Genomic DNA, 57008 nt, shown 5'->3' on the forward strand with positions numbered 1-57008 from the left:
CCCCCCCCCCCCCCCCCCCCCCCCCCCCCCCCCCCCCCCCCCCCCCCCCCCCCCCCCCCCCCCCCCCCCCCCCCCCCCCCCCCCCCCCCCCCCCCCCCCCCCCCCCCCCCCCCCCCCCCCCCGCGGGGCTCACTCGGCGGCGGCCCCGGCGGTGCTGCCCTTCGCCTGCTCGCTGCTCGGGCCACCGACCCACACCGTCTTGGCGTTCATGAACTCGTACATGCCCAGTTCGGTCAGCTCCCGGCCGTAGCCGCTCTGCTTGATCCCGCCGAAGGGCAGGTCGGGGTAGCTCGCGGTCATCCCGTTGATGAACGCCATGCCGGCGGCGATGTCGCGCACGAAGCGCGCCCGCTCGCCCTCGTCCTCGCTCCACAGGTTGGACCCGAGCCCGTAGACGTGGTCGTTGGCCAGCTCGATGGCCTCCTCCAGCGAGTCGACGGTGTACAGCGCCGCGACCGGCCCGAAGACCTCCTCGCTGTGGACCTTCATCTCGGGGGTGACGCCGGTGAGGAGCGTCGGCTCGTAGAACCACCCGGGGCGGTCCACCCGCGTGCCGCCGACCACGACGGTCGCGCCCTTGCTGCGGGCGTCCTCCACGTAGTCCTCGACGTCCTGCAGGCCCGACTCGGTGGCCAGCGGGCCGATCTGGGTGGCCTCGTCCATCGGGTCCCCGACGGTGAGCGCGCCGATCTTCTCGGCGAACAACCGGGTGAACTCCTCGGCGACGTCCCGGTGCACGAAGAACCGCTTCGCGGCGATGCAGCTCTGCCCGTTGTTCTGGTTGCGCGCGGTGGTGGCCACCTCGGCCGCGGTGTCCAGGTGGGCCGAGGGCATGACGATGAACGGGTCGGAGCCGCCCAGCTCCAGCACCGTCTTCTTCAGGGCGTCCCCGGCGACGGCGGCGACGGACTGCCCGGCCGGGCCGCTGCCGGTCAGCGTCGCGGCCACGACGCGGTCGTCGCGCAGCACGCGCTCGACCGATCCCGACCCGATGAGCAGGGTCTGGAAGACGTCGTCGGGGAAGCCCGCCTTGCGGAACAGCTCCTCCAGGTAGAGGGCCGTCTGGGGCACGTTGCTGGCGTGCTTGAGCAGGCCGACGTTGCCGGCCATGAGCGCGGGGGCGGCGAACCGCATCGCCTGCCACAGCGGGAAGTTCCAGGGCATGACCGCCAGCACCACGCCCAGCGGCTGGTGGACGACGTACGCCTGCTGCGCCCCCACGGCGCCGGCGTCCTTCGGCTCGGGCTCGAGCAGCGCCGGGCCCCGCTCGGCGTACCAGCGCAGCGCCGCCGCGCACTTGCCGACCTCGGCCTTCGCCGACGCCAGGGTCTTGCCCATCTCGGTGGTCATGAGCTCCGCGACGCCGTCGGCATCGGCGTCCAGGACGTCGGCGGCGGCCGACAACCAGCCGGCCCGTTCCTGCGGCGTGGTCAGCCGGTAGCGCGCGAAGGCCCGCGCCGCCCGGTCGACGGCGCCCTCGAGCGCCTCGTCCGACAACGCCTCGAACGTCTTCAGCGTCTCGCCGGTGGCCGGGTTGATCGTGGCGATGGCCATGGTGTTCTCCCTCCGGGATGCGCCCGTCACCTGCCCGGGTGCATCCCGGAGGAAACGGGCGCCGGATGATCCGGCGCCGCCGCGGCCGGCCCGCGCCCGGGGTGAGGGCTGACCGCGGCCGCGTACTGGCCTACCGTGGAGCATCGATCCGGGCGACGGACGCGACGAGCAGGGGCACAGGTGAACTGGACGGCAGCGGGTGGCGACGGCCACCCCGCGGCGGAGGGCTTCCCCCACGACGCGCTGCTCTACGACTCCCTGGACGAGCTGGTCGCCACGGCGGGCCCGTTCCTCCGCGCGGGCCTGGCCGCCGGCGACGCCGCGGTGGTCGCCGCCTCGCCCCCGGCCGCCGCCGCGCTGCGCGAGGCGCTGGACGACGAGCGGCTGCTGGTCCTCGACCGCGATGTCGCCTACGGGCCGCGGACACCGGCCGCGATCACCGCCTTCCGCCGGCTGGCCGAGGGTCAGCTGGCCGCCGGGGCGGCGCGGGTCCGGGTGCTCGGCGAGCTGGACTTCGGGACCACGCCGCGCCAGTGGCTCGAGTGGGAGCGCTACGACGCCGTCATCAACGAGGCGCTGCGCGGCTGGGACCTCTGGGGCGTCTGCGCGTTCGACACCCAGCGCCTGCCCGAGCCGGTGCTCGCCTCCGCCACCCGCACCCATGCGCACCTGGTGACGCCGGCGAGCCGCACGCCCAACGCCGGGTACACCGAGCCGGCCACCTACCTGCGCACGCTGCCGGTGCCCGACGAGCCGCTCGAGCAGACGCCGCCGCGGTTCCAGGCCGCCGACGTCGCCGACTTCATCGGCCTGCGGCACGCCGTCGCCGCCCAGCTCGCCGGCGTGGCGGCGCCCGCCGACCTGGTCGAGGACTTCTTGCTGGCCGTGGACGAGATGACCTCCAACGCCGTCCGGCACGGGCTCCCGCCGGTCAGCCTCCGGCTCTGGACGGCCGCCGACCGCATCGTGTGCACCATCGCCGACGGTGGTCCGGGCTGGGACGACCCGTTCGCCGGCTACGGGCCGGCACACGGGTCCGACCTGTCCCGGGGAGGCATGGGGCTGTGGCTGGCCCGCCAGCTCTGCGACCACGTGGACATCTCCGGCGGCTCCGGCCGCCCGGGTGAGCACGGCGTGGCCGTGCGGCTCACGACCCGGCTGCGCTGACCCGCCAGTCGTTCGCGGGCCATTCCGCCCAGTGGTGACGGCACATCGAGAACCGGGCGCTCGGCGGCAATACTGTGGGCCGCAACCCCGACCGATGGGAGCACGTTGGTGACACGCAGGCACACGGCCCGACTGCAGGACGCCCGATGAGCAAGGTCGTCCCCTCCGCCCGCGAAGCGGTCGCCGACATCACGCCCGGCTCGGTGCTGGCCGTCGGGGGCTTCGGCCTGTGCGGCGTCCCGACCGCGCTGATCGACGCACTGCTGGAGCAGGGCACCGACGAACTGACGACGATCTCCAACAACTGCGGCGTCGACGACCAGGCACTGGGCGTGCTGCTCTACGCCGGCCGGATCCGGAAGACGATCAGCTCGTTCGTCGGCGGCAACAAGGAGCTGGCCCGCCTCTACCTGTCCGGTCAGCTGGAGGTCGAGCTCACGCCGCAGGGCACGCTGGCCGAGCGGCTGCGCGCCGGCGGCACCGGCATCCCCGCCTTCTACACACCCACCGGCGTCGGCACGCTGGTCGCCGACGGCGGCATCCCGATCCGCTACGACGCCGACGGCAACGTGGTCGAGGTCAGCCGGCCCAAGGAGACCCGGGAGTTCGACGGCCAGCAGTTCGTGCTGGAGACGGCGCTGACCGCTGACTTCGGCCTGGTCCGTGCCGCCGTCGGCGACCGGCACGGCAACCTGGTGTTCCGCGAGTCGGCCCGCAACTTCAACCCGCTGGCGGGGATGGCCGGCCGGATCACGATCGCGGAGGTCGAGGAGCTCGTCGAGCCCGGCGACATCAAGCCCGAGGACGTGCACCTGCCCGGGGTCTTCGTCGACCGCGTCGTCGTGGTCGGCCCCGAGGGCAAGCAGATCGAGAAGCGCACCACCCGTCCCCGCCCGTCCGCCGGCACCCCCGCCGCGGCCGGCGAGGAAGCCACCGAGGGAGCTGTCTGATGGCCCTGAACCGCGACCAGCTCGCCGCCCGCGTGGCGCTCGAGCTCGAGGACGGCCAGTACGTGAACCTGGGCATCGGTATGCCCACCCTGGTGCCGAACTTCGTGCCCGACGGCGTCCACGTGGTGCTGCACAGCGAGAACGGCGTCCTGGGCGTCGGCCCCTATCCGTACGAGGGCGAGGAGGACCCCGACCTCATCAACGCGGGCAAGGAGACCGTGACGGTCCTGCCGGGGGCGAGCTTCTTCGACTCGGCGCTGTCGTTCGGGATGATCCGCGGCAAGCACCTCGACGTCGCGATCCTCGGCGCCATGCAGGTCAACGCCCGCGGCGACCTGGCCAACTGGCTGATCCCCGGCAAGATGGTCAACGGGATGGGCGGCGCGATGGACCTCGTCCACGGCGCCAAGCGCGTGATCATCATGATGGAGCACGTGGCCCGCGACGGGTCGGCCAAGATCGTGCAGGAGTGCACGCTGCCGCTCACCGGCAAGGGCTGCGTCGACCGGATCGTCACCGACCTCGCCGTCATCGACGTGACCGACCAGGGCCTGGTCCTGCGCGAGACCGCCCCCGGTGTGACGGCGGACGAGGTGGTCGAGAAGACCGGCGCAGCCCTCACCGTCGCCGACGACGTCCGCGAGATGCCTCTCCCGACCACCGTCTGACGCACGGGATGCCGGCCGGTGGTCGTCTCCGCGCCGCGGGGACGGTCACCGGCCGCCGCTGGATCAGCGGGTCGCGGGAGGGCGCGGCCCGACGACTCCGGGCCGCCCGGTAACCGCTCCGGGGGCGCCCATGACCGCGACGGCGGCCACCGGCGGCACCGGCGGCACCGGCGGCACAGCCCAGCCCCCGGTCGGCGCGCACCGGGCCACGACCGCCGGCGGGATCGGCCGGTCCAGGGACCGGGTCGGTCCCCCGGCCGCTGCAGCCAGGGCATGATGCGGGCCGAGGGGACCGCGTCCGCACCGCACCCACGAGCGGCGCGCGGCTCCGGTGGGCGGTGCGGGAGGGCTGATGACGGAGCGCGGTGCGGGGGCGTCCCCGAAGCCCCAGGACCTCCTGTTCGCGCTGGGCGGCGCGCTGATCCTGGATCACCTCGACGAGCCGGTCCCGACGCGGGTCTTCCTCGAGGTGCTCGGGAACCTGGGAGTCGGGACGGCGGCCACCCGGGCGACGCTCACCCGGCTGACCGAACGCGGCTTCCTCGCCCGGAGCCAGGAGGGACGGGTGGTCAGCTACTCGCTCACCGGGGCCTCCCGGCGGCTGCTCGAGGAAGGCCGGGAGCGGGTACGGGCAGCCGATCCGTTCCACCAGGACAGCGACGAGTGGACCCTGTTGAGCTTCTCCCTGCCGGAGGCGCACCGGGACGTGCGGCACAGACTGCGCTCCCGCCTGGCCTGGGTCGGGTTCGGATGCGTGCGGGACGGCCTGTGGATGGCCCCCGGACGGGTCGAGCTGGATCGCGTGCTCGCCCGGCCCACGACCGGCGAGAGCCTGCGGATCGACGGCTTCGCCGCCCGCCCGGCGCCCGGCACCGACGTCGGCCGCCTCGTGCGGCGCGCCTGGGACCTCGACGCACTGCGCCGGGAGCACGAGGCGTTCATCTCCCGCTGGGACGGGCCGCCGGCGCGGGACCTCGATCCCGTCGCCGCCTACGCCCTGCTCGGCGCGCACTGGGTGCACCTGCTCCGGCAGGACCCCGTGCTCCCGCAGGTCCACCTCGGCGACGACTGGCCCGCCGCCCGGTCGTCAGCGGTCTACCGGAGCGCCTCTCGCGCGCTGGAGCCCCGCGCGCGGAAGGCCTTCACCGAGCTCACGGAGTGGGCCCGCACCCTGCGGTAGCCCCCTCCCGGGGCACCGGCGCTGAACGCGCGACGGGCTCGCACCGCGAGCCGCGTTCCCGGACATCCCACCACCGCGACCTGCGGATGTGGCACGAGCACGACCAGGCGGTCGCTCCGCCGCCATGGAGCAGCCGGACCGGCTCGTCCGCGACATCCGGGTGTTCTTCCGCCCGCTCCGGTAGCCCACCACCGGGCCTGCGCGCCCGTTCCCACCGGCGGTCGCCCGGGCGCCGTCGCCGGACGGTGCGGGACGATCTCCGGCTACGGCGGGGAGGCGTGACCGGCGAGGACCGACAAGCTGGACACGCTGGCGACGGTCGTCAGAAGGACGGCGAGCGATGGCGTCGGCCAACCGGGCTCACACCCGGCTCAGCTCCAGGTCGAGGTTCCGCTCGGCCGCCGGCAGGAGGGCGTCGTAGCACCGGCGGTAGATCGCGGCGCTCTGGGCCGCGGGCCAGTCGGCGGAGAGGTGGCGGGCCGGGAGTCCCGGGTCGGCGCGCAGGAGCTGGAGCCAGTCGGCCCCGAGCCGGGTGACCTGCCCCAGCGGATCCCCTTCGTGCGGGCCGGCCCACCAGGCGGCGATGAACTCCTCGTGCCGGTCCCGGATCCGGTCGACCGACCACGCCCGGCGGATGAGCTCGTCCACGCGCACGCCGGGCAACGGCGTGGCGGCGAACCACTCCGCGAGCTCGGCGACCTCCTCCAGCCCGCCGTCGGCGAACACCTCCGCCACGTCCACCGTGCCCGGCGCGATCCACACCCCGTCCCGCAGCCCGCCGAAACCCGCCCAGCTGAGCGCCGCACGCACCCGGTGCCGCAGGTCACGGCGGCTCTCCGGCATCGAGTAGCTGAGCAAGGTCCAGGTGTCGTCGGCATGCTCGAAGGGCGCCGCCGACTGCACCCGGACAGCCGCCCTCCCCACCAGCGACGCCGCCTCGGGGGTCAGCCGGTAGTACGCCGCCCGACCCACCTGGGTCCGCTCCAGCAGTCCCCTTCGCGTCATCCGGGCCAACGTCGCCCGGGCCGCCGCCTCGGCGACGCCCAGGCCGCTCAGCACACGCAGGAACACGGCCGCCGGGATCGGCGGGACGTCGTCGCGGCGGTGCACCACTCCCCCGAAGAAGCTGAAGACCAGCGCCTGCGGACGGTGCGCGCCCGTCCCCTCCGGATCCACGCCCGCGCCGGAGCGCGCGCCGCCGGGGCCGTCGGACGCGAGGTCGTCCACTGCCGTCATGTCTGCCTCCTGTCGAGGCCTCGCGCCTCAGGACAGACGTTAGACAAGTTCTTGACGTACGTCACTACCGGCTCTACCTTTCCTGTGACTCCCGCCACGGTGCGGTTGTCGCGGCCGCGATCCTGCAGGCCCGTCCGGGACCACTGGCTGGAAGGTCTTCCGTGCCCGATCCGATCCTCACCGTCGACGACCTCGCCGTCGCGTACGACGGCGCCGTCCAGGCTCTGCGCGGGGTCTCCCTGCGCGTCGACACCGGGTCCGTCGTCGCCGTGCTCGGCAGCAACGGCGCCGGCAAGACCACGCTGCTGCGGGCGATCTCCCGCTCGCTCGGCAGCGTCGGCGGCTCGGTGACCGCGGGCACCATCCGCTTCGAGGGCGAGGACCTCGCCCAACGGGACACCTCGTGGGTGGTCCGCGCCGGCCTGGTCCAGGCGCCGGAGGGACGGCGCATCTTCCGCGACCTGACGGTGGAGGAGAACCTGCGTGCCGGCGGCTACACGGTCCGCGACGCGGCTGCCCGCAAGGAGGCCTCCGACCGGGTGTTCGACCTGTTCCCGATCCTGGCCGAGCGGCGTTCCCAGCGCGGTGGGCTGCTGTCGGGCGGCCAGCAGCAGATGCTGGCGATGGGGCGGGCGCTCATGACCTCGCCCAAGCTGCTCCTCCTGGACGAGCCGTCGCTCGGTCTGGCGCCGCAGCTGGTCGAGCAGATCGGCGACATCATCGCGCAGATCCACGCCCAGGGGACGTCGGTCCTGCTCATCGAGCAGAACGCGGCGATGGGCCTGCGGGTCGCGGACCGGGCCTACGTCCTGGAGGTCGGCGCGGTGACGGCGGAGGGGACCTCGGCCGAGCTGGCGGCGACCGACGACATCCGCGACCGCTACCTGGGCGTGGCCACCTCCGCCCCTCCGCCGCCACCCGCGGACGGAGAGGCCGGCGCCGCGGTCCACCTGCAGCGGTCCTCGACGGCGCGCGCCCAGCAGCTGCGGGTCGAGGACCTCACCGTCCGGTTCGGCGGCATCACCGCCCTCTCCGACGTGTCCTTCACCGTCGAGGCGGGGACCATCCACGCCCTCATCGGCCCGAACGGTGCCGGCAAGTCGACGTGCATCAACGTCCTGGGCGGCGCCTACCGGGCCACCAGCGGGACGGTGCACTACGGGGACGCCGTGGTGACTGCTCTCCCGTCGCACCGGATCGCCGACCTCGGTGTCGCCCGGACCTTCCAGAACATCTCGCTGTCGCTGGAGGCCAGCGTCGAGGACAACCTGCTGGTCGGCCGGCACCGCATCATGCGCACCGGCACCGTCTCGCAGGCCCTGCGCCTCCCGCGTGCACGGCGGGAGGACCGTGCCGAGCGGGAGGCCGTCCGCCGCATCGCCGCCCTGCTCGGCATCGAGGGGCTGCTGGACCGCTCGGTGCACACGCTGTCCTACGGCGACCGCAAGCGGGTGGAGATGGGGCGGGCGCTGGCCGCCGAACCGACGCTGCTGCTGCTGGACGAGCCGGTCGCCGGCATGACCCACGGCGAGTCGACGGTCATGGCCGACGCGATCCGGGCGGTCCAGGGGGAGCTCGGCCTGTCCATCCTCCTCGTCGAGCACGACATGCCCTTCGTCATGGGCCTGGCCGAACGGGTCACGGTCCTCGACTTCGGCAAGCGCATCGCCGAGGGCAGCCCTCAGGACGTGCAGCGGGACCCCGAGGTCCTGCGCGCCTACCTCGGAACGGCGGCGGCATGAGCTACTTCCTCACCCAGCTGGCCAACGGCCTCTCCTACGGCCTGATCCTGGGCCTGATCGCGGTCGGCTTCGTCATCGTCTTCACCTCCACCGGGGTGCTGAACTTCGCCCACGGCTCGGTGCTGCTGACCGGCGCCTACCTCGTCGCGGTGCTGAACGACCCGATCGGCTTCTGGCCGGCCGTCGTCGTCGGCATCGTCGGCGCGGCGGTGCTGGGCGTGCTCATCAACGCGGTGCTGGTGCGCAACCTCGCCGAGGCCAACCCCGGCACCGCCGCGATCCTCATGCTCGGTGTGGACATCCTGCTGCTGACCGAGCTCACCCGGCGGATCGGCAACCGGGTGCTGCCCATCGGGGCCCCGTGGGGCGCCGACGTCGTCTCCTTCGCGGGCATCACGCTGCCGACGAGCCGCGCGATCGCGGCGGGCCTGGCCCTCGTCCTCTTCGCCGCGCTGTGGTTCCTGTTCGCCCGCACCGGCGCCGGCGTGGCCATGCGGGCCGCCGCCGCCGACGGCGACACCGCCTCCCTGATGGGCATCCGGCTGACCCGCACCGGCGCCGCCGGCTGGGCCCTGGCCGGGGCGCTGGCGGCGATCGCCGGCATCTTCCTCGCCTCCTTCCCCTCCCCCGGGATCGCGCCGACGCTCGCGCTCAGCGCCTTCGCCGCCATCCCGGCCTGGGTGCTCGGCGGCTTCGACTCCGTGGTCGGGGCGATCGTGGGCGGCCTGGTCATCGGCGTCGTCACGGCGCTCGCCGTCGGCTACGAGGCCGAGCTGCACTTCCTCGGCCGCGGCCTCGGCGAGGTCGTCCCCTACGCCGTCATGATCCTCGTCCTGCTCGTGCGGCCCTCCGGGTTGTTCGGCCGCAAGGAGGCCGTCCGTGTCTGATCTCCTGCGCCGCCTCCCGGCGGCCCTCGCCCTGCTGGTCGCGGTCGCCCTGCCGCTGCTGCTCAACGACTTCTGGCTGCAGGCCGGCCTGTTCGCGATGGCCGCGGTGGTGGGCGCGATCGGGCTGACCCTGCTGGTCGGCGTGGCCGGACAGCTGTCGCTCGGCCACGCCTTCTTCGCCGCGCTGGGCGCCTACACCTACGCCTGGACGGCCGGCGAGGCGGGCGGCCGGGCGATCGGGCTCGGTCTCCCGCCGCTGCTCGCGCTGGTCCTCGCCGGCGTCGTGGCCGCGACCGCCGGAGCGCTGTTCAGCCCGATCTCCGGCCGCCTGCGCGGCATCTACCTCGGCCTGGCCACCCTCGGGCTGGTCTTCCTCGCCCGCCATCTGATGGTCAACCTGGAGGCGCTGACCGGCGGCTTCAACGGCCGCACCGTGGCGCCCTTCGCCGTCCCCGGCTTCAGCTTCAGCAACAGCGACCCCGACTACCTGGCCGTGGCCGGCGTGGAGTTCGAGGGCCTGCACCGTCTCTGGTACCTGTTCCTCGCCGTCGCCCTGCTCGCCGCCTGGCTCGGCCGCAACGTCAAGGCCAGCCGCACCGGCCGGGCGCTGGCCAACGTCCGGGACAGCGAGGCCGCCGCGGCCGCGATGGGCATCCACGTGTCGCGGGCCAAGGTGACCGCGTTCGTCATCTCCTCGGCCTACGCCGGCATCGCCGGCGCGCTCATGGCGCTGGCCTACGGCCGGATCGCACCGGACCTGTTCGGCCTCCAGCTCTCGATCGACTTCCTGGTCATGATCGTGCTCGGCGGGCTCGGCTCGATCGCCGGCGCGGCGGCCGGCGCGGTCTTCGTCGTCATGCTCCCGCTGGTGCTCGTCCAGTACAGCGCGGAGCTGCCCTTCCTCGCGACCCCCGGATCGGGGGGCCTGGAGGCGGCCACGCTGGCCCGGCTGCTCTACGGCGCGGCGATCATCGCCGTTCTCCTCTTCCTCCGCGGCGGCCTCGCCGGGGCGGCGAGCCGCCTCCGGCACCGGCGGGCACCGGAGCCGCCGGACACGAGCGGCCTCCCGCCCGTGCCTCCGCCCGAGAACACCGAACCCGCACCCGTCCACCCCGGCGTCCCCACCAGGTCGAAGGAGACCACCTCATGAAGCACCGGACCCGCACCACGCTGGCTCTCGCCGGCTCCGTCGCCATCCTCGCCGCCTGCTCGACCGAGGACCCCAACGCCGGCGCCGGCGGAGGCGGGGGTGGGGGTGGAGCGGAGGGTGACGTCCAGACCGGCAGCGGCGTCACCGACGACACCATCACCGTCGGCATGCTGACCGACCTCTCCGGCCCCTTCGCCGCCGGCGCGGCGGTCCAGGTCACCCAGCACCAGGCCTACTGGGACCAGGTCAACGCCGACGGCGGGGTCTGCGGCCGTGACGTCGAGGTCGAGGTGCAGGACCACGGCTACGACCCGCAGCGCGCCGTCTCGCTGTACCGCAGCATGGCCCCCAACATCGTGGCCCTCCAGCAGGTCCTCGGCGGGCCGACGTCGGCGGCCGTGCTGCCGCTGGCCCAGGCCGACGGGATGTACCTCGGCGGCCACGGCTGGGCGAGCGTCGCGCTGGAGTACGAGAACGCCCAGATCCCCGGCACCACGTACAGCATCGAGTCCGCCAACGCGGTCGACTACCTCGTCGACGAGCTGGGCCTGTCCGAGGGGGACTCGGTGGGCGTCGTCTACTTCGTCGGCGACTACGGCAGCGACTCGCTGGCCGGTGCGCAGCACGCCGCGGAGGAGCGCGGGCTGGAGATCGTGCCGCAGGAGATCACCCCGCGCGACACCGACCTGTCGGCCCAGGCCTCGGCGCTGCAGCAGGCCGGGGTGTCCGCGGTGATCCTCGGCGCCGCTCCCAGCCAGCTCGCCTCCCTGGCCGGCGTCCTGGCCTCCCAGGGGATGAACGTGCCGATCGTCGGCAACACCCCGACCTTCGGCCCGTCCCTGCTCGACACCACGGCCGGCCCGGCGCTGCTGGAGAACTTCTACACCGTCACCAGCATCGCGCCGTACAGCCTCGACGAGCCCGCCGTCCAGGAGGCCCGGGAGCTGTACGAGGCGGCCGACCCCGATGGCATGCGCGGCTGGGAGGTGCCCCTGGCGTCGGCCCAGGCGCTGCTGCTCCGGACCGCCCTGGAAGGTGCCTGCGAGGCCGGTGACCTGCGGCCGGAGGCCGTGGTGGAGGCCATGCGCCAGACCACCGACCTCGACACCGAGGGTCTGTACGCGACGCCCCTGGACTACAGCGAGGTGACCGAGCCGCCGACGCGCACCGTCTACGTCTCCCGGGCCTCGGCCGACTCCGAGGGCGGCCTCGAGGTGCTGGACACCTTCGAGGGCCCGAGCGCCCAGAGCTACACCTTCGACTGACCCGTGGCCGATCTCCTGGAGCGGTGCGAGCTCCTCGCGCCGCCGGCCGCCGGTCCGGCGGAGCGCGTCGTCGGTGACGTGCTCCGCCGGGCCGCCCGGCTCGGCCCGGCCGATCCGCTGCTCCGCACGGTCACCGCCGCCGGGGAACAGTGCTGGACGGCATCGGAGCTGCTCACCGACGCCGAGCGCGTCGCGGCCGGGCTCCTCGCCCGCTACGCGCCCGGCAGCCGGATCGCCACCTGCCTCGTCAACGGACCCGAGGCCGTCCTGTTGCAGCTGGGGGTCGCCCTGGCCGGCATGGTCCTGGTCCCTGTGAACCCGCGATCGCGTCCGCCCGAGCTCGAGCACGCGCTCCGCCTCTCCGGCGCCACGGCGATCTACGCGGCCGAGGACGCGGCGGGAAGCCCGGTGGCCGACGTCGCGGCAGGGCTGGCTCCGTCCCTGCCCACCCTCGAAGACGTCCACCGGTGCACCGGCGACTGGCGGGCGCTGCTGGCCGACGCGGCTGCGGAGCTGCCGACCGTCGCCCCCGCCGGCCTCGCCCAGATCCAGTTCACCTCCGGCACCACGGGCCGGGCCAAGGGCGTCCAGATCACCCACGCGGGGATGGTCGCCACGTCGCACGCATTCCAGGAGCGCATCGGCCTCGCCGTGGGCGGGGTGTGGATCAACCCCATGCCCCTGTTCCACACGGCCGGCAACGTGCTCGGGGTCATGGGTGCGCTGTGGCAGCGGAGCGAGCACGTCGTGGTGGCCTTCGAGCCGGCCCGGGTGCTGGCGCTCATCGCCGAGCGGCGCGCCACGCTGCTGTCGGCGGCACCCACCCTGCTGGACCTCCTCATGGCCCGGCCGGAGATCGGTGCGACGGATCTGAGCAGCCTGCAGGTCGTGTTCACCGGCGGGCAGACCGTGCTGCCCGCCTTCGCCGAACGGGTCGAGTCGGCGTTCGGCGCACCGCTGATCACCACCTTCGGCATGACCGAGACGTGCGGTTCGGCCCTGCTGTCGTCGCCCACGGATCCCGACGACGTCCGGCGGACCACCGTCGGCCGACCGCTGGCCGGCACGGACGTGCGCATCGCCGCCCCGGACGGCACGCCCGAGGTCCCTGGCACGCCGGGTGAGCTGTGGGTACGCGGCGCCCGGCTGACTCCTGGCTACTACGAGGACCCGACGGCGACAGCGGAGGCGATGGACGCCGAGGGCTGGCTGCACACCGGCGACCTGGCGGTCATGGACGCCACCGGTGCCTGCCGGATCGTCGGGCGGCTCAAGGACATGATCAAGACCGGCGGCGAGAACGTGTCGCCCGAGGAGGTCGAGCAGGCCGTCGTCAGCCACCCGTCGGTGGCCCGCGCGGCGGTCGTCGGCGCACCCGACGAGCGCTGGGGCGAGCTCGTCGTCGCCTTCGTCGTCCCGGCGCCCGGTGCGGAGATCGACCCCACGCAGCTGGAGCGGCACTGCCGGAGCCTGCTCTCGCCGTTCAAGGTGCCGCGGGTCTGGCGGGTGGTCGAGGAGCTGCCGATGACCGCCTCGACGAAGGTCCAGCGGGCCGAGCTCCGCCGGCTGGCCGCCATCGGGTCGGTGCCGGGACGCGGGGGCGTCTCGTGAGCACCGCCCTGCTGGACGGGCTCCTGCGGGACCTGGCCGAGGAGGGCCAGGAGCTCGACGACCTGGTGGCCGGACTGCCGCCTGCGGCCTGGGCCACGGCCACCCCCGCCGCCGGCTGGAGCGTGGCCCACCAGATCGCCCATCTGGCATGGACCGACGAGGTCGCGCTCCGCGCGGTGCGCGACCCGGCGCGGTTCCGTGCCGGGCGGGACACGGCCGGCCCCGACGAGGTGGACACAGCCGCCACGGAGGGCGCGGACGTGCCACCCGCCGAACTGCTCGCCCGGTGGAGGACGGCGCGCGCCACGCTCGCGTCGGCCCTGACGGACCTGCCGGCGGGAACCGCCATCGCCTGGTTCGGGCCGGACATGAGCCCGGCCTCCATGGCGACGGCCAGGCTCATGGAGACGTGGGCGCACGGCGTCGACGTCCGCGACGCCCTCGGCCGGCCCACCCGGGCCACACCGCGCCTCCGGGCCGTCGCCCACCTGGGCGTCCGGACCCGTGACTTCGCCTTCCGGCAGCGATCCCTGCCCCCGCCGGACGAGGAGTTCCGCGTCGAGCTCACCGGCCCGGACGGGGAGCTCTGGACCTGGGGCCCGGCGGACGCGGCCCAGCAGGTGCGCGGTCCGGCCCTCGACTTCTGCCTCACCGTGACCCGGCGCCGGCATCGCGACGACCTCGGCCTGCGGGCCGACGGTCCCGACGCCGACCGCTGGCTCGACCTGGCCCAGGCCTTCGCCGGCCCGCCGGGTCCCGGTCGGCCGGCGCGGGCAGCCCCGCAGCCCTGACCGCATCCGCCCCGTCCCCGCGGCCGCCGTCCGGCGGCCCGCAGCGCACGAAGAGGAGTACTGCAGTGGATCTCACCGGCAAGGTGGCCATCGTCACCGGTAGCGGACGGGGCCTCGGCCTCGCCTACGCCACCGAACTGGCCCGCAAGGGGGCCGCCGTCGTCGTCAACGACGTCGATGCCGCGGTCGCCGAGGCGGCCGTGAAGGGCATCACCGACGCGGGCGGCACGGCCGTGGCCGAGGTCGTCCCCGTCGGCACGTCCGAGGCCGCGCAGGCGCTGGTCGATCGCGCCGTGGACGAGTTCGGCCGCCTGGACGTCCTGGTCAACAACGCCGGGATCCTGCGCGACACCACGCTGTGGAAGATGAGCGACGACGACTTCGACGCGGTGATCACCACCCACCTGCGCGGCACGTTCACCTGCACCCGGGCAGCGGCGGTCCGGTTGCGGGAGCAGGGTGAGGGCGGCCGGATCATCTGCGTCGGCTCCCCCACCGGCCAGGTCGGCAACTTCGGCCAGACCAACTACGCCGCGGCCAAGGCCGGCATCGTCGGGATGGTCCGCACCTGGGCGATGGAACTGGCTCGCGCCGAGATCACCGTGAACGCGATCGTCCCGGTGGCCGTCACGGCCATGACCGAGACGGCACCCTTCCTCAAGCCCTACATCGAGGCCCTGGAGACCGGTGGACCGCTGGCCGGCTTCGCCCGCCGGGAGCTCAGCCTCGGGTCTCCCGAGGACGCTGCGGGCCTGGTCGCGTTCCTCGCCTCGGAGGCCGCCGCGGGCATCACCGGACAGGCGATCGGCATCGGCGGGGACCGCCTCGCCCTGTGGTCGCACCCGACGGAGGCCGTGGTCGAGTTCGCCGACGGCACGGGGTGGTCGGCCGACGCCGTCGCCGCCATCTGGCCGGAGCGGTTCGCGCCCGCCCAGCAGACCGTCGGCCAGCAGTTCCCGGAGCCCCCGAAGTGACCGCCCTGGACCTCGACGCGCTGGTCGCCATCGACGTGCACGTCCACGTGCACGCCGACCAGCACGGGCACCTCGCCCTGGACGACGAGCTCAACGCCGCCGCGGCGAAGTACTTCAAGGGCGACCCCTACGACCCCACGGTGCACGACATCGCCGCCGACTACCGCGAGAAGAAGATGGCCGCGGTCGTCTTCACCGTCGACGCCGAGGCCGCCACCGGCCAGATGACGCTCTCGAACGAGGAGATCGCCGAGGCCGCCGCCCAGTACCCCGACGTCCTCATCCCGTTCGGGTCCATCGACCCGGCACGGGGGGTCGCCGGCATCCGGGCCGCCCGCCGGCTGGTCACCGACCACGGCGTCCGGGGCTTCAAGTTCCACCCGAGCTTCCAGAACTTCGAGCCCAACGACCGCCGGCACTACCCGCTCTACGCCGAGTTGGAGAGCCTCGGCGTACCGGCGCTGTTCCACACCGGCCAGACCGGCATCGGCTCCGGCCTGCCCGGCGGACGCGGCATCAAGCTGCGCTACTCCGACCCGATGCTCCTCGACGACGTCGCCGCCGACTTCCCGGACCTCACGATCATCATGGCCCACCCGTCCGTGCCGTGGCAGGACGCCGCGATCGCCGTCGCACAGCACAAGGCCAACGTCTACATCGACCTCTCGGGCTGGTCGCCCAAGTACTTCCCGCCGCAGCTCGTCCGCGCCGCGAACAGCCTGCTGAAGACGAAGGTGCTCTTCGGCTCGGACTACCCGCTGCTCCGCCCCGAGCGGTGGATGGCCGACTTCGAGCAGCTGGAGATCAAGCCCGAGGTGAAGCCGCTGATCATGAAGGAGAATGCGATCCGGGCGTTGAACCTCGACCCCACCACCCCGCGATGAGGAACGCAGGGCTGGGCTCGTGGCCCGAGCGTCGGCTCCGCATCTCGCCGCACAAGCCGGCCATCTGGTTCGAGGGCACCACGACCACCCATGGCGAGTTCGCCCAACGGGTCCGCCGGGCGGCCGCGGCGCTCGACGCCCTCGGGGTCCGGCACGGGGACCGGGTCGCCTGGCTCGGCGCCAACCACCCGGCCGCGCTGGAGACCCTCTACGCGTGCGGCCAGCTCGGCGCGGTGTGGGTGCCCGTGAACGCGCGGTTCACCGCCCCCGAGGTGCAGTACGTCCTGGAGCACTCCGGTGCGAGCCTCGTGGTGCACGGCCGGGAGCACGGCACGACGGCGGACACCCTCCGGCCCGAGCTGCCGACCGTGCGGGAATGGGTGGCCGTCGAGCCGCCGCTGGCCGGCGGCGCGGACTCCCTCGACTGGCAGCAGCTGCTCGCCGAGGCCGAGCCGGTGCAGCGCGACGAGGCGGTCACCCTCGATGACTACTGCCTGATCATGTACACCTCGGGCACCACCGGCCGGCCCAAGGGCGCCGTGCTCACCCACGGGAACATGACGTGGTCGTGCATCAACCAGGTGCTCGGGTTCGACTTCACCCCGGACGAGCGGACCCTCGGGCTGGCGCCGCTGTTCCACATCGGCGGGCTCAACGGGACGCTCAACCCCACGTTGCTGCGCGGTGGCTGCGTCGTCCTCGTCCGCGGCTTCGACCCGCCGGCGACGCTGCGGGTCATCGCCGAGCAGCGGGTGACGTCGTTCTTCGCCGTCCCCACCATGCTGGACGCGATCAGCCGGCAGCCGGACTTCGACACGGTCGACCTCTCCGCGCTGCGGACCATCGGCGCTGCCGGGGCCCCGCTCCCCCTTCCGCTGCTGCGCACCTGGCTGGACCGCGGGATCACCGTGCAGCAGGCCTACGGGATGACGGAGTCGGCGCCGGCCGGCACGGCACTGGACAGCGCCGACGCGGTGGCCAAGGTCGGCTCGGCCGGCAAGTCGCAGTTCTTCGTCGACGTCCGGGTGGTCCGGCCCGACGGCACGGAGTGCGACCCCGGTGAGATCGGGGAGGTGGTGCTCTCCGGGCCGAACATCATGGCCGGCTACTGGAACGCCCCCGAGGCGACCGAGGCCGCGATCGTCGACGGCTGGTACCACTCCGGGGACGCCGGGTCGACCGACGAGGACGGCTACCTCTACATCCGCGACCGCTACAAGGACATGATCATCTCCGGCGGGGAGAACGTGTACCCCGCGGAGATCGAATCGGCCCTGCTCGAGCTGCCCGACGTGCTCGAGGCCGCGGTCATCGGCATCCCGGACGAGAAGTGGGGCGAGGTCGGCCTGGCCGTCGTCGTCCCCGCCCCCGGATCGGCCCGGGACCCCGAGACGATCCGCACCACCCTGCGCGAGCGGCTGGCCGGGTTCAAGGTGCCGCGCCACGTCGAGTTCGTCGCCGAACTGCCCAAGACCGCCACCGGAAAGATCCGCAAGCCGGACCTGCGCGACCGATTCGTCCCGACCGAGGAGAAGCCCGCATGACCACCACCACGACCACCCTCGCCGAGCTGCCCTCGCTGACGGGCACCGAGCTCGGCACCAGCGACTGGGTGGAGGTCACCCAGGAGCGGGTGAACCTCTTCGCCGACGCGACCGGTGACCACCAGTGGATCCACGTCGACGTCGAGCGGGCCAAGGCCGAGAGCCCGTTCGGCGGACCGATCGGGCACGGCTACCTCACGCTGTCGCTGCTGATCCCCCTGTGGTCGGAGGTGCTGGTCGTCACCGACGTCAAGATGGCCGTGAACTACGGGCTCAACAAGGTCCGCTTCCCCTCCCCCGTGCCGGTCGGCTCCAAGCTGCGCCTCACCGCCACGCTCAAGGACGTCGAGGAGGTCGCCGGCGGCCTGCAGGTCACCGCATCGGCCGTCATCGAGGCCGAGGGCGGCAGCAAGCCGGTCTGCATCGCCGAGCCGGTCTTCCGCTTCTACGGCTGACCGCAGCAGGACGACGCCCGCGCGCCGGCCGGGACGCATCGGCGTCCCGGCCGGCGCGTCCCCCTGTCCGCGGCGCGCGGGTGACCGCGCGAACCCCCCGGCTCCCGCACCTCCGATCAGGCCGGAGCCCGGTCCCCCAGGGCGACCGCGCGGCCGGCGATCGATCCGGCGACGCAGAACGCGGCCGCGATCCCCAGCAGGAGGAGCAACGGCGCCGTCCACCCGCCGGTGGCGGCGTAGAGGCCACCCACCGCCGAGGGGGCGGCAGCCCCCACCGAGTAGCCGACGAGCTGCGACATGCCCGACAGCCGGCGGACGACCTCGTCGTCGGCGGATCGGAGGACGACCAGCGCGAACGCCAGCGAGATGCCGGCGCCCTGCGCCAGGCCGCCGACCACGACCCACACCGGCCACGCCGCCGGCCACAGCAGCAGCCCGCCCGGCACGACGGCCCAGCCGGCCGCGACCGCGACCGCCAGGTGCACCTGGTTCCCCCGCCGGCCGAGGAGGGCGGGCACGGCCACGGCGCCCGGGATGCCGAGGACCTGGAACACCGACGCGGCCAGCGCCGCGGTGCCGACGTCGAGCGCGAGGTCCTCGGTGAGCAGGCTCGGCAGCCACGTGGTCAGCGAGTAGTACAGGGCCGACTGCATGGCCAGGACCACGCTCACCGCCCAGGCCACCGGCGCCCGCCACACCCGGACCGCGGACGGGCGCCCGCCGCCGGGCGGCCCCGGCACCACGTCCTCGCTCGTCGCGCCGTCGGGTGCCCGGGTGGACCGCCCGACGGCGACCCACGCGGCTGCCGCGACCAGCGCGAGCGGCGCCCAGATCGCCAGGCCGAGCCGCCACCCACCCACGCTCGCCACCGGCGCGCTGAGCGCGGCCGTCAGCGCAGCCCCCGCGGCCAGCGCGGCGGTGTACATCCCCGTGACGGCGCCCGCGCGCGCCCGGAACTCCCGCTTGACCACCACCGGCAGCAGGACGTTCCCCACCGTCATGGCGGCCCCCACGACGAAGGTTCCCGCCAGGAGCAGGGGCGCCCCGTCGAGCACACGCAGCACCGTGCCGGCGGCCAGGGCGACCAGGCTGCCCAGCAGCGCGACGTCCGTGCCCAGCCGGCGGCCCAGCCAGGCCGCCGCCGGGGCGAGTGCGGCGAAGCAGAGGACCGGGAGGGTCGTCAGCAGCCCGGCCGTCGCAGCCGAGAGGGCGAGCTCCGCCCGCAGCTCCGGCAGCAGGGGCCCGATCGCGGCGATGGCGCCGCGGAGGTTCAGCGCCACGAGCAGGACGGCGGCCACCCGGGCGCCGTCGAGACGTCGCCCCGGCGCTCCGGGAGGGATCGGGGCGCTGCCCCGCCGGTGCCCCGTGCTCACGTGGTTCCGGGGCGGGCGCACGCCAGACCGCGCACGGTGATCACGCCGGCTGCGGCCGGCGGGCGCCTGACCGCCGGGCGTGGCCGACGTGTCCGCGGCTCACTCGAAGACGACGGTCCGGGTGCCCTGGATGACGACGCGGTTCTCGGTGTGCCAGCGCACCGCGTGGGCGAGCGCCCGGGTCTCGGCCTCCCGCCCCCGGGCGGCGAGCTGCTCGGGGCTCAGCGAGTGGTCGACGCGGATCATCTCCTGCTCGATGATCGGGCCCTCGTCCAGGTCGGCGGTGACGTAGTGCGCCGTCGCACCGATGAACTTCACGCCCCGGGCGTGCGCCTGGTGGTAGGGGCGGGCGCCCTTGAAGCTCGGCAGCATCGAGTGGTGGATGTTGATCGCCCGGCCCTCGAGGGCGTCGCAGAGGTCGTTGGACAGGATCTGCATGTACCGGGCGAGGACGACCAGCTGGACGCCCTCCTTCCGGACGATGTCGAGCAGCGCGGCCTCGGCCTCGGGCTTCGTCTCGCGGGTCACCGGGATGTGGTGGAACGGCACGCCGTAGAAGTCGGCGATCCCCGCCAGGTCGGGGTGGTTGGACACCACCGCGACGACGTCGAGGTTGAGCTCGCCGATCGAGTTGCGGAAGAGCAGGTCGTTGAGGCAGTGCGCGTACTGGCTGACCATGATGAGCACCCGCTGGCGCTCGGCGGCGTCGGCCATGCGCCAGCGCATCCCGAAACGCTGGGCGATCGGCTCGAAGGCCTCGCGCAGACGGTCGAAGTCGAGCGGCACGCCGTCGAGGTGCCGGAACTCGACCCGCATGTAGAACACGCCGCTCGTGAGGCTGTCGAACTGGTGGCTCTCCACGATCGTGCACCGCTCGTCCACCAGCATGCCGGACACGGCGTGCACGATGCCCGCGGCATCCTGACAGGACAGGACCAGGACGCCGTGCTGAGCCTCGGCGGGCCGCGTCATCGCGTCTCTCCTCCGGATCGTCCGCGGCCGGTCGGCCGACCGCGGTGTGGGGTTCCCGCCGCCCGCGTGGAGACCACGACGGGGGCGGCGGGGAACGGGGCCGGTGTGAGCCTAGGCACTCCGACGCCTGCAGCGGATGCCGCAAGTGACCTCGTCCGGGCCGCGACAATCGACGCAGGCGGGCGCCGGGCGGTGCCGGTCAGCCCCACACCTCCGCGGCGGTCTCCACGACCAGTTCCAGCTTGGCCCGCTGGTCGTCGAGCGTGAGGGCGTTGCCCTCGACCGTGGAGGAGAACCCGCACTGCGGTGACAGGCACAGCTGCTCGAGCGGCACGTACCTGGCGGCCTCGTCGATCCGCCGCTTGAGGTCGTCCTTCCGCTCGAGGTCGGGCCGCTTCGTCGTCACCAGCCCGAGCACCACGCGCTTGCCGGGCGGCACGAACCGGAGGGGCTCGAAGCCACCGGAGCGCTCGTCGTCGTACTCCAGGAAGAAGCCGTCGACGTCCAGCCCGCCGAAGAGCGCCTCCGCGACGAAGTCGTAGCCCCCCTCCGCCACCCAGGAGGAGCGGAAGTTGCCCCGGCACAGGTGCGTGGTCACCGTGAGGCCCGCCGGCCGGTCGGCGAGCGCGGCGTTGACCTGGCGGATGTAGCGCTCGTGCAGGTGCTCGGCGTCCCGGCCCTGTGCCGCGATCTCGGCGCGCTGCGCGGGGTCGTTGAGGTAGGCCAGGCTGGTGTCGTCCAGCTGGAGGTACCGGCAGCCGAGCGCGGCCACGCCCCGGATCTGCGCTGCGTAGGCCGCCGACAGGGCCGCCCAGAAGGCGTCCTCGTCGGGGTAGACGTCCGGGTCGATCGACGCGGCTCCCCCGCGGTAGTGGACCATCGAGGGCGACGGGATCGTCAGCTTCGGCGTCTGCTCCGGCGCCGCGACGTCCCGCAGGTAGCCGAAGTGGTCGCCGAAGATCGGCTCGTCGATCGACACCGGCCCGTCGACGTGCAGGCCGGCCGGCGCCCAGTCGATCGTGCCGTCGGCGTTCTTGAACTGCACGCGCCGCCCCTCGCCGTCGACGCGGCTGATCCCGGCGATCGCGTAGATGAAGTCCATGTGCCAGGTGGACCGGCGGAACTCACCGTCCGTCGCGGTCCGCAGCCCGGTGTCCCGCTGCAGGCGGACGGCGTCGGCGATGGCCTCGTCCTCGACGGCGCGCAGCTCGGCGTCGTCGATGCGGCCGGCCGTCCGGTCGGCGCGAGCGCGCAGCAGCCGCTCCGGGCGCAGCAGGCTGCCGACGTGGTCGGCGCGGAACGGTGGCCCCGACGGATCCCCCGGGGCGCTGGCGGGAACGGGGCGGTCGGCCGGACTGGGCACTGCGTCTCCTCGTCGTCGTCGCGGGCACGCCGGGCGCGCGCGGTCGCGCTCATCGTGCCCGGCGGCGCCCGGCCCGGTCACGGCAGCATCTGCCGCCGTGACCGGGCCGGGTCACCTCGGTGCCACCGTCACGGCTGGCGCAGCTCCATCCGCGTCGCCGGCACGCAGCGGTACCGGCCCGCGTCGCCCGGGTCACCGCGGCCGACGAACCGGGCCACGTACGGGTACATGCAGACCGGCCGGGTGCCGCCCTCGGCGGTCACCGCGTCGAGGGTCTTGGGCGGCTGGTTCTCCTCCACCCAGGTCACCAGGGCGCTGAACGGGTCGACCAGCTGCGCGCCGGCACCCCCGCCGCAGTGCCCCACGCCCGGCGCGAGGAACAGCCGCAGGACCTGCCGGGTGCGGCCCGGACCGAGCTCGTCCTCCACCCGCTCGTAGTAGTCGATCGTGCCCTGGACCGCGACGCCGAAGTCCGCGAGGCCGTGCCACATGAGGATCTTCCCGTGGTTCTTGCGGAACGCCGACAGGTCCGGGTCGCTGGCTCCCATCATGTCGCCGTACCGCGCGACGGCCTCGTCGAACAGCCGCTCGAACTCCGGGTAGTCGATGGTCCGCCAGTCGAGCTCCGGGTCGTCGGCCACGAAGTACCGCAGCCACCAGATGTCGTAGATGAACGGGTTCCCCACCAGCCGGCCGGTCTCCGGGTCCAGCGTCACGTCGTGCAGGCCCGCGTAGGGGGCGCCGTACGGCAGCCCGTACCAGAGGAAGCGGCCGTCGGTGCCGCGCGGCCCCTCGTGGATGCGCTGCATCACCGCGACGTCCTCGGCGGTGATCACGCCGCACGGCGTCTCCGTGCCGACGAGCGTGGTCAGGTCGAAGTCGCAGGCGAAGGGATCGCCGATGACGCCGTCCACGACGCCGTCACCGACGGTGTCGCACGCCTCGATCGCCGCCGCCAGCGCGGTCTCGAACTTGCACGCGGGGATCGGGTTGTCCTCCTGGAGCATGACGATCTGGCCCCAGATCTGGCCCGTCTGCATCTCGGGGAAGTTGATCACCGGTGCGCCGGCCAGGATCCCGTCGTAGTCGTCCGGGTACTTCTGCGCCTCCATCAGGCCCTGCCGGCCGCCGGTGGAGCAGCCGTTCCAGTACGAGTACGCCGGTCCCCGCCCGTAGAAGGCCTGCACGACCGCCTTCGCCGTGACCGTCATGTCCTGGACGCCCTCGTGCCCGAAGTCCTCCCTGGCGGCCCAGTTCGGGCTGCCGTCGGGGTCGAGCCCGAAGGTCCCCTGGCTTCCCACGTGCCCGGCGTCGGTCGACGCCGCGGCGTACCCGGCGCGCATCGGGGCGAGCAGGCTGTCCTCGTTCCCGCCGGAGAAGCCGCCGCCACCGACGCCCTGGAACCGGCCGTTCCAGGTGCTCTCGGGCAGGCGCACCCAGACGGTCACCACGCCGTCGTCCTCCGGGTCCTGGACGGTCAGCGTGACCCGGCACGACGCCGGCGTGGTGGCGTCACCGGGGTCACGGAGCGCTTCCGTGACGGTCGTGTGCGGCAGCTGCAGGTCGGCGAGGTCTGCGCAGGCCATCACCGGGGTGGCCGGCTGCGGTTCGCCCCCGCCCCGGGGTCCGGGCGCCGCCTGCGCGGTGGGAGCGAGGAGCACGAGGCTCGACGCCGTGGTGGCCAGGAGCGCGAGCGTCGCGCGCCCGTGTCCCCGATGTGGACGTGATCGCATGGGCGTGGTTCTCCTCCGCAGGATCGGGCTGGTCCGTCGAGCAGTCCGGCGGCGCCGGCGCCGTGGGCCGGTCGTGACGCGCGCTGCCGACGGGGCCGATCCTCACGGGGCAGTGACACGGGCCACAGGCCGGACCGTCGCGTCCCGTCCGCGACATGCGTCTCGGATACCGCCGCCGGCCGGCGGGCGGTCTTGCCGACACCGGTGTGACCGAGCAGCCTGACCCGGACGGCGCTGCCGCAGGCAGCGCCCTTCCCGCCGGCACCCGGAGGACCAGTGGCCCAGATGCATGCCCGATCGACCACGATCACGGGCGACCCCCGCTCGGTGGACGCGGCGATCCACCACGTGCGCGACGACGCCATGCCGACGCTGGCACGGGTGGACGGCTGCGTCGGCCTGTCCATGCTGGTCGACCGCAGCACCGGTCGCTGCATCGTCACGACGTCCTGGCGGGACCAGGCGGCGATGCGCTCGAGCGAGGAGCACGTCCGGTCGTCGGCGGAGCGCACCGCCGCGCTCCTCGGCGGCCGCCCAGACCTGGAGGAGTGGGAGATCGCAGCGATGCACCGGGTGGACGAGCCCCACCACGGGTCCAGCTCCCGAGTCACCTGGCTGCGCACCGCGCCCGACGCCGTCGATCGTGCCGTGGACGCCGTCCGGCTGTCCCTGATGCCCAAGCTCGACGACCTGCCGGGGTTCTGCAGCGTCAGCGTCATGGTCCGCCGTCCCGACGGGCTGACCGTGGCCGCGGTGTCCTACGACAGCCGCGAGCAGCTCGAGCGGGCGGGCGAGGGGGCGCGGGAGTTCCGGGAGGAGTTCGCACCCGCGAGGGGCATCGAGCCCGTGGCGACCGCCGAGTTCGAGGTGGCGATCGCCCACCTCCGCGTTCCCGAGACGAGCTGACCCCGGGGCGGCGAGCGGCCGCCCCGGGGTCTGCGCTCAGGGCCCGGTCGTCAGCCCAGCGCGGCGGCGAGACGGGGGTAGACGCGCCGGACGTTGCCCTCGAAGACGGCGGTCCGCGCCGCCTCGTCGAGCGCCCCCTTGTCGAACGCGGCCTCGATGTAGCGGCGGGTGTCGTCGTAGTGGTGCCCGGTCCGCTCGTCGATGCCGCGCACCGCCCCCACCATCTCCGAGCCGAACAGGATGTTCGGGGTGTCGACCACGTCGAGCAGCAGGTCGATCCCGGGCTGGTGGTAGACGCAGGTGTCGAAGAAGACGTTGCCCATCACGTTGGCCTCCACCGGTGGCTGCCCGAGCATGTCGGCCAGCCCGCGGTAGCGCCCCCAGTGGTAGGGCACCGCTCCCCCACCGTGCGGGATGACCAGCCGCAGGCCGGGCAGGTCGGTGAACAGGGAGCCCTGCACCAACTGCATGAACGCCGTCGTGTCGGCGTTGATGTAGTAGGCGCCGGTTGCGTGGAAGACCGGGGTGGCCGACGCGGAGACGTGCACCATGGCGGGCACGTCGAGCTCCACCATCGCCTCGTAGAAGGGGTACCAGCTGCGGTCGGTCAGCCGGGGTGAGGTCCAGTGCCCGCCGCTCGGATCGGGGTTGAGGTTGCACCCCACGAAGCCCAGCTCCTCGACGCACCGGCGCAGCTCGGCCGCTGACGCGGCGAGGTCGGACCCCGGGGACTGCGGGAGCTGGCAGACGCCGACGAACCGGTCGGGGAACAGCTGCGTCACCCGGTGGATCAGGTCGTTGCAGCGGCGGGCCCACTCGAGGCTCACCGCGGCGTCCCCCACGTGGTGCGCCATCGCCGAGGCCCGCGGGGAGAAGAGCGTCACGTCGATGCCCCGCTCGTCCATGAGCCGCAGCTGGCTGCCCTCGATCGTCTCGCGGATCTCGTCGTCGCTGATCGACGGGTAGGCCGGCGGCGTGGTGCCTGCCTCCCAGGCCGCGATCTGCTGCTCGCGCCAGGCGGTGTGCGCGGCGGGTGCGGTGGTGTAGTGACCGTGACAGTCGATGATCATGGCTGCTCCGTCTCCTGTGCCGTCGGCCCGGCCGGCGCGGCGTCGCGCAGCTCGACCAGCAGGTCGCGGGCGGCCGGGGCGATGCGGGCCGGCACGCCCAGCTCCTGCAGCTGCTCGGTCGCAGCGGTCATCTCGTCCGCCCGCCGCCGGGCGTGCGTGTGGGTGCCGTCCACGAGCCGGTCGACGGTCCGCTCGTCGAAGCCGGCCAGCTCGGTCGCGATGTTGTCCCGCAGCCAGTCCGCGGAGCCCGCCGCCTCGGCGCCGCGCATCGCCTCGACCACGGCGGCGGCCAGCCCCTTGTAGAAGACGCTGCGCAGGAGCTTGCGCGAGATGGCCGTGCCGACCGGCCCGTCCTGCACGGTGACGTCGGCGCCCAGGCCGGTGAGCAGCTCGCGGAAGCGGTCGGCGGCGTCGCCGGAGACCAGCATCGGCGTGCGCAGGCCCTTCCCCGGGACCGGCGCCATGAGCGCCACGTCGACCACGGGGACGTCGCGCTCGGACGCGCGCGTAGCCAGCGCCACCTTCAACCCCGGGCTGGCGGTGTTGAGGTCGGCCCACAGCGTGCCGGCCCGCAGCGCGGGCAGGGCGTTCTCCAGCGCCGTCATCGCGTCGTGCGAGCTGTTGACGCTCAGCACGAGGTCGGCGTCGGCGACCGCGTCGGCCTCCGAGGCCCGCGGCTGCACGCCCGCCACGGAGGAGACCTTCGGGTCGTACCCGCGGACGTCGGCTCCCGCGGCCACCAGGTCGCCGGCGATCTCCGCGCCGGCCTCCCCCAGGCCCAGGACGGCGATCGACCAGGTCATTCCTGGGCCTCGACCGGCGGCGTGCCGTGGGTGTGGAAGGTCGAGATCGTCTGCAGCCCCCAGGCCTGGCCCTTGGCGCGCTCGGCCTCCGACCAGTCGACGGGCTGCCAGTCGGGGGCGAACACCAGCCGGGCCGCCGGGTTGTCGAGTTCGATCCGGTTGCCGGCCGGCTCCCACACGTAGAGGAAGAAGCTCTGCTGGATGGTGTGCTTGTGCGGCCCGGTCTCGATGTGGATGCCGTGCTCGAGCGCCAGATCGGCGGCCCGGATGATGTCGTCCCGGCTGTCGACGGCGAAGGAGATGTGGTGCAGCCGGCCCGACGTGCCGGTCTTGTCCTTGGTCCAGACGGCGTTGTAGCCCTGGTTGGTGAAGGTGGTCCAGGTGCCGGCGACCTCACCGCTGTCCAGCACGATCTGCTCGGTGGTCATCGCCCCGAGGGCGTCCACGAAGAAGTCGCGGTTCTCCTGCGGGTTCACGCCGAGGTAGTTGATGTGGTCGATGCGCCGGACGCTCACGCCGCGGCCCGGGTAGGCCTGCGCCTGGTTCTTCAGCGCCGGCTTGAGGTCGCCCTCCGGCTTGTACCACTCGGTCTCGTAGTAGACGCCCATCTCGTGGCCGTCCGGGTCGGTGAACACGTACACCGGGCCGTAGCCGGGGTCGCCGTCCTGCCAGCCCTTGCCCAGCCCCGCCGCCTCGATCGCGGCGACCCGGCGCTGCAGCGCCTCCGGGGTGCTCGCCCGGAAGTTGGTCCGGCCCACCCCGGGCTGGGACGCGGCGGTGAGCTTGATCGTCGTGTTCTCGTAGTCGTCCCAGGCCCGGAGGAACACCGAGTCACCCGCCGAGCCGTTCTCCGTCATCCCCAGGTACCGGACGAAGAAGTCCAGGCTCTCCTCGGGCTTGTGCGTCAGCAGCTCGATGTGGGCGAGGTGTGCGATGTCGTGGAGCGGCGGCACGGGATCTCCTCTGTTCGGACAGCGGTCAGGCGCGGGGGAAGGCGGTGCCGTCGAAGAGCTTGCGGGCGGTGCGGACGACGCCGGAGCGGAGGACCCGCGGCGGCGACGCCGAGCCGTCGACCACCACGTCGACCACCAGGTGACCGGTCGGGTGCTCGACGTCGACCCGGGAGGTGCCGGCGGGCCAGTCGGCGGTGAGCTCGTGCCCGACGGCGCCGGGCAGCAGCATCCCGGTGACGACGCTGACGGCCCCGAGCACCCCGATCGACGTGTGCGGGGTGACCGGGATGAACGACCGGGTGCACACCTGCCCGCCGTCGCTGGGCGCGGAGAGCAGGACGGTCTTGGGCACCGAGGCCGACGACACGTCGCCCAGGCCCATGAGCTCCGCGGCCTTGCGGCGGAAGGCGTCGACCCGTTCCAGCAGGGCGGTGTCGGCGGCCAGCTCCTCGTGCGGCTCGTGCCCGGTGAGCCCGAAGGACTCCGCGCGCAGCAGCACGACCGGCATGCCGTTGTCGACGCAGGTGACCTCGATGCCCTCGACGGTGTCGCGCACGTTCCCGGTGGGCAGCAGGCTGCCGGTGGCCGAACCCTCGGTGTCGGTGAAGGCGAGGACCACGGGCGCCGCCGTCCCGGGCACGCCGGCGATCGCGACGTCGCCGCGGTACTCGACCCGCCCCCCGGGCGTCGGGAAGGTGGCGACGGCGACGCTGTCGGAGTTGACCATGCGGATCCGCACGCTGGTCTCGCCGTCGGCGGCCGGGACCAGGCCGCGCTCGACGGCGAACGGCCCCACCCCGGCCAGGATGTTGCCGCAGTTCTGCTTGTCGCCGACCGTCGGCTGGTCGACCCCGAGCTGCAGGAAGAGGTAGTCGACGTCGACCTCGGGGTCGTCGGACGGCGAGACGACCGCCACCTTGCTCGTGAGCGTGGTGGCCCCGCCCAGCCCGTCGATCTGCCGCGGGTCGGGGGTCCCCATCAGCCGGAGCAGCAGGTCGTCCCGCTCCGCCGGGTCGGCCGGCAGGTCGCCCGCCTCGACGAACAGGCCGCGCGAGGTCCCGCCGCGCAGCATCGTGCAGCGGACGCCGGTGTCGTCGTAGCTCACCGGTCCTGCTCCGCGTACTTCTCGTAGGGGACGAACTCGATGCCGAAGCCGCTCAGCTGGTCGCGCAGGCCGTAGCGGTCCAGGCCCAGCTCGCCCTGCTGGAAGGCGGCGCGGCTGGCGGCCTCCTTGTCGACCCGCGCCTGGGAGGAGGTCAGCGCGCGCGGGACGTCGGCCCGCGGGACGACCATGACGCCGTCGTCGTCGGCGACCACGACGTCGCCGGGGTGGATCGTCTGCCCGCCCAGCACGATCGGCACGTTCACCGCGCCGGCGGTGGCCTTGACCGACCCCTGCGCGCTGACCGCCCGTGACCAGGCCGGGAAGCCCATCTCCTGGAGCTCCCGCACGTCGCGGACGCCGCACCCGAGCACGACGCCGCGCACACCGCGTCGGGCCAGCGCGGTGGCGAACAGCTCCCCGAACAGCCCGTCGGTGGACGGCGAGTTGGTGGCCACGACCAGCACGTCACCGGGGCGGCACTGCTCCACGGCCACGTGGATCATCAGGTTGTCCCCCGGCCAGCAGAGCACGGTCACCGCCGTGCCGCCGATCCGCGCACCCGGCCACGCCGGCCGCAGCTCCGGGCCCAGGAAGCCGACCCGGCCGAGGGCCTCGTGGACGGTGGCCACGCCGTACTCGCCCAGCTGTGCGGCGTCCCCCGCGTCGGCGCGCGGCGGATCGGTGACGACGACGTTCCTCATGCGGTGCCTCCGGTGTCGTGGGCGGTCTCGACGAGCGCCGCGATGACGCTGCGGAAGTGGGTGGTGGCCGCGGCCTCGGCCCGGTCGGGATCGCGGTCGGTGATCGCGTGCACCAGGTCGCCGAGCTCGCCCAGGCTCACGCGGGGACGTCCGGGCCGCAGCGAGAGGCGGAACTGGTGGCGGACCAGCTGCGCCTGCAGCCGGCCGACGAGGTCCGCCGCGATCGGGTGGCGGGCGGCCTCGCCGACCATGCCGTGCAGCTGCTGGATGAGCTCGGAGTACTTCAGGAGGTCCCCGGAGTCGACGGCAGCGGTCATGGTGTGCAGGTGCTCCCGCAGCGCCCGGGCCTCCGCATCGGTGACCCGCTCCGCCGCCTTGCGGGCGAGCAGGGCCTCGAGCGGCATCCGGCACTCGGTGATGGCGATGGCCTCCTCCGTGGAGACGACCCGCACGCGTGCGCCCTTGTTCTGGACGCGCTCGACCAGCCCCTCCGCGGCCAGTGCGTCGATCGCCTGCCGCACGGCGCTCCTGCTGACCCCGGTCAGGGCGACCAGCTCCGCCTCCACCAGCCGGTACCCCGGCGGCATGTCACCCCGGGAGATCGCGACCCGGAGGGCGCGCTCCGCCATCTCCTGAGCCCGGGAAGCCATGCCGGCACGCTAGCCGACGGCGCGGCGGATTGTCGACAATGGTGTGCACAATTTCGCCATCGCGACGGATCCGGGGCGCCCGCCCACCGGCGCGCACCCCGCGGAGGAGGCCCCGGCGGCGGCCTCCCTCCGGGGGAGGACGGGCGCCTGCGACATGCGAAGGGGCGGCCCGTCCATGACGAGCCGCCCCTCCGCATCACGCCGGTGTCACTCGAAGGACTCGACCGTTTCGTAGCCCTGGCCGTTGTACTTCTGCACGACCACGGACGACACCGCGGGCTGACCGTCCTGGGTCGCGTCCACCGCCGTGCCCGGCAGCATGAGCGGCGCCTCGAAGCCCTCGATCGAGCGCAGCGCCTCCATGAAGTTCTCCCGGGTCGGCTCGGTCATCTCCTGGAATGCCTGCTCGAGCGTCGCGCCGATCATCCAGCTCCACTGGCAGTGCGGGAACGCCGGCGGGCCCGAGTAGTTGCCGTGCTCGGCGAGGGCCGCCAGGTACGTCTGCACGTCCTCGTCCTCGGCGAAGGCCGGGCTCTGCGGCGCCTTGGCGAACGACACGGAGTAGATGCCGGGGAACGCCGCGCCGTTGCCGGGCTCGAGGACCGCGCCGGGGCTCGACGTGTTCGAGGGCAGGAACCAGCTCGGCATCCAGTTCAGCTGCTGCGCCTTCTGCAGGGACGAGATCACGAGCGGGACCTGGGACATCGCGTTGAAGATGACGTCGGCGCCGCTGGCGGCGAGCTCGGTGATCTGCGCGTCGACGGACGTGTCGGTCGCCTCGTACGTCAGCTCGTCGACGATCTCGACGTTGTCAGCGTCCTCGACGGCAGCCTTGAAGCCCTCGACGTAGCCCTCACCGAAGTCGTCGTTCTGCGACAGGATCGCCACCCGGTGGTCCTCGCCCGAGGCCGCGAGCAGCTCCCCGAAGGCCTCGCCCTCGTTCTGGTAGATCGGCACGAAACCGAGCTGCCAGGGGCTCTCGTCGACGTCGCTGAACAGCGGGTCGCCGGTCATGATCAGCACCTGCGGGACCTCGTCGGCGATCGCCGCGTCACGCCAGGCGCGGTTGGTCGGCGTGCCCAGCCCCGCGGTCATCGCGAAGACGTCGTTCTTCAGCTGGTCGTAGTTGGCCTTCGCCTGCTGCGGGTCGTAGGCGTCGTCCCGCGCCTCGATCTCGACGGTGCGGGTGGTCCCGTCGCCGAACTCGACGCCCCCCTCGGCGTTCTTGGCGCCGAAGTAGGCGGTCACGCCGGCGACCGTGCAGGTGCCCGGTCCCGCCGTGGGGCCGCTGAGCGGGGTGGTGATGCCGAGGGTGACCGTGGAGTCGGTGATGCCGGGGCTGGAACCGCCATCGGCACCGTCACCACCGCCGTCACCTGCGCGGTTGGCGCAGCCCGGGAGCGTCAGCGCGAGGGCCGACGCGACGGCGATGCCGCGCGCCGTCCGCGACCGGAAGTGCTTGTTCATGCGTGACCTTGCCTCTCTGTCTCAGGTTCCTCCGCCGCGGTGCCCGACCTTGGGGTCGACGACGGATTGGTCGGTGGTGCGGCGGGACCGGGCTCGGTGCCGGACCGCCGCCGCCCGCGGGCCAGCGCGCGCGGGAGCGATGCGAGGCCGCCGGGGAGGAGGAAGAGCACGGCCAGCAGGACCGCGCCCTGCAGCAACGCCGTGAGGCTCGGGTCGACGAGGTTGGTCAGCTGCGGGACGAGCACGTAGTACGCGCCCCCCAGGACCGAGCCCACGATGCTGCCCGCGCCGCCGATCACCATCGCGGCGAGCAGCTCGATCGAGTGCCCGAAGCTCAGGGTCTCCGGGGAGGTGTACTGGACGACGAACATGTAGAGAAACCCGCTGATCCCGCCGATGAGCGACGCGATCGTGAACGCCAGCACCTTGTACCGGTACGGCGAGATGCCCATGGACGACGCCACGTTCTCGTTGCCCTTGACGATCGCGAAGGCCCGGCCGAACTTGCCCCGGACGAGGTTGCGCGTCAGCAGGAACACGATGCCGCCGATGACCAGCACGACGTACAGCTGCCACTGGTCGTCGTAGAGGCCGGTCACCTCCGGCGCATCCCCGAAGCGCGCGGACACACCCTGCGAGCCGCCGGTGAAGTCGCTCAGGCGCCGCGCCAGCGGTACGCCGACGATCGGCAGCGCGATCGTGACCATCGCGATCGCCAGTCCGCCCAGGCGTGCCGCGGCGAGAGCGACGAGCAAGCCCGCGACGGCGGGGAGCAGGCAGGCGAGCGCGAAGACCAGGACGATGTTCCAGTCGTTCTGCACGCCGTACGCGGTGACGTACGCGCCGAAGCCGACGAAGAAGATCTGGCCGAGCGAGACCTGCCCGGTGTAGCCCATCACCACGTTGAGCCCGAGCACGGCGACGGCGAAGACGCCGATCCGGGCCAGCGTCTCGTTGGCGAACTCCGTCAGCATCAGGGGCAGCACGGCGAGCAGGACCACGAGCAGCAGCGGAACCGCCCAGCGCACCCACGGGGCCCGGGCGAGCGGCGAGCGCTGCGCGGCGGACGAGCGCTCGGCGAGGGACGAAGCGGAGGCCATCACACGCGCACCACGGTTTTCCGGCCGAACAGGCCCTGAGGTCGGACGATGAGCACGAGGAAGATGAGGATGAACGGCACGGCGACCTTCAGGTCGTGGCCGATGAACGGCACGTACACCGCGGCCAGGTTCTCCAGGACGCCGATGATCCACGCCGCGACGACCACGCCGATCGGGCTGCTGAGCCCGCCGAGGATGACGGCGGCCAGCGCGTACACGAGCGCGTGGTCGAGCATCCCCGGGGTGAGCGTGAGCTGCGGTGCGACGAGCGCGCCGGCGACGGCGCCCAGCGCCGCGGCGAGGCCCCAGCCGACCATGAGGAGGCGTCCGACGGGGAGTCCGGAGAACGCCGCGGACTGCGGGTTGATCGCGACCGCCCGCAGCGCGAGGCCGAGCTTCGTGCCGACGAAGAGGCCCTGCAGCAGAGCCATCGCCACGACGATCACCAGCGTGGTCCCGATCGAGCGGACGCTCACCGAGACCCCCAGGAACGACACCGTGTCGAGGGGGAACAGCGACGGGAACTGCTGGTTGTTGTACGACCAGAGCCACCCGCTGATGCCAGTGATCAGCGTCAGCAGGCCGATCGTGACGACGACGGCGGTGTCGTGCTCACCGCCCTCGAAACGCCGCATCAGCCAGCGCTCGACCACGGCGCCCATGGCGAAGGAGAAGACGACCGACAGCAGGATGGCGGCGACGAGCGGCACGCCCTGGTTGGTCAGCCACCACGCGACGTACGCGGCGAGCACCGCCATGCCGCCCTGCGCGAAGTTGATCAGACCGGTCGCCTGGTGGACGAGCACGATCGCGAGGGCGATCGCGGCGTAGACGGAGCCGATGGACAGGCCGTCGACGACGAGTTGGACGAAGATCCCCATGTCACCCTCCCAGGTATGCGCGACGGATCTCGTCCATGCCCTTGAGCTCGGCGGACGAGCCGGTGAGCACGTTCCGTCCGGTCTCCAGGACCGTGGCGCTGTCGACGACGGTGAAGGCGAGGTTGGCGTTCTGCTCGACCACGACCATGGCGATGCCGGACTCGGTGCGCAGGCGCCGGATCGCGTCGTAGACGGACTTCGCCGTGCTCGGCGCGAGCCCGAGCGAGGCCTCGTCGAGGAGCATCAGCCGCGGCTTGGACATGATCGCCCGGGCCACCGCGAGCATCTGCTGCTCGCCGCCGGACAGGGCCGATCCGTTCGACGTGATGCGGTTCTGCAGGTTCGGGAACAGGTCGAGGCAGTAGTCGATGTCCTCGTCGATGCCCTTGCGGTCGTTGCGCAGGTACGCACCGACGCGCAGGTTCTCCCGGACGGTGAGGTCGCCGAACGTGCCGCGTCCCTCCGGCACGTGGGCGATACCGAGGGCAGCGACCTGGTCGGGCCGCAGACCGCTGATGTCCTTGCCGTCGAAGACGATGCGGCCGCCGGTGCGCACGGTGGCGCTGATCGCGCGGAGGGTGGTGGTCTTGCCGGCGCCGTTCGCGCCGAGGATGCCGACCGCACCGCCGTCCGGAACGCTCAGGGACACGCCCTCCAGCACCTGCACGGGGCCGTAGAACGCGGTGACGTCCTCCAGCTCAAGCAGCGTCATCCGAGGTGTCCTTTCCGATGTACGCCTCGATGACCCGGGCGTCGGACTGCGCTTCCGCCGCCGTCCCCTCCATGAGCTTCTCCCCCTGGTCGAGCACGACGACGCGGTCGGTGAGGGCGGCGATGAGGCCCATGTGGTGCTCGACGATGACGACGGTGATGTCGTCCTCCCCGCGCAGGCGCCGGACCGTCGCGATCAGCTGCTCGACCTCTTCGTGCGGGAGGCCGGCGGCGGGCTCGTCGAGCAGCAGCAGCTGCGGTCGCATGAGCAGCGCGCGGCAGAGCTCGACGCCCTTGTGGAGGCCGTGCGACAGCTCGTCGGCCGGCAGGTGCGCGGCCCAGCCGAGGCCGTTGCGCTCCAGCAGGTCGAGCGCCTCGGCGCGCATCTCCTTCTCCGAGCGCCGGGTACGCGGCGTCCGCACCGCCCACTGCAGCGGTCCGCCGGGGAGGCGGGCGTGCGCACCGAGCAGCACGTTCTCGAGCACCGTCTCGTGCAGCTGCAGGGCCGGGTGCTGGAACGTCCGGGCCAGACCGTGCCGGGCGAGCGTCGCCGGACGCGCACCCTGCACCTCGGTGCCGTCGATCCGCACCGTGCCCGCGGTCGGCTTGTAGTGCCCGCTGATGCAGTTGAACAGCGAGGTCTTGCCGGCACCGTTGGGCCCGACGAGCCCGAAGATCTGGCCCGGCTCGACGGCGAAGGTCACCTCCTGCAGCACCTTGATGCCGCCGAACTGCAGGCTGACGTCCTGCACCGTCAGCTCAGCCGCCATGGACTGCCTCCCCCACCGTTGCCGCGTCGCTCCGAGGTGTGGGCCCCAGCCCGTCGGCGTAACGTACGGATCCCTCGGAGGATCGGCCACCCTCCCGGGGTGACAGCGGCCAAGCCGTTATCGTCGCGGCCCCGTCGTCCATCTGTGCGAGTCCTTCCCTCCGCCCGGCGACGGTGCGCTGCCAGGGCCATCACGCTCTCGGCCGCGCATCCGCCGCGGCGCGGGTCTGTCACTGCTGGGGCGCCGGACCGCGCTCCGGATGACGCGGCTGCACCCCTCGCGGCTCCGTGCGCTCACGCCCGGTGCGACGGGCGCCGCAGGACCGGGAGGAGACGCGGCTGTGGCCGGCCGACGAGTGCTCGCCGCCCGGCCACAGCCCGGGCCTGGGTCAGGCCTTGCCGGCGGTGCGCCAGCCGCCCTGGTACGTCTCCCGCGCCATCTTGGCGTAGGGGACGGGGCTCACGATGGCCCTGACCTCGAACTGCTCGTGCGGCTCGACGGTGGTCTTCCTGCTGCCACCGTCGGGCTCGCCCCAGACCACGCGCACCTCGGCGCCGTGCGGGACGTCGGGGCTGATGGTCGCCAGCGACAGGCCCTTCTGCTCGTTGGCCGAGATGCCGGTGAACATCGAGACGCCGAGCAGGGCGCCGTCGGCGTCGATGACCTTGTCGAAGTTCGACGACCCGTAGTTGGCGTTCGGCAGGTCGAAGAACTGGTACTTGGCGCCCTGGACCGGAGAGGCCAGCAGCTTGGCGAGGTCGTCGGAGTTCCACTCCAGGGTGACCTTGCGGCGCTGGGCGTCCTTGTCGATGGACTCCAGGGCGTCCCGGCCGATGAAGTCGTGGTCGAACTTCACGAAGGAGCCGTACCCGAGCTCCCAGGGGTTGGTGTAGTAGTCCTCGATGTTCTCGGACACGAAGCTGCCGGCGATGGCGTTGGTCGCCTCGTAGCTGTCCGCTCCCAGCCACTCGCGGTAGGGGCGCAGCTCCTCGCCGGTGTAGATCGCCGGCAGCGGCGAGGGGATCCAGCCCGACTCGAGGGTGTTGGTGGAGTAGGCGCGGGAGCCGACGGGCTCCATGCCGAACTCACGGCCGGCCTCGAGGATCGCCTCGCGGATCCGGTCGTAGCTCTCGTAGGGGCCCCAGATCTCCAGGCCCGGCGCGCCGGCCATGCCGTGGCGCAGGGTGCGCACCGTCTCGCCGGCGATCGTCATCGTGCCCATGCGGAAGAACTTCAGCTGCTCGACCGTGCCGCCGTTGAGCTTCTCGATGATCTCCCAGGCCCGGGGGCCCTGGATCTGGAAGCGCCACAGGTCGCGGGTGACGGCCTTGCCGTAGGGGCGCGAGGGCGACCGCGGGTCGTTGCGGATCTCCACGTCGTAGCCGCCGGTCTCGCCCTTGAACTGCAGCCAGCTGGCGCCGGGCGCGCGGCCGACGTAGACGTACTCGTTCTCGTCGAGGTGGAAGAGGATGCCGTCACCGATCACGTTGCCGGCCGGGGTGACCGGGACGAACTGCTTCGCCATGTTCACCGGGAAGTTGGCCACGCTGTTGATCCCGGTGTCGGAGATCAGCTTGAGCGCGTCCGGGCCCTTCATGAACAGGTTGAACATGTGGTGCGACTGGTCGAAGAGCACGGCGGTCTCCTGCCATGCCTTCTGCTCGCGTCGCCAGTTGGTGAACTCCGACGGGACCACCGGGTAGATGTAGGCGCCCAGCTGGGAGTTGCGGAGGAGCCCGACGGTGTCGCCGGCCTGGTCGAGCAACTCCTGCAGGTTCTTCGCGGTCATGTTCTTCCGTCCTCGTCGGTGGTGACTTCCGCGGACCGGCGGAGCCGGCCTGCGGCCTGGTGGCCGGTGGCGTGCCTGGCAGTGGCCCGCGCCACATCGTCGCCAGCAGCGTAGGCCGGTGGATGTGCTCCAGCACACGGGCATCCGTCACCCTGCGCCGGCCGTTCCGGCCGCTCGGCGTGCGTCGGATGCCGGGGCGACCGGGTCATTTGACGCACTCGCCGGGTCGTCGCGGGACGCCGGCGCGACGACGGCCGTCCCATCGGCGAGAGTGGCCCGGTCCGGACCACGGAGGGGGCAGGTGATGGCGCGTCAGCCGGTCGGCGCGGGGGCCGGGCGCCCGGCCGCGATCGATCCCGGCCGGACGTCCTGGGGCGCCGTGGCCGGCCTCATGGGCGCCGGCGTGGTCGCCGCGGCGCAGATCGGCGGAGCCGCGGCCGCCCTGCCGGTCCTGCAGGCCGACTTCGGGCTCGGCCCGACCACCGCGGCCTGGTACCTCTCGACGGTGAGCGCACTCGGCGCCGCCGGTGGCGTCCTGCTCGGCTGGCTGGGGCAGACGCTGGGGTTCGGCCGCCAGGTCCGGTTCGGCCTCGCGGCGATCGTCGTCGCCGACCTCGGTGGTGCGGTGGTCGACTCCCTGACGGGGCTGCTGCTCGCCCGCGCCGCGGAGGGGCTCGGGCTCGTGATGGTGATCCTCGCGGCGCCACCCCTGCTCTCGGAGGTGTCCGCGTCGAGGCACCGGCGGCTCGTGGCCGGCGCCTGGGGCGCGTACATGCCGGTGGGCTCGGGTCTGGCGGCGCTGCTCATGCCCGCCGCGATCGCGCTGGTGGGCTGGCGGGGCGCGTCGGTCGCCGATGCCTGCCTGGCGGCGGCCGTCCTCCTGGCGGTCCTGCGCCGGGTGCCGTCCGCTGGGGCGCAGGGGCGGGCGTCGCTCGGCGGCCTGCTGGGGGCGCTCCGCTCGCCGTCCGTCGTGATCATCGCCGTCGCGTTCGGCCTCTACGCGGCCCAGTACCTGGCGGTGGTCGGCCTGCTGCCGGCTGCACTGGTGGAAGGCGAAGGGCTGAGCGTCGCCGCCGCGGGGCTCGTCGGTGCCGTCGTCTTCCTGGTGAACGCACCGGCCAACCTCCTCGGGGCGTACCTGCTGCACCGGGGTGCGCCGCTGCGGCGGGTGATCCTCGCCGGATGCGCCGGCATGGCCGTGACGGTGTGGGGGGTGCTGGACCCGGCGCTCCCGCTGGAGCTGCGGGTCGCGTCGGCGGCCGCCTTCTCGTTCGTCGCCGGACTGGTCCCCTCCGCCCTCTTCGCCGGCCTGGCCGGGGTGTCGGCCGGTACGCGGTCGGCCGGTGCCGCCATCGGCCTGGTGACCCAGGGTTCGGCAGTGGGGCAGCTGCTCGGTCCCCCGCTGGTGGTCACCGTGGGCACGGCCGTCGCCCCCGGGACGGCCCAGTCGGCCGTGCTCGTCTGCCTGGCCGGGCTCGTCGCGGTCGGGGCCGTCGCGCTGCCGCGGGGCGAGCGGATGGACCGGCGGTAGTCCGCCGGTCGGTGCCCGGGCGCTCGGACGTCGGCCCCGGGAGGACGACGACGGCGGTTGTCGCAGCCCCCGGCCGGATCCGTCGATCTCCGTCTCCGGGTGCCCTCGCTCCGTAGGTCACATGTCGCATCCGGAGTGCGTCCAGGGCGTGGCCCGACGTGGTCATCCGGGTGATCCGGGCGCGCGGACCCCGCCCCTACGGTCGCAGCAACGTGCTGGAGTGACACTCCTCCGCCCTCCGGCGCACTCGGGCGGGGTCCGTCCTGCCCGTCCCCGCGACGAAAGGTCAACCGTCATGTCCTCCGAGAGTCTCGCCGCCGCCCTCGCCCGCGCCGGCAACCCGGTCGAGCTGCTCAGGAACCTGGCGTTCCCGGCGAGCACCTTCCCGGTCAAGCCGGAGTTCACGAACTGGCGCTCGGAGCAGCGGGCCTGGCTCGAGACCTGCGCCCTGCTCGACCAGTCGCACCACATGACCGACCTCTTCGTGTCGGGGCCGGACGCGCTGCGGCTGTTCAGCGACACGGGGGTCAACTCCTTCGCCGGCTTCGGCGTCGGCAAGGCCAAGCAGTTCGTCGCGGTGGACCCCGAGGGCCACCTGATCGGCGACGCGATCCTCTTCCACCTCGAGGACGAGCTGTTCGACCTCGTCGGCCACCCGATGGTGATCGACTGGGTCACGTTCCACCTCGAGCGCGGCGACTACGCGGCGACCGCGGAGCGCGACGACAACTCCGCCGTGCGCGCGTCCGGCCCGCCGAAGCTCTTCCGCTACGAGCTGCAGGGTCCCACCGCGGCCGCCCTCATCGAGGAGGTGTCCGGCGCTCCCCTGCCCGACGTCAAGTTCTTCAACATGGCCGAGTTCACCATCGCCGGGCGCCGCGTCCGCGGGCTCCGGCACGGCATGGCCGGGCAGCCGGGGTTCGAGCTGTTCGGCCCCTGGGCGGACGGCGAGGCGGTCCTCGAGGCCCTGCTCACGGCCGGTCGGGAGCACGGGCTGGTCCGGGTCGGCGCCAAGGCGTACTCCACGGCCAACCTGGAGTCCGGTTGGGTGCCCGCACCCATGGCGGCGCTGTTCTCCGACGACCCGCTCATGAAGGAGTACCGGGAGTGGCTCCCCGTCGCGAAGGTCGGCTCCATCGGCGGCAGCCACGACCCGGCCGACATCCGCGGCTACTGCCTCACGCCGTACGACATCGGCTACGGGAAGACCGTCCGGTTCGACCACGACTTCATCGGGCGACCGGCGCTCGAGCGGCTGGCCGAGGCGCCGCCCCGGACGAAGGTGACGCTCGTCTGGGATGCCGACGACGTCACCGCCGCGGTCGGCTCCCTGTACCGGCCGGGTCCGGGCGCCAAGTACATCGAGATGCCGAAGGCCCGCTACGCCACCCACCACGAGGACAAGGTGCTCAAGGACGGCCGGCAGGTCGGCATCTCGCTGGACTGCGGCTACCTGGCCAACGAGCGGGTGCTGGTCTCCCTCGCCACGCTCGACAACGAGCACGCCGTGCCCGGCACCGAGGTGACGGTGGTCTGGGGCGAGCAGCCGGTGTCGGCGAAGCCGGGGGTCGAGGAGCACGTCCAGGTGGAGATCCGGGCCACCGTCGCGCCCGCCCCGTTCGTGGACTTCGCCCGGGAGGGCTACCGCTCCCGCTGACCGGCGACCGACGGCGCCCGTCGCACCCGGATCCGACACGTCGAGGCCCCCGGTCCACGGGACCGGGGGCCTCGACGACGCGCTGCTCAGGCCGGGTGCGGCGCCCGGTTGTCGAACAGGGCAATCCCGGCCGCGGTGTTGGACGCGGGCACGAAGTAGTCCGAGTGGACCTTCGTGATCCGGTCGTCCATCGCCCCCCGCATGACCAGCCACATGATCAGCTCGATCCCCTCGGAGCCGGCCTGGCGGATGAGCTCCTCGCGGGACAGGGCGGCGAGCTGCGCCGGGTCCGTCTCGATCGTCTCCATCCACATGCGGTCGAAGTCGGGGTTGATGAACCCGGCCCGGGCGCCGGCCAGCTGGTGCGACATGCCCCCGGTGCCCAGCACCCCGACCGTGATGTCCTCCGGGAAGCTGCGGATGGCCCGGCCGAGGGCCTGGCCGAGCGCGTAGCACCGGGCCGCCGTCGGCTGCGGGTACTGGATCACGTTGACCAGCAGCGGGATCACCGGGCAGGGCCACGCGTCGCCGGGGTCCGGCGTCCAGACCGACAGCGGCACGGTGAACCCGTGGTCGACCTCGAGCTCCTGGAAGACGGTCAGGTCGAAGTGCTCGTCGATCAGGCTCTCCACCAGGTGCAGGGAGAGCTCCGGGTGGCCGACGACGTCGGGCACCGGCCGGCGACCGAAGCCCTCGTCCGCGACCTCGTACCGCTCCGCGGTACCGAGCCCGAACGTCGGGACGAAGTCGAGGTCGATGCCGTTCGCGTGGTCGTTGTAGACGACGATCGCGACGTCCGGCCGGTGCTCGGCCAGCCACGCCCGCGCCGGGGCGTACCCGTCGAACAGCGCCTTCCAGTTCGGGTCCTCGGTCTTGCCGCGGTCCATCGCCGCACCGATCGACGGTACGTGCGAGGTCGCCAGACCCCAGATCACCTCAGCCATCCCGGCGTCCCCCCGCCCGCATCGCGGCGAGGAAGTCGTCCTCGCCCATGCCCGTGAACACGCCGCCGAGGTACTGCATCGACCGGCCGTCCATCATCGCCAGCTTGTACACGTAGAAGATGCTGCCGCCGAGGTCGATCATCGCCTGCCAGTCGCGGTCCAGCACGGCCTTCTCCTGCTCGGCGGTCAGGCCGAACTCCCGGCAGTAGGCGGCCTCGTCCGCGAGGAAGCGCTCACGGTTGGCGGCCTCGCGGAGGCTCATGAAGAGCTTGTTCATGCGCAGCCCCCGCCGGCTGCTGTCGCCGTCGAAGATGGGGGTGCCCGGCATGTCCCGGCGGCCGGCGCCGGAGTCGGAGCTCATCCCTGTCGTTCCTCTCTGCTGTCGCGGTGCGGTCGCGGACGACCGGGTCACGTCCGCTCCTGCGGATGCGTGGCGAGCGCCTCGACGTGGACGTCGAGCCACGGGGCCATCGGCAGCGACATCAGCGCGTCGTGCAGCGCGGCCGGGTCCTCCGCCTCGTAGAGGCCGATGGTCGCGTTGCGGCCGGGGACGCGCCACAACCGCTTCAGCACGCCGGCGGCCCGCAGCTCCATCGCCCGCGCGCGCTCGCCGGCGCGCAGCTCCTCCCGCCGCTGCGCCGGGGTGTCGGCCGGCAGCCGGTTCTCGGACCGCACCAGGAACTCCACGTCAGATCCCCTCCATCCGGGCCGGCTCCGGCAGCCGCCCTGCGATCTCGGCCAGCACGCCGGCCAGCTCCTCCGGCGCGGTGACCATCGCCTCGTGACCGGTCTCCAGCTCGTGCACGGGCCAGCCCCGCGCGCGGGCGCGATCGGCCTGGCCGGCGAAGACGCGCATCCAGCTCACGCACTCGACGAAGGCCGCGGGCACGTCGTCGACCGCACCGGTCAGCCGCAACGGGTCGGTGTAGGTCTTCCAGGGGTGCGGCGTGAGCCTCGGGGTCAGCCAGTCGACGTCCGCCTGCTCGGTCACGCCGAGCACGGACAGCTTGCGCACGGGCACCAGCCAGCCGAACCCCTGCTCGGCCGCCGACTCCGCCCAGTGGTGCTCGACCGTCTCGGGCAGGAGATCGCGGGCCGCGTCGCCGTCGGAGCCGACGAAGGCGTCGAGGTAGACCCGCTGGGCGACCGCGGTGGGGCGGCGGTCGGCGACGGCGGTCACGATCTGCCCCGCGTAGCTGTGCCCCACGAGGACGACGTCGGTGAGCCCCAGGACGTCGATGACCCGCACCACGTCCTCGACGTGCGTCTCCAGCCCGACGAGCGGGGAGAGCAGGTGCGCCCGCTCCGACAGCCCGGTGAGCGTCGGCGCGTGCACCTCGTGGCCGGCCGCGCGCAGCAGCGGCGCGACGCGGTCCCAGCACCACCCGCCGTGCCAGGCCCCGTGCACGAGGACGAAGGTGGTCATGCGCTCGCCTCCTCGGACGACATCGGGGTCGGCATGCGCACGCACGTGCTCACGCCACCGCCACCCTAGGCACGGCGACGACGGGCGGAATCGGCTCGATGACACGACAGGGCCGCCGATGCGGCAGGAGCCACCTGCGTCATCCGTCGCCGATCCACCCCGGGCGAGGCACTCCCCCGCGTCACAGATCGAGCACCAGCCACCGCGACCTCGCGCCGGAGACGCAGATCATCATCGTCTCGCCGAACGCCCGCTCCTCGACCGTCAGGACGCCGTCCCGGTGGTCGGGCTCGCCCTCGAGGACCCTGGTCTCGCAGGCGCCGCAGCAGCCGTCGGCGCACGCCTCGGGCACCTCGAGCCCCGCCCGTCGCACCGCGGCGAGGATCGAGGTGCCCGGTGCGACGTCCAGGGTCAGCCCGGCGGCGGCGCACAGGACCTCGAGCCGGCCGACGTCGCCGGCGTCCTGGGGAACGGCGGTCACGCGGCCCCTCCCTCCGCCGTGCGGCCGGACCCCGGGCGACGATCCGGGTACCGGGCCCCGCTCACGCTAGGCCGCCGGGCGGCCCGGCGGATCGCCCGGTTGACCGAGGCCGGCGGGCACCCTGTCGCACCAGGGACGCGTCAAATGTCTGCGCCCACCGTTCAGCGGGGCTGGACGAGACCCTCCTTGACGGCGAGCAGGGCCGCCTGCGTCCTCGAGGACAGCCCCATCTTGGTGAGCAGGTGGCTCACGTGGGACCGGGCCGTCCGCTCGCTGATGAGGAGGTGCTTGGCGATCTCCTTGTTGGACCGGCCCTCCGCGACGAGGACGAGCACCTCCTTCTCACGCGTGGTGAGCACGCCGAGCCCCGTGCGCGGCGCCCGGATCTCCTGGGTCAACCGGCGGGTCACCGCCGCATCGAGGAAGACCTCGTCGCGGACCGCCGCGCGCAGCGCGGCGTCCACCTCGGCCGGTCCCGCGTCCTTCAGCAGGTACCCGGAGGCGCCGCTCTCCAGCGCCGCGTGCACGCGCTCGGCCTCTCCGAAGCTGGTGAGGATGACCACCTTGAGCTGCGGGAACCGGCGCAGCACCTCGGCGGTCGCGGTCACCCCGTCCATCCCCGGCATCTGCAGGTCCATGAGGACGACGTCGGGCAGCTCCCCGTGCGCCGCCGCCCGCTCCAGCCGCTCCAGCGCCTGCTGCCCGTCGCCGGCCTCGTCGGCGACCTCCACGTCCTCCAGCGCCTCGAGGTAGGCGACCACGCCACGGCGCACGACCGCGTGGTCGTCCACCACCAGCACCCGGATCGGCAGCGACGTGGTCACGGCGCGACCCCCGCGCCGGACCGCGGCCGCGCCGACAGGGACGTCGGCAGCGGCAGGCTCAGGCGCAGACTCGTCCCTCCTCCGGCCGGCTGCCGGATCCGGACGGCTCCGCCCCACCGGGCAGCGCGCTCACGCATGACGGTCATCCCCAATCCGCTCGACCCGGACCCACCCGAGGGTCCGGCGATGGTGCCGGCGCCCAGCCCGCGCCCGTCGTCGGTGACCTCGGCGACGAGCCGCCGTCGACGGCCGTGCGGTGTCACTGCGAGCCGGACGTGGATCGTCGACGCCTCGGCGTGCTTGACGCTGTTGTGCAGGGCCTCGGCGACGACGCGGTAGACGTCCTCGAGCAGGTCGGCGTCGAGCGCGGTCATCTCGCCGGACGGGTCGTCGATGTCGAGGGACACCTCCAGGCCCGTGCGGGCGGAGGTGGTGTCCACCAGGGAGCGCAGCGCCGAGGACAACCCACCGGCGGTGGTCGCCGCCGGCCGGAGCTCCACCACCATGCCGCGCAGGTCCGACAGGACGGCCTCGGCGCTGCCGCTGAGGTCGTCGGCCACCTGGGCCACCTTGTCGGGGGTGGGAGGCAGGCCACGGGCGACGAGGACGCCCAGCGACCGGGCCTGCATCATCATCGAGAAGACCTGCTGGACGACCGAGTCGTGCAGGTCGCGGGCCAGCTTCTGCCGCTCCTCGCGGCGGGCCACGTCCCGCTCGCGCTCCAGCAGCGCGGCCTGGTCGACGGCCATCGCGGCCTGCTCGGCCATGGCGAGCAGGAACTCGAGCTCGGTGCCACCGACGACCTGCCCGGGTGCGTAGAAGGCGTTCAGGATGCCGACCGGCTCCCCCCGCGCGACGAGGGGCACGCTGACGAACCAGTCCCACCGGGGGTGCCGCATGAGGTCGTGGAGCGGCGCCCAGGCGGGGTCCTCCAGCACCTGGGCGTACCGGTTCGGCACCACCAGCGGCTGCCGCCGCTCGAGGGCCTCCAGCATCTTGAGCTCGGCCCCCAGGGCCTGGCACTCCATGATCTTGTCGAAGAAGTCGCCTGCGCGCCCGAACCCGGCGACACCCATGACGTGCAACCGGTCGCCCGACGAGTTCACCGTGAGCACCTGGACGCCGGCCAGGGCGTCGGTCCGCGCGACCTCCCGGGCCAGCGCCTCGAGGGTGCCGACCAGCGACCGCTTCGACGCGACGCTGGAGGCGGCCTTCGCGATCGCCCCCAGCCGCCGCTCGCGCAGCCGGCTCTCGGTCACGTCGCGGAAGGACACGATCCACCGCCGCGTGCCCGCGACCGGGGCGACGACGTACGCGAACTCGCGCCGCTGACCGGCCACCGGCGCCCAGGTCACGGTCTGCTCGACCGCCCGGGCGACGCCCTCCGGGTCCGGCGGCGGGAACGGTGAGGGGGCGCCCGCGACGGCGTCCGGGTCCAGGCCGCACAGGAGCACCGCGGCCGGGTTGGCCTCGACGAAGCGCGCGTCGGCGTCGATGACCGCCAGCCCGTCCGGGGCGTACCGCACCACCTCGTCGTCCGAGGTCGGAACGGTCGACGCGGCGACCCCGCCCCGTCCTCGTGGTTCCACCCGGCCCCTCCTTCGCGTGCGGCCCCGTGACCGCGTGGCCCGGGTCACTCCGTGCAGATGCTGACATGCCGCGGACACCCCACGTGCGCCGGAGGGCGCGGCCCACCCGAGCGGGGGGATGCCGCGTCGGACGTGGTGGGACGCCCCGGCACGGCCACCCGCTCGGGCCCGGCGCCGGCGCTCCGGGCGTCCACCGCGACGATTGACGCACGGACGACCACCGATCCGGCGCCACAGGTACCGCCATATCACCGTACCGGCCACCGGGTGACGCCGATCACGATGGTGGGTACAGGAGCAAGCGCTCGAAGCCCGCCCGGCCGGGCGGCCGGGCGCTGCCACCGTCGGCCGCCGCGGGATGTCGCGCGACGGCCCGTGCAGAGGGAGAGACAACGTGAAGCGCGCGCTGACCGTCCGGGACCCGGCGACCCGGAACTCGCTGAGGCGGGCCTTCGACGACCTCGGCTACGAGGTGATCCCCTTCAAGAAGACCGAGCAGTCGGTGCTCTCCTCCGTGCCGAAGGACGTGCGGCTGACGGTGACCGCCTCCCCGGCGAAGGGCCAGGACGCGACCATCGACCTCACCGTCGCCCTGGTCGGCCACGGCTACACGGTGGCCCCCCACCTCTCGGCGCGGCAGGTCCGCGACCGCGCCCACCTCGCCGACATCGTGGCGCGCTGCCGCGAGGCGGGCGTCACCGACGTCTTCGTGGTGGGCGGGGACCCGACCGAGGAGCCCACGGAGTTCCGGCACGCCCACGACCTGCTCGTGGCGCTGCACGATCTCGACCACGGCTTCACCGACATCGGCATCGGCGGGCACCCGGAGGGTCACCCGGAGGCGCCGACGGAGACGCTCTTCCAGGCGCTCAAGGACAAGGCGCCCCTCGCCACCCACATCAAGACCCAGATCGTCTTCGACCCGGCGGTCATCCTGAACTGGGCCCGCGAGCTGAAGAACCGCGGGATCGACCTCCCGGTGCACGTGGGCGTCCCCGGCGCCGTCCACCGCCAGAAGCTGCTGCGGGTCTCCGGCGGACTCGGCATCGGCGAGTCGGCGAAGTTCCTCAAGAAGCAGCAGAACCTGTTCTGGCGCTTCTTCGTCCCGGGCGGGTACAGCCCGGACAAGATCATCAAGGGTCTGGCCCCGCACATGGGCAAGCCGGACAACCGCATCGAGGGGTTCCACGTCTTCACGTTCAACGACCTGGAGCCCACCGAGGCCTGGCGGCGGAAGATGATGGACAGCCTTGCCTGACACCCCTGGCCCGGAGGAGCGTCCGATGACCGCACGGCTGATCGACGGCAAGGCTGTGGCGCGCCGGGTGCGCGAGGACGTCGCCCGAGGGGTGGCGGAGCTCGTCGCCGGGGGTGGCGTCGCGCCGGGACTGGCGACGGTGCTGATCGGCGAGGACCCCGCGTCGGAGGTCTACGTCCGGAACAAGCGCCGGCTGTCGGTCGAGACCGGCATGCGGGACCTGCACCGCCACCTGCCCGGGGACGTCGACCAGGCGGCGGCGGCCGCGCTCGTCGACGAACTGGCCGCCGACCCGGCGGTCTCCGGGATCCTGCTGCAGCTCCCGACGCCCGGGCACCTCGACTCCGAGGCGCTGATCGCCCGGATCCCGGCCGAGAAGGACGTCGACGGCCTGACCACCCTCAACGCCGGCCTGCTCGCGCAGGGCCGGCCCGGGCTCCGGCCGTGCACGCCGGCCGGCGTCATGACGCTGCTGGACGAGTACGACGTCCCCCTCGCGGGCGCGGAGGCGGTCGTGGTCGGCCGGTCGGTGCTCGTCGGCAAGCCGATGGCCCAGCTCCTGCTGGCACGGAACGCGACGGTGACCGTCTGCCACTCGCGCACGCGCGACCTCGCCGAGGTGTGCCGGCGCGCCGACGTGCTGGTGGTCGCGGCCGGGATCCCCGGCCTGGTGGGTGGCGACGCCGTCAAGCCCGGCGCGACCGTCATCGACGTCGGCATCCACCGCGGCGAGGACGGGCTCCGCGGCGACGTCGAGTTCGACGCGGTCGCCGAGGTGGCGGGCGCGATCACGCCGGTACCGGGCGGGGTCGGCCCGATGACGATCGCGATGCTCCTGGCCAACACCCTCACCGCCGCTCGCGTGCAGCAGGGCATCGGTGGCTGATGGGCGCCCAGCCGTGGGCCCGGTTCGACGACCTCGCCGCGGGTGAGGCGCTGCTCTGCCCGCCGCCGTCCCGGATCCTGACCGCGGTGCGGCCGGCCGAGGTCGCCGGCGTCCTGCAGCAGGTCCACGACGCCACCGAGGCCGGCAGCTGGGCGTTCGGGTACCTGGCCTACGAGGCAGCCGCCGGCCTGGACCCGCAGCTGCCGGGCGGCCCCTCGCCACCCGGCGAGCCCCCGCTCGTCTGGTTCGGGCTCTGCGACGAGCCGACCCGGGCGGAGCCCCTCGAACCGCCCGCCGACGCCGCGCCGCCGACGTCGCCGTGGCGTCCGGACTGGACCGACGGCGAGCACGCCCGGGCGGTCGCGACCGTCCGCGAGCACATCGCCGCCGGCGAGACCTACCAGTGCAACCTGACCGACCGGCTGCGCTCCACCGTCGCCGGTGACCCGGCGGATCTCTACGCCCGCCTCGCGCTCGCCCAGCGCGGTGCGTACAACGCCTACCTCGACCTGGGCCGGCACGTCGTCGTCAGCGCCAGCCCCGAGCTCTTCTTCGAGTGGGCGGCGGACGTCGTCCGGACGCGGCCGATGAAGGGCACCGCCCCGCGCGGCCGCACGACCGCCGAGGACCGCGAGCAGCGTCGCCTCCTGCGGTCCAGCAGCAAGGAGCAGGCCGAGAACCTCATGATCGTCGACCTGCTCCGCAACGACCTGGGCCGGGTGGCCGAGGTCGGCAGCGTGGTGGTCGACGAGCTCTTCTCCCTCGAGCGGTACCCGACCGTCTGGCAGATGACCTCCGAGGTCAGCGCGCGGGTCCCGGCCGGGACCGGACTCGTCGACCTGTTCCGCGCGCTGTTCCCCTGCGGCTCGGTCACCGGCGCGCCCAAACGCCGCACGATGGAGCTGATCGAGGAGCTGGAACCCACGCCGCGCGGGGTCTACTGCGGCGCCGTCGGCCTGGTCGCTCCCCCGTCCGCCCCGTTCCGGGCCCGGTTCAACGTCGCCATCCGGACCGTCGTCGTCGACCGCGGCACCGGCGAGGCCGTGTACGGCGTGGGCGGCGGCATCACCTGGGGCTCGGAGGCGGCCCAGGAGCGCCGCGAGGTGCACGCCAAGGCGGCCGTCCTGGCCCACGACGTGACCGAGCACCGGCTCCTGGAGACGCTGGCGTACGTACCGGGTGAGGGGCTGCGCAACGTCGCCCGGCACCTGGCCCGGATGGCCGACTCGGCCGACTGGACCGGTTTCAGCTTCGATCGGGCGGCGGTCCTGGAGGCGGTGACCGCAGCGGTCGCCGATCGCACCGACGCGGCGCGGATACGGATCCTGGGGTCCCGGGACGGGCGCGTCGAGGTCGAGGCGGGGGCCATGCCGCCCGCTGCGACCGGGCCGGTGCGCCTGGCCCTGGACGACGACCCCGTGGACGCGACGAGCCCGTGGCTCCAGCACAAGACCACCCGGCGCGACGTCTACCTGACGCGGGCCCTCCGGCACCCGGAGGCCGACGACGTCGTCCTGGTCAACGAGCGGGGCGAGCTGACCGAGACCACGACGGCCACCCTGGCCCTGCGCATCGGGGGCCGGTGGTGGACCCCACCCACCACCTCGGGCTGCCTGCCGGGGGTCGAGCGCGCCCGGCTGCTGGAGCTGGGCGCCCTGCAGGAGCGCGTGCTCACCGTGGCCGACCTGCAGGACGCCGAGGAGATGGCGGTGCTCAGCTCGCTGCGGGGCTGGCGGGAGGCACGGCTGCTCGCCGCCGGGCGGCCCGCGGAGGACCGGCTGGAGCTCGCCGTGCGGCACGCCCCAGGGAGCGACTCGTGAACGGGCACGACGAGCTGGACGGGCAGTCGCTCGGCGACTTCCTGGGCCAGCTGGCCGCCCGGATGGCCGCTCCCGGAGCAGGCGCCACGGCCGCCGTCGAGGCCGCCCTGTCGGCCTCCCTCGTCGCGATGGTCGGACGGTTCACCACCGACGAGGAGCACGCGGACCTCGTGCGCGAGATCGTGGCGGCGGCCGACGAGCAGCGCGATGCGTGTCTCGCCGCTGCCGCCGACGACGAGGCCGCGTTCTCGGCCGTCGCCGAGGCGCTGAAGATGCCGCGCGACAGCGAGGAGGAGCAGGCGGCCCGACGGCGACGGCTCTCCCGGGCGCAGCTGGACGCGACCCGGCCTCCGCTGGCGGTGCTCGGGTCCGCCGCCGAACTGGTCCGGCTGGCCGGACGGCTGCTGCCGATCGCCAACCGCAACCTCATCAGCGACGTCGCCGCAGCCACCGCCGCCGCCCGCGCCGCCGCCGCCACAGCTCGCCTCGCCGTCGAGGCGAACCTCGCCGGGATCGAGGACGACGGAGCCCGGGCCCGCTTGGTCTCGGCCGTCGCCGTCGTGGACGACCTGTCGCGCCGGGCGGACGAGGTCGAGGCCGAGGTGCGGAAGATGATGCACCGGTGACCAGGGCCCCGGTCCGCCGCCGGGCCCTCGACCCCGGCGGCGTCGCGGCCGCCGGCGGAGCCGGTGCGCCGCTGCGGGCGGAGCACCTGCCGTGATCGCCCGACCCGGCCGCTGCGTCGTCATGGGGATCCTCAACGTCACGCCGGACTCCTTCTCCGACGGCGGCCGGCACGACGCCGTCGACGCCGCGGTCGCGCACGGGCTGCGCATGGCGGCCGCCGGTGCGGACTACGTCGACGTCGGTGGTGAGTCGACGCGGCCCGGCGCCGGCCGCGTGAGCCCCGAGGAGGAGTGCCGCCGCGTCCTGCCCGTCGTGGCCGGGCTGGCCCGGCTCGGGATACCGGTGAGCATCGACACGACCCGGGCCGCCGTGGCCACCGCTGCCCTCGCGGCGGGCGCGGTGCTGGTGAACGACGTCAGCGGCGGGCTGGCCGACCCCGGCATGGCCCCCGCCGTCGCCGACGCCGGGGTTCCGTGGGTGCTCATGCACCGGCGGGGCGAGAGCCGCGACATGTACGCCCGCGCGGTGTACGACGACGTGGTCGCGGAGGTGCGGCAGGAGCTGTGCCGGCGGGTCGACGCCGCGCTGGTGGCCGGCGTGGCGGCGGAGAAGATCGTGGTCGATCCCGGGCTGGGCTTCGCGAAGCACCCGGAGCACGACATGGCCCTGCTGGCCGGGCTGGACCGCATCGTCGAGCTCGGCTTCCCGGTCCTGGTCGGCGCCTCCCGCAAGCGCTTCCTCGGCGCGGTGCTGGCGCGGCCGGACGGGCGGCCCCGGCCGCCCGCCGAGCGCGACGGCGCCACCCTGGCCACGTCCGTGCTCGCCGCACGGGCGGGCGCCTGGGGCGTGCGCGTGCACGACGTGGCCGGCAGCGTCGACGCGGTGCGGATCGTGGCCGCCCTCGACGGCGGCGCACCAGGGCCTGCCCGGCCCGGTGCGGGGGTGCGTGACCTGCACGCGCCACGAGACTTCGGCGCGCACGGCGCCGACGGGGATGCCCTCGCATCCCGACCCGACGGACACACAGAGAGGTGGGGATCCGCATGACGAGCACGCTGGACACCACGGCACCCGTGACGACAGGGCTCTACATCGGGGGCGAGGTGCGCTCCACGGACGACGTACTCGAGGTGGTCGACCCGGCGCGACCGGGTGTCGTGGTCGGCCACGCCGCGGCCGCGACGACGGATGACGTGAGGGACGCCGTCGCGGCGGCGAAGGCGGCCTACCCGGCCTGGTCGGCCCTGTCCGCCACGGAGCGCGCGCAGCAGATGGCCGCCGCGATCGAGGGGCTGGCCGACGAGCGCGACGAGGACGCCCGGGTGCTCTCGCTGGAGAACGGCAAGATCGTCCACGAGGCCTGGGTGGACGCGCTGGTCTTCGAGATCCGGTGGCAGCTCGCCCTCTCCCTCGCCGAGGAGGTGGACGCCACGAAGGTGCTGCCGCCCGCTCCCGGCATCCCGGTCGAGACGACCGTCGCCTACCAGCCCCTCGGCGTCGTGACGGTCATCGTGCCGTTCAACTGGCCGATCGCGATCCTCGGCGCGGCGCTCCCGCACGCGCTGCTGGCCGGCAACACCGCGATCGTCAAGCCACCGCCCTCCACGCCGCTGGCGACCACGCGCCTGGTGCAGCGCGTGGCCGAGAAGCTGCCCCCGGGCGTGCTCAACGTCGTGACCGGCCGGGACAGCGAGATGGCCGGCCTGATCGACAACCCCGACGTCGCGAAGGTCTGCTTCACCGGCAGCGTCAACGGCGGCAAGAAGATGATGGAGATGGCCTCCCGGAGCCTCACCCGGGTGACCCTGGAGCTCGGCGGCAACGACGCGGCGATCATCCGGGAGGACGCCGTCCTCGACGACGCGCACCTCGACCGCCTGTTCGCGGGGATCTTCGACACCACCGGCCAGATCTGCATGGCGGCCAAGCGGCTGTACGTGCACCGGTCCCGCGTGGACGACGTCGTGGCCGGGCTCTCCGCACGGCTGGAGCAGGTCGTCCTGGGGCACGGGCTGGCCGAGGGCACCACCATGGGCCCGCTGCACCAGGCGGCCCAGAAGGCGTTCGTCGCGGAGATCATCGAGGAGGCGAAGGACGCCGGGGCGACGGTGCTGGAGTTCGGCGAGCTGCCCGGCGGGGAGCTCGCCGACGGCAACTTCCTCCGGCCGGCCATCGTCGTCGACCCCGACCCGTCGCTGCGGGTGGTCACCCAGGAGCAGTTCGGCCCGGTGATCCCGGTGCTGCCCTACGACGACGACGCCGAGGCGGTGCAGCAGGCGAACGACACGTGGGGCGGCCTGTGCGGCTCCGTCTGGACCGCGGACGACGGCGCCGCCACGCGGCTGGGTGCCCAGCTGGCATGCGGCTACGTCTGGGTCAACGACCACGGCGCCACGCGGCTGGACCTGCGTGCCCCGTTCGGCGGCATGAAGCAGTCGGGCATGGGTCGCGAGCAGGGCATCGAGGGCGTCCGCGCCTTCCAGGACACCCGCTCGATCGCGCACCTCGCGGACGAGACCCAGCAGGCCGACGCCTCGGCCTGAGCCACGCCGTCAGGGCCGGCGGGGTGCTCCCCCGCCGGCCCTGACGGTGCCCGACCCGTCCGCATCGAGAGGTTCACGCCATGCCGCACAGCTCATCCGTCGACGGCTTCTCGCTCGCCTACGACCGCAGCGGCGACGGGCCGCCCGTGGTGCTCCTGCACGGCTGGCCCGGCGGCCGCTCCGACTACCGCCTGGTCGCCCCGCTGCTGGCCGACGTCGCCGACGTCGTCGTCCCGGACCTGCGCGGCTTCGGCGAGTCCGACAAGCACCTCGTGGACCCCGACGAGGCCTACACGGGCGCCGCCCAGGCCCGGAGCGTCATGGCGCTGCTCGACGAGCTGGACCTCGGACCGGTCGTCCTGGCCGGTTACGACATCGGCAGCCGGATCGCCCAGGTCGTCGCCGCCCGGTCCCCCGACCGCGTGCGGGCGCTGGTGCTCACCCCGCCCCTGCCCGGCGCGGGGCAGCGCCTGCTGGACCCGGACGTCCACCGCGAGTTCTGGTACCAGCACTTCCACCGCCTCGACCTGGCCCCGCGGCTGCTCGACGGCGACCGGGACGCGGTCCGCAGCTACCTCGAGCACTTCTGGACGCACTGGTCGGGCCCCTCGTTCACCCCGACCGCCGACGACCTCGACCGGCTCGCGGACAGCTACGGCCGGCCCGGGGCGTTCACCGCCTCGCTCGGCTTCTACCGGCAGGGCCCGGGCATCCTGGCCCGCGGGCTGGCCGAGCAGGTCCCGGCAGCCGAGGACCGTCTCGCGGTCCCCACCCACGTCCTGTGGCCGGCGCACGATCCGCTGTTCCCGGCCGACTGGGCGGACCGCCTCGACGAGTTCTTCGCCGAGGTGACGGTGACGCCGCTGCCGGACTCCGGGCACTTCGTGCCGCTGGAGGCGCCCGCGGCGTTCGCCTCGGCCGTCCGCGGCGCTCTCTGAGCCTGAGGGGGGGGGATCCGCTCAGCGGTCGTCCGGAGCGAGCGCCGTCCAGCCCGCGGAGGGCGTCACCACCGCGCGCACCGGCCGGTCGTGGAGCTCGTGCGGGAGCTCGTCGACCCGTTCGTCGTCGAACACCACCGTGACCAGGACGGCGTCGGGGCGCACGTGCACCAGCGCGCGGTCGTAGTAACCACCGCCGCGGCCCAGCCGGATCCCCCGGCGGTCCACCGCGAGCGCCGGCACGACGACCGCGTCCACGGCCGCGATCGCGGTGGCCCCGAGCCGTGGGCCCACCGGGTGGTGCAGGCCGAACCGGCCACGCTCCAGCTCGCCGGTGTACTCCCCCCAGTCCAGCGTCCGCCCCTCGGGCGGGACGACGGGCAGCAGGACCCGGGCCCCCAGCTGGGTGTAGGCCTCCGGCAACCGGCCGGCCCCCGGTTCGGACGGGTCGGGGACGAACGCGGCGAGCGTGCCGACGCCTCGGAGTCCCTGCAGCAAGGCCGCCGCGACCGCGTCGGCGGCCGCGGCGCGCTCCGCCATCGGCCGTGCCCGACGGCGCGCGAGGAGCCCTTCGCGCAGTTCGTCCTTCGCGACGACCGGGTCAACGGGATGGGTCACCCCGGCAGCGTAAGGAGGGACGCCGTTCAGCGCAGCGATCGACCGATGCCGCGAGCCGCGGCCAGCAGGGCAGGCACCGCCGACACGGCTCGGGCGTCGTTCGGGACGATCACCGACAGGGCGGCGACGACCTCGCCCAGCCGGTTCCGGACCGGGACGGCGATACCCGTCGCGTCGGGGTGAACGTGGCCGGCCAGCAGGGCGTACCCCTGCCGGCGCACCCGTGCCAGCGCTGCCCGGAGCCGGTCCGGATCGGTGATCGTCTCCGGGGACCAGCCCTCCAGCGGGCGGGCGAGGACCCGTTCCTGCAGCTCGGGGGGTCCGTAGGCCATGAGGACGACCCCGGACGAGGAGATGTGCAGCGGGAGCCGGCCGGCGATGCGCGAGTAGTTGATGACGGCGTCCCGGGCCGAGAGGCGTTCGAGGAAGACGACCTCGTCGCCGTCGAGGACCGCGAGCTGGGCGTGGTGACCCACCACCGCGTGCAGGTCCTCGAGGTACGGCATGGCGGCATCGCGCAGGGATCGGGTGGGCGCGGCGCGCGAGGCCAGCTCCCACATCCGGAACCCCACGCGCACCTCGCGGTCGGGGCCCCGGCTCAGCAGCCCGTGGTCGACGAGCTGGCCGATGATGCGCGAGGCCGTGGCCAGGTGCAGACCGGCCCGCCGTGCGACCTCGGAGACGGTGAGCTCCGGCTCCTCCGGGGTGAACGACTCCAGGATGCGGACGGCCCGCGCCAGCGAGGACTCTCCCGTCGCGACGCGTGGCACCTCCCCAGCATCGCACTCGCTCCCATCCATTGAAAGAGTGTTTCCCAGGTCACATGCCCGCGGGTCACCGTTGTCCCCATGACCGCCATCTCCCCCGCCCCCGCTCCCGTGGGCACCGACGTCGCCGTGCTCCGCGTGACGTCGAAGGACGTGCAGGCCGACGGTGTGCTCACGCTCGAGCTGGCCGCACCGTCCGGCGGGCGGCTGAGGGACTGGACCCCCGGGTCGCACATCGATCTCGTGCTGCCGAACGGCATGACCCGGCAGTACTCGCTGTGCGGGGACCGCTGGGATCCCTTCACCTACCGGGTCGGCGTGCTGCTGGAGCCGGCCGGCCGCGGTGGGTCCAGCTACGTCCACGACCACCTGCAGGTCGGCGACCTGGTCGGCGTGGGCGGCCCGCGCAACAACTTCCCGCTCGTGCCCTCCGAGCGGTACCTCTTCGTCGCGGGGGGCATCGGCATCACCCCGATCCTGCCGATGATCGCCCAGGCCGAGATGCTCGGCGCCGACTGGCGGCTCCTCTACGGCGGGCGCCGCCGCGGTTCGATGGCCTTCCTCGGCGAGCTCGAGCAGCACGGCGACCGCGTGCTCGTCCGGCCCGAGGACGAGCACGGGCTCCTGGACCTCGCCGGCTTCCTCGGTGAGCCGAGGGACGGCGTCCGGATCTACGCCTGCGGCCCGGGCCCCCTGCTGGCCGCCATGGAGCGGACCTGCGCCGGCTGGCCGCCGCACACCCTGCGCACGGAGCGGTTCGTCGCCGAGGAGGGCGGGACGCCCGCCCGCACGGCGCCGTTCCAGGTCGAGCTGGCGCGCTCCGGGACGACGGTGACGGTGACCCCGGACAAGACCGTGCTGGAAGCGCTCAACGAGGTCGGCGTCGAGGTGCTGTCCTCCTGCCGCCGCGGTGTGTGCGGCACCTGCGAGACCACCGTGCTGGCGGGGCGCCCGGACCACCGCGACGCCCTGCTCGACGACGACGAGCGCGACGCGGACGACTGCATGTACGTCTGCGTCTCGCGGTCCCGGGACGAGCGCCTCGTCCTCGACCTCTGAGCCCACCACCGCTGACCGCACCGGCATCCCGGAGGATCCCGTGACCACCACCGCCCGGCCCACCAGCACCCGGCCCACCACCGCGGCCCCGACCAGCGACGTCGACCCGTTCAGCCACGAGGTGCTCGAGGACCCGCTCCCCATGCACGCCGCGCTACGCGAGGCGGGACCGGTCGTCCACCTGACCCGCTACGACGTGCACGCCTTCGCCCGCTACGACGAGGTCTACGCGGCTCTGGTCGACTGGCAGGGGTTCCAGTCGGCCGCCGGGGTGGGCCTGTCGAACTTCCGCTACGAGAAGCCGTGGCGGCCGCCGAGCCTGCTCCTCGAGGCCGATCCGCCGCGGCACGACGCCCCGCGCCGCGTGCTGCAGAAGGTGCTCGGCCCCCGGGCCCTGCGGCGCCTGCGGGACGGGTGGGCGGCCGACGCCGACGCCCTCGTGGACGAGGTGCTGGCCCGCGGCACCACCTTCGACGCCGTCCAGGCGCTCGCCGCCACCTTCCCGCTGCGGGTCTTCCCCGATGCCGTCGGCATCCCCCAGCCGGGGCGGGAGAACCTGCTCCCCTACGGCGACCACGCCTTCAACGCGTTCGGGCCCGACAACGACCTGGTCGCCAAGGGGGCGCCGCGGGTCGCGGAGCTCGCGGCCTGGGTGAACGCGCAGTGCCAGCGGGACGTGCTGGCCCCCACCGGGTTCGGTGCGGACATCTGGGCGGCGTCCGACCGCGGCGACATCACGCCGGAGCAGGCTCCGCTCGTCGTCCGGTCACTGCTGACGGCCGGGGTGGACACGACGGTGCACGGGATCTCCGCCGTGCTCTACGCCTTCGCCACCAACCCCGACCAGTGGCAGCGCCTGCGGCAGGACCCGTCGCTCGCCCGGGTCGCGTTCGACGAAGCGGTGCGCTGGGAGTCGCCGGTGCAGACCTTCTTCCGCACGGCGACCACCGACATCCGCGTGGGCGACGTGGTCATCCCCGAGGGCCACAAGGTCCTGATGTTCCTGGCCGCGGCCAACCGCGACCCGCGCCGCTGGGCGGACCCGGACGCCTTCGACCTCTCGCGCGACCCGTCGGGGCACGTCGGGTTCGGCATGGGCATCCACCAGTGCGTGGGCCAGCACGTCGCCCGCCTGGAGGCCGAGAGCCTGGTCGCCGCGCTGGCGCGCCGGGTGCGCACGCTGGAGCTGGACGGGCCGACGGTCCGGCACCACAACAACACGCTGCGGGCCTGGGAGAGCATCCCGGTGCGGGTCACGCTCGACTGACCGCGGGCCCCGCTCGGCACGGTTCCACCGGGGCCGGTGGACCGGTCCGCCGGCGCGACCGGCGACCACCGGTGGCGCCACGCCGGACAGGCCACGGCGCAGAGCCCGTCCGGCGGCCGATCGTGCACGGCCACCGCCCCGGTCGCGGGATCAGGCCGACGTGCCGCGCAGCTCCTCGAGGATCGGCGCGGCCACCTTGAAGGCGTGGTTGGCGGCCGGGACGCCCGCGTAGATCGCGGCGTGCTGGATGACCTCGGCGATCTCGTCGTCGGAGAGACCGTTGTTCTTGGCCGCCCGGACGTGCAGGGCGAACTCGTCCCAGTGCCGGAGCGCGATCGTGATCGACAGCGTCATCAGGCTGCGGTCGC

Annotated in this window: 53 protein-coding genes and 1 pseudogene (1 of these 54 running past the window's edge); 26 read left to right on the plus strand and 28 right to left on the minus strand. The window is 73.6% G+C overall.

What is annotated here, in order from left to right; all coding sequences use genetic code 11:
* Positions 1-129: 129 nt before the first annotated feature.
* Positions 130-1554: an NADP-dependent succinic semialdehyde dehydrogenase gene (locus tag ACI79S_RS10920; protein WP_456593452.1), complete on the minus strand. Its 1425-nt coding sequence runs from the start codon at positions 1552-1554 to the stop codon at positions 130-132.
* A gap of 180 nt (positions 1555-1734) precedes the next feature.
* Here ACI79S_RS10920 and ACI79S_RS10925 point away from each other — a divergent pair, with 180 nt between their 5' ends.
* From ACI79S_RS10925 to ACI79S_RS10940, 4 genes are all read left to right on the plus strand, one after another.
* Positions 1735-2721 (plus strand): anti-sigma factor RsbA family regulatory protein, encoded by a 987-nt coding sequence (locus ACI79S_RS10925; protein ID WP_456593453.1) that lies wholly within the window; start codon positions 1735-1737, stop codon positions 2719-2721.
* 146 nt (positions 2722-2867) lie between these two features.
* On the plus strand, positions 2868-3671 hold the full coding sequence (locus tag ACI79S_RS10930) for a CoA transferase subunit A (protein ID WP_456593454.1): 804 nt from the start codon (positions 2868-2870) through the stop codon (positions 3669-3671).
* On the plus strand, positions 3671-4339 hold the full coding sequence (locus tag ACI79S_RS10935) for a CoA transferase subunit B (RefSeq protein ID WP_456593455.1): 669 nt from the start codon (positions 3671-3673) through the stop codon (positions 4337-4339). The genes ACI79S_RS10930 and ACI79S_RS10935 overlap by 1 nt, the downstream gene beginning before the upstream one ends.
* Positions 4340-4691: 352 nt before the next feature.
* A complete protein-coding gene (locus ACI79S_RS10940) occupies positions 4692-5519 on the plus strand; it encodes a PaaX family transcriptional regulator (protein ID WP_456593456.1) in 828 nt (275 codons plus the stop codon).
* 360 nt (positions 5520-5879) lie between these two features.
* On the opposite strand, the gene ACI79S_RS10945 is transcribed toward ACI79S_RS10940, so the two are convergent.
* Positions 5880-6755, minus strand: coding sequence for a PaaX family transcriptional regulator (locus ACI79S_RS10945; RefSeq protein ID WP_456593457.1), 876 nt, complete (start codon positions 6753-6755; stop codon positions 5880-5882).
* Between the two features lie 161 nt (positions 6756-6916).
* Here ACI79S_RS10945 and ACI79S_RS10950 point away from each other — a divergent pair, with 161 nt between their 5' ends.
* From ACI79S_RS10950 to ACI79S_RS10995, 10 genes are all read left to right on the plus strand, one after another.
* A complete protein-coding gene (locus tag ACI79S_RS10950; protein ID WP_456593458.1) occupies positions 6917-8497 on the plus strand; it encodes an ATP-binding cassette domain-containing protein in 1581 nt (526 codons plus the stop codon).
* Positions 8494-9384, plus strand: coding sequence for a branched-chain amino acid ABC transporter permease (locus ACI79S_RS10955; RefSeq protein ID WP_456593459.1), 891 nt, complete (start codon positions 8494-8496; stop codon positions 9382-9384). Before ACI79S_RS10950 ends, ACI79S_RS10955 begins: the two co-directional genes overlap by 4 nt.
* Positions 9377-10534 carry a branched-chain amino acid ABC transporter permease gene (locus tag ACI79S_RS10960; RefSeq protein ID WP_456593460.1) on the plus strand — a complete coding sequence of 386 codons (1158 nt, stop codon included), beginning with the start codon at positions 9377-9379 and terminating at the stop codon, positions 10532-10534. Before ACI79S_RS10955 ends, ACI79S_RS10960 begins: the two co-directional genes overlap by 8 nt.
* A complete protein-coding gene (locus tag ACI79S_RS10965) occupies positions 10531-11799 on the plus strand; it encodes an ABC transporter substrate-binding protein (RefSeq protein WP_456593461.1) in 1269 nt (422 codons plus the stop codon). The genes ACI79S_RS10960 and ACI79S_RS10965 overlap by 4 nt, the downstream gene beginning before the upstream one ends.
* Positions 11800-11802: 3 nt before the next feature.
* Positions 11803-13410, plus strand: a complete 1608-nt coding sequence (locus ACI79S_RS10970) for a class I adenylate-forming enzyme family protein (protein WP_456593462.1) — start codon at positions 11803-11805, stop codon at positions 13408-13410.
* Positions 13407-14201: a TIGR03084 family metal-binding protein gene (locus tag ACI79S_RS10975; RefSeq protein WP_456593463.1), complete on the plus strand. Its 795-nt coding sequence runs from the start codon at positions 13407-13409 to the stop codon at positions 14199-14201. Before ACI79S_RS10970 ends, ACI79S_RS10975 begins: the two co-directional genes overlap by 4 nt.
* 65 nt (positions 14202-14266) lie before the next feature.
* Complete coding sequence (locus ACI79S_RS10980) at positions 14267-15175, plus strand: SDR family NAD(P)-dependent oxidoreductase (protein ID WP_456593464.1); 909 nt, start codon at positions 14267-14269, stop codon at positions 15173-15175.
* Positions 15172-16059, plus strand: a complete 888-nt coding sequence (locus ACI79S_RS10985) for an amidohydrolase family protein (RefSeq protein WP_456593465.1) — start codon at positions 15172-15174, stop codon at positions 16057-16059. The genes ACI79S_RS10980 and ACI79S_RS10985 overlap by 4 nt, the downstream gene beginning before the upstream one ends.
* Positions 16056-17603: an acyl-CoA synthetase gene (locus tag ACI79S_RS10990; RefSeq protein ID WP_456593466.1), complete on the plus strand. Its 1548-nt coding sequence runs from the start codon at positions 16056-16058 to the stop codon at positions 17601-17603. Before ACI79S_RS10985 ends, ACI79S_RS10990 begins: the two co-directional genes overlap by 4 nt.
* Entirely contained in the window at positions 17600-18058 is a 459-nt protein-coding gene (locus tag ACI79S_RS10995) for a MaoC family dehydratase (RefSeq protein ID WP_456593467.1), read from the plus strand. The genes ACI79S_RS10990 and ACI79S_RS10995 overlap by 4 nt, the downstream gene beginning before the upstream one ends.
* A 116-nt stretch (positions 18059-18174) precedes the next feature.
* Here the strand turns inward: ACI79S_RS10995 and ACI79S_RS11000 are convergent, their stop codons facing one another.
* From ACI79S_RS11000 to ACI79S_RS11015, 4 genes are all read right to left on the minus strand, one after another.
* A complete protein-coding gene (locus ACI79S_RS11000; RefSeq protein WP_456593468.1) occupies positions 18175-19356 on the minus strand; it encodes an MFS transporter in 1182 nt (393 codons plus the stop codon).
* 174 nt (positions 19357-19530) lie between these two features.
* Positions 19531-20403, minus strand: a complete 873-nt coding sequence (gene purU / locus ACI79S_RS11005) for a formyltetrahydrofolate deformylase (RefSeq protein ID WP_456593469.1) — start codon at positions 20401-20403, stop codon at positions 19531-19533.
* Between the two features lie 199 nt (positions 20404-20602).
* Positions 20603-21766, minus strand: a complete 1164-nt coding sequence (locus tag ACI79S_RS11010; RefSeq protein ID WP_456593470.1) for a 5-methyltetrahydropteroyltriglutamate--homocysteine S-methyltransferase — start codon at positions 21764-21766, stop codon at positions 20603-20605.
* Positions 21767-21894: 128 nt separating this feature from the next.
* Positions 21895-23427: a tannase/feruloyl esterase family alpha/beta hydrolase gene (locus tag ACI79S_RS11015; protein WP_456593471.1), complete on the minus strand. Its 1533-nt coding sequence runs from the start codon at positions 23425-23427 to the stop codon at positions 21895-21897.
* 357 nt (positions 23428-23784) lie between these two features.
* Here ACI79S_RS11015 and ACI79S_RS11020 point away from each other — a divergent pair, with 357 nt between their 5' ends.
* Entirely contained in the window at positions 23785-24405 is a 621-nt protein-coding gene (locus tag ACI79S_RS11020; RefSeq protein ID WP_456593472.1) for an antibiotic biosynthesis monooxygenase, read from the plus strand.
* 50 nt (positions 24406-24455) lie between these two features.
* Here the strand turns inward: ACI79S_RS11020 and ACI79S_RS11025 are convergent, their stop codons facing one another.
* The 12 genes from ACI79S_RS11025 to ligM all read right to left on the minus strand — a co-directional run bounded on the left by ACI79S_RS11025 (position 24456) and on the right by ligM (position 36405).
* The gene (locus ACI79S_RS11025) at positions 24456-25475 is read right to left on the minus strand and encodes an amidohydrolase family protein (RefSeq protein WP_456593473.1); all 1020 of its coding nucleotides are present in this window, start codon (positions 25473-25475) and stop codon (positions 24456-24458) included.
* Positions 25472-26278, minus strand: a complete 807-nt coding sequence (locus tag ACI79S_RS11030; protein WP_456593474.1) for a DUF1932 domain-containing protein — start codon at positions 26276-26278, stop codon at positions 25472-25474. The genes ACI79S_RS11025 and ACI79S_RS11030 overlap by 4 nt, the downstream gene beginning before the upstream one ends.
* On the minus strand, positions 26275-27231 hold the full coding sequence (locus tag ACI79S_RS11035) for a VOC family protein (RefSeq protein ID WP_456593475.1): 957 nt from the start codon (positions 27229-27231) through the stop codon (positions 26275-26277). Before ACI79S_RS11035 ends, ACI79S_RS11030 begins: the two co-directional genes overlap by 4 nt.
* A gap of 25 nt (positions 27232-27256) precedes the next feature.
* Positions 27257-28336 (minus strand): 4-oxalomesaconate tautomerase, encoded by a 1080-nt coding sequence (locus ACI79S_RS11040; protein ID WP_456593476.1) that lies wholly within the window; start codon positions 28334-28336, stop codon positions 27257-27259.
* Complete coding sequence (locus ACI79S_RS11045) at positions 28333-29037, minus strand: 4-carboxy-4-hydroxy-2-oxoadipate aldolase/oxaloacetate decarboxylase (RefSeq protein WP_456593477.1); 705 nt, start codon at positions 29035-29037, stop codon at positions 28333-28335. Before ACI79S_RS11045 ends, ACI79S_RS11040 begins: the two co-directional genes overlap by 4 nt.
* Entirely contained in the window at positions 29034-29687 is a 654-nt protein-coding gene (locus tag ACI79S_RS11050) for a GntR family transcriptional regulator (protein ID WP_456593478.1), read from the minus strand. Before ACI79S_RS11050 ends, ACI79S_RS11045 begins: the two co-directional genes overlap by 4 nt.
* A gap of 207 nt (positions 29688-29894) precedes the next feature.
* On the minus strand, positions 29895-31154 hold the full coding sequence (locus ACI79S_RS11055) for an ABC transporter substrate-binding protein (RefSeq protein WP_456593479.1): 1260 nt from the start codon (positions 31152-31154) through the stop codon (positions 29895-29897).
* Positions 31151-32254: a branched-chain amino acid ABC transporter permease gene (locus ACI79S_RS11060; protein ID WP_456593480.1), complete on the minus strand. Its 1104-nt coding sequence runs from the start codon at positions 32252-32254 to the stop codon at positions 31151-31153. The genes ACI79S_RS11055 and ACI79S_RS11060 overlap by 4 nt, the downstream gene beginning before the upstream one ends.
* Positions 32254-33135, minus strand: coding sequence for a branched-chain amino acid ABC transporter permease (locus ACI79S_RS11065; protein ID WP_456593481.1), 882 nt, complete (start codon positions 33133-33135; stop codon positions 32254-32256). The genes ACI79S_RS11060 and ACI79S_RS11065 overlap by 1 nt, the downstream gene beginning before the upstream one ends.
* 1 nt (position 33136) lies before the next feature.
* Positions 33137-33847, minus strand: a complete 711-nt coding sequence (locus tag ACI79S_RS11070; RefSeq protein ID WP_456593482.1) for an ABC transporter ATP-binding protein — start codon at positions 33845-33847, stop codon at positions 33137-33139.
* Positions 33834-34616: an ABC transporter ATP-binding protein gene (locus tag ACI79S_RS11075; protein WP_456593483.1), complete on the minus strand. Its 783-nt coding sequence runs from the start codon at positions 34614-34616 to the stop codon at positions 33834-33836. Before ACI79S_RS11075 ends, ACI79S_RS11070 begins: the two co-directional genes overlap by 14 nt.
* Positions 34617-35004: 388 nt before the next feature.
* The gene (gene ligM / locus ACI79S_RS11080; RefSeq protein ID WP_456593484.1) at positions 35005-36405 is read right to left on the minus strand and encodes a vanillate/3-O-methylgallate O-demethylase; all 1401 of its coding nucleotides are present in this window, start codon (positions 36403-36405) and stop codon (positions 35005-35007) included.
* A 304-nt stretch (positions 36406-36709) separates the two neighbouring features.
* Here ligM and ACI79S_RS11085 point away from each other — a divergent pair, with 304 nt between their 5' ends.
* Both ACI79S_RS11085 and ACI79S_RS11090 read left to right on the plus strand, forming a co-directional pair.
* Entirely contained in the window at positions 36710-37936 is a 1227-nt protein-coding gene (locus tag ACI79S_RS11085) for an MFS transporter (RefSeq protein ID WP_456593485.1), read from the plus strand.
* A gap of 295 nt (positions 37937-38231) precedes the next feature.
* A complete protein-coding gene (locus ACI79S_RS11090; protein ID WP_456593486.1) occupies positions 38232-39593 on the plus strand; it encodes an aminomethyl transferase family protein in 1362 nt (453 codons plus the stop codon).
* An 86-nt stretch (positions 39594-39679) separates the two neighbouring features.
* Here the strand turns inward: ACI79S_RS11090 and ACI79S_RS11095 are convergent, their stop codons facing one another.
* The 7 genes from ACI79S_RS11095 to ACI79S_RS11125 all read right to left on the minus strand — a co-directional run bounded on the left by ACI79S_RS11095 (position 39680) and on the right by ACI79S_RS11125 (position 44857).
* Positions 39680-40537: a class III extradiol dioxygenase subunit beta gene (locus ACI79S_RS11095; RefSeq protein WP_456593487.1), complete on the minus strand. Its 858-nt coding sequence runs from the start codon at positions 40535-40537 to the stop codon at positions 39680-39682.
* A complete protein-coding gene (ligA, locus tag ACI79S_RS11100) occupies positions 40530-40898 on the minus strand; it encodes a protocatechuate 4,5-dioxygenase subunit alpha (RefSeq protein ID WP_456593488.1) in 369 nt (122 codons plus the stop codon). The genes ACI79S_RS11095 and ligA overlap by 8 nt, the downstream gene beginning before the upstream one ends.
* Positions 40899-40945: 47 nt before the next feature.
* Positions 40946-41224: a muconolactone Delta-isomerase family protein gene (locus tag ACI79S_RS11105; RefSeq protein ID WP_179711352.1), complete on the minus strand. Its 279-nt coding sequence runs from the start codon at positions 41222-41224 to the stop codon at positions 40946-40948.
* Position 41225: 1 nt separating this feature from the next.
* Positions 41226-41963, minus strand: a complete 738-nt coding sequence (locus tag ACI79S_RS11110; protein ID WP_456593489.1) for an alpha/beta hydrolase — start codon at positions 41961-41963, stop codon at positions 41226-41228.
* A gap of 181 nt (positions 41964-42144) precedes the next feature.
* Positions 42145-42444 (minus strand): 2Fe-2S iron-sulfur cluster-binding protein, encoded by a 300-nt coding sequence (locus ACI79S_RS11115; RefSeq protein WP_456593490.1) that lies wholly within the window; start codon positions 42442-42444, stop codon positions 42145-42147.
* Positions 42445-42605: 161 nt separating this feature from the next.
* A complete protein-coding gene (locus ACI79S_RS11120) occupies positions 42606-43268 on the minus strand; it encodes a response regulator (protein ID WP_456593491.1) in 663 nt (220 codons plus the stop codon).
* Positions 43265-44857 (minus strand): ATP-binding protein, encoded by a 1593-nt coding sequence (locus ACI79S_RS11125; RefSeq protein ID WP_456593492.1) that lies wholly within the window; start codon positions 44855-44857, stop codon positions 43265-43267. The genes ACI79S_RS11120 and ACI79S_RS11125 overlap by 4 nt, the downstream gene beginning before the upstream one ends.
* 394 nt (positions 44858-45251) lie before the next feature.
* Between ACI79S_RS11125 and ACI79S_RS11130 the strand changes: the two genes are divergently transcribed.
* The 7 genes from ACI79S_RS11130 to ACI79S_RS11160 all read left to right on the plus strand — a co-directional run bounded on the left by ACI79S_RS11130 (position 45252) and on the right by ACI79S_RS11160 (position 52929).
* Complete coding sequence (locus tag ACI79S_RS11130; protein WP_456593493.1) at positions 45252-46115, plus strand: methylenetetrahydrofolate reductase; 864 nt, start codon at positions 45252-45254, stop codon at positions 46113-46115.
* Positions 46116-46140: 25 nt separating this feature from the next.
* On the plus strand, positions 46141-47001 hold the full coding sequence (folD, locus tag ACI79S_RS11135) for a bifunctional methylenetetrahydrofolate dehydrogenase/methenyltetrahydrofolate cyclohydrolase FolD (RefSeq protein ID WP_456593494.1): 861 nt from the start codon (positions 46141-46143) through the stop codon (positions 46999-47001).
* Entirely contained in the window at positions 47001-48821 is a 1821-nt protein-coding gene (gene pabB, locus ACI79S_RS11140) for an aminodeoxychorismate synthase component I (RefSeq protein ID WP_456593495.1), read from the plus strand. The genes folD and pabB overlap by 1 nt, the downstream gene beginning before the upstream one ends.
* Positions 48818-49447 carry a cyclodeaminase/cyclohydrolase family protein gene (locus ACI79S_RS11145; protein WP_456593496.1) on the plus strand — a complete coding sequence of 210 codons (630 nt, stop codon included), beginning with the start codon at positions 48818-48820 and terminating at the stop codon, positions 49445-49447. The genes pabB and ACI79S_RS11145 overlap by 4 nt, the downstream gene beginning before the upstream one ends.
* A 91-nt stretch (positions 49448-49538) precedes the next feature.
* Positions 49539-50495: a dihydropteroate synthase gene (gene folP / locus ACI79S_RS11150; RefSeq protein WP_456593497.1), complete on the plus strand. Its 957-nt coding sequence runs from the start codon at positions 49539-49541 to the stop codon at positions 50493-50495.
* Positions 50492-51991 carry an aldehyde dehydrogenase family protein gene (locus ACI79S_RS11155; protein WP_456593498.1) on the plus strand — a complete coding sequence of 500 codons (1500 nt, stop codon included), beginning with the start codon at positions 50492-50494 and terminating at the stop codon, positions 51989-51991. Before folP ends, ACI79S_RS11155 begins: the two co-directional genes overlap by 4 nt.
* An 80-nt stretch (positions 51992-52071) precedes the next feature.
* Entirely contained in the window at positions 52072-52929 is an 858-nt protein-coding gene (locus ACI79S_RS11160; RefSeq protein ID WP_456593499.1) for an alpha/beta fold hydrolase, read from the plus strand.
* 21 nt (positions 52930-52950) lie between these two features.
* Here ACI79S_RS11160 and ACI79S_RS11165 read toward each other — a convergent pair whose 3' ends face one another.
* Together ACI79S_RS11165 and ACI79S_RS11170 are read right to left on the minus strand one after the other, a co-directional pair.
* Positions 52951-53547, minus strand: a complete 597-nt coding sequence (locus ACI79S_RS11165) for a 5-formyltetrahydrofolate cyclo-ligase (protein WP_456593500.1) — start codon at positions 53545-53547, stop codon at positions 52951-52953.
* A gap of 26 nt (positions 53548-53573) precedes the next feature.
* On the minus strand, positions 53574-54317 hold the full coding sequence (locus ACI79S_RS11170) for an IclR family transcriptional regulator (protein WP_456593501.1): 744 nt from the start codon (positions 54315-54317) through the stop codon (positions 53574-53576).
* Between the two features lie 123 nt (positions 54318-54440).
* Here ACI79S_RS11170 and ACI79S_RS11175 point away from each other — a divergent pair.
* Both ACI79S_RS11175 and ACI79S_RS11180 read left to right on the plus strand, forming a co-directional pair.
* Positions 54441-55373: pseudogene (locus ACI79S_RS11175) on the plus strand (PDR/VanB family oxidoreductase); the annotation flags it as partial.
* A 40-nt stretch (positions 55374-55413) separates the two neighbouring features.
* A complete protein-coding gene (locus ACI79S_RS11180; RefSeq protein WP_456593502.1) occupies positions 55414-56640 on the plus strand; it encodes a cytochrome P450 in 1227 nt (408 codons plus the stop codon).
* A gap of 150 nt (positions 56641-56790) precedes the next feature.
* Here ACI79S_RS11180 and pcaC read toward each other — a convergent pair whose 3' ends face one another.
* Positions 56791-57008 carry the 3' portion of a 4-carboxymuconolactone decarboxylase gene (pcaC, locus tag ACI79S_RS11185; protein ID WP_456593503.1) on the minus strand. It continues 184 nt past the right edge of the window, so 218 of the gene's 402 nt are visible here — the last part of the coding sequence; the start codon falls outside the window, past its right edge — the gene reads right to left on this strand; its stop codon occupies positions 56791-56793.

The sequence above is a fragment of the Blastococcus sp. SYSU DS1024 genome (genome assembly GCF_054050795.1).

Coding starts and splice junctions, on each gene's coding strand:
- ACI79S_RS10920 (WP_456593452.1), bottom strand. CDS start 1,554: ATGGCCATCGCCACGATCAACCCGGCCACCGGCGAGACGCTGAAGACG.
- ACI79S_RS10930 (WP_456593454.1), top strand. CDS start 2,868: ATGAGCAAGGTCGTCCCCTCCGCCCGCGAAGCGGTCGCCGACATCACG.
- ACI79S_RS10935 (WP_456593455.1), top strand. CDS start 3,671: ATGGCCCTGAACCGCGACCAGCTCGCCGCCCGCGTGGCGCTCGAGCTC.
- ACI79S_RS10940 (WP_456593456.1), top strand. CDS start 4,692: ATGACGGAGCGCGGTGCGGGGGCGTCCCCGAAGCCCCAGGACCTCCTG.
- ACI79S_RS10945 (WP_456593457.1), bottom strand. CDS start 6,755: ATGACGGCAGTGGACGACCTCGCGTCCGACGGCCCCGGCGGCGCGCGC.
- ACI79S_RS10955 (WP_456593459.1), top strand. CDS start 8,494: ATGAGCTACTTCCTCACCCAGCTGGCCAACGGCCTCTCCTACGGCCTG.
- ACI79S_RS10965 (WP_456593461.1), top strand. CDS start 10,531: ATGAAGCACCGGACCCGCACCACGCTGGCTCTCGCCGGCTCCGTCGCC.
- ACI79S_RS10990 (WP_456593466.1), top strand. CDS start 16,056: ATGAGGAACGCAGGGCTGGGCTCGTGGCCCGAGCGTCGGCTCCGCATC.
- ACI79S_RS10995 (WP_456593467.1), top strand. CDS start 17,600: ATGACCACCACCACGACCACCCTCGCCGAGCTGCCCTCGCTGACGGGC.
- purU (WP_456593469.1), bottom strand. CDS start 20,403: ATGACGCGGCCCGCCGAGGCTCAGCACGGCGTCCTGGTCCTGTCCTGT.
- ACI79S_RS11020 (WP_456593472.1), top strand. CDS start 23,785: ATGCATGCCCGATCGACCACGATCACGGGCGACCCCCGCTCGGTGGAC.
- ACI79S_RS11025 (WP_456593473.1), bottom strand. CDS start 25,475: ATGATCATCGACTGTCACGGTCACTACACCACCGCACCCGCCGCGCAC.
- ACI79S_RS11030 (WP_456593474.1), bottom strand. CDS start 26,278: ATGACCTGGTCGATCGCCGTCCTGGGCCTGGGGGAGGCCGGCGCGGAG.
- ACI79S_RS11045 (WP_456593477.1), bottom strand. CDS start 29,037: ATGAGGAACGTCGTCGTCACCGATCCGCCGCGCGCCGACGCGGGGGAC.
- ACI79S_RS11050 (WP_456593478.1), bottom strand. CDS start 29,687: ATGGCTTCCCGGGCTCAGGAGATGGCGGAGCGCGCCCTCCGGGTCGCG.
- ACI79S_RS11055 (WP_456593479.1), bottom strand. CDS start 31,154: ATGAACAAGCACTTCCGGTCGCGGACGGCGCGCGGCATCGCCGTCGCG.
- ACI79S_RS11060 (WP_456593480.1), bottom strand. CDS start 32,254: ATGGCCTCCGCTTCGTCCCTCGCCGAGCGCTCGTCCGCCGCGCAGCGC.
- ACI79S_RS11065 (WP_456593481.1), bottom strand. CDS start 33,135: ATGGGGATCTTCGTCCAACTCGTCGTCGACGGCCTGTCCATCGGCTCC.
- ACI79S_RS11070 (WP_456593482.1), bottom strand. CDS start 33,847: ATGACGCTGCTTGAGCTGGAGGACGTCACCGCGTTCTACGGCCCCGTG.
- ACI79S_RS11075 (WP_456593483.1), bottom strand. CDS start 34,616: ATGGCGGCTGAGCTGACGGTGCAGGACGTCAGCCTGCAGTTCGGCGGC.
- ligM (WP_456593484.1), bottom strand. CDS start 36,405: ATGACCGCGAAGAACCTGCAGGAGTTGCTCGACCAGGCCGGCGACACC.
- ACI79S_RS11085 (WP_456593485.1), top strand. CDS start 36,710: ATGGCGCGTCAGCCGGTCGGCGCGGGGGCCGGGCGCCCGGCCGCGATC.
- ACI79S_RS11090 (WP_456593486.1), top strand. CDS start 38,232: ATGTCCTCCGAGAGTCTCGCCGCCGCCCTCGCCCGCGCCGGCAACCCG.
- ACI79S_RS11095 (WP_456593487.1), bottom strand. CDS start 40,537: ATGGCTGAGGTGATCTGGGGTCTGGCGACCTCGCACGTACCGTCGATC.
- ligA (WP_456593488.1), bottom strand. CDS start 40,898: ATGAGCTCCGACTCCGGCGCCGGCCGCCGGGACATGCCGGGCACCCCC.
- ACI79S_RS11110 (WP_456593489.1), bottom strand. CDS start 41,963: ATGACCACCTTCGTCCTCGTGCACGGGGCCTGGCACGGCGGGTGGTGC.
- folD (WP_456593494.1), top strand. CDS start 46,141: ATGACCGCACGGCTGATCGACGGCAAGGCTGTGGCGCGCCGGGTGCGC.
- pabB (WP_456593495.1), top strand. CDS start 47,001: ATGGGCGCCCAGCCGTGGGCCCGGTTCGACGACCTCGCCGCGGGTGAG.
- ACI79S_RS11155 (WP_456593498.1), top strand. CDS start 50,492: ATGACGAGCACGCTGGACACCACGGCACCCGTGACGACAGGGCTCTAC.
- ACI79S_RS11160 (WP_456593499.1), top strand. CDS start 52,072: ATGCCGCACAGCTCATCCGTCGACGGCTTCTCGCTCGCCTACGACCGC.